43 protein-coding genes (1 of these 43 cut by a window edge) are annotated in these 43545 nt (G+C 64.2%); 29 read left to right on the top strand and 14 right to left on the bottom strand.

Annotated features, from left to right (window positions below; genetic code table 11):
- The coding region (locus CDE01S_RS18130) for a methyl-accepting chemotaxis protein (protein ID WP_174525452.1) at positions 1–998 on the top strand (998 nt) is incomplete at its 5' end.
- Between the two features lie 105 nt (positions 999–1103).
- Here the strand turns inward: CDE01S_RS18130 and CDE01S_RS06975 are convergent.
- The 4 genes from CDE01S_RS06975 to CDE01S_RS06960 all read right to left on the bottom strand — a co-directional run bounded on the left by CDE01S_RS06975 (position 1104) and on the right by CDE01S_RS06960 (position 4747).
- Positions 1104–2075: a Bug family tripartite tricarboxylate transporter substrate binding protein gene (locus CDE01S_RS06975; protein WP_084382787.1), complete on the bottom strand. Its 972-nt coding sequence runs from the start codon at positions 2073–2075 to the stop codon at positions 1104–1106.
- Positions 2076–2145: 70 nt separating this feature from the next.
- Positions 2146–2871 carry an LrgB family protein gene (locus CDE01S_RS06970; protein WP_066705320.1) on the bottom strand — a complete coding sequence of 242 codons (726 nt, stop codon included), beginning with the start codon at positions 2869–2871 and terminating at the stop codon, positions 2146–2148.
- A gap of 3 nt (positions 2872–2874) precedes the next feature.
- Positions 2875–3234 carry a CidA/LrgA family protein gene (locus tag CDE01S_RS06965; protein WP_066705319.1) on the bottom strand — a complete coding sequence of 120 codons (360 nt, stop codon included), beginning with the start codon at positions 3232–3234 and terminating at the stop codon, positions 2875–2877.
- A 10-nt stretch (positions 3235–3244) separates the two neighbouring features.
- Positions 3245–4747: an FAD-linked oxidase C-terminal domain-containing protein gene (locus CDE01S_RS06960; RefSeq protein ID WP_066705317.1), complete on the bottom strand. Its 1503-nt coding sequence runs from the start codon at positions 4745–4747 to the stop codon at positions 3245–3247.
- A gap of 69 nt (positions 4748–4816) precedes the next feature.
- Between CDE01S_RS06960 and asd the strand changes: the two genes are divergently transcribed.
- Together asd and CDE01S_RS06950 are read left to right on the top strand one after the other, a co-directional pair.
- Positions 4817–5668 carry an archaetidylserine decarboxylase gene (gene asd / locus CDE01S_RS06955; RefSeq protein WP_066705315.1) on the top strand — a complete coding sequence of 284 codons (852 nt, stop codon included), beginning with the start codon at positions 4817–4819 and terminating at the stop codon, positions 5666–5668.
- Positions 5669–5750: 82 nt separating this feature from the next.
- Complete coding sequence (locus CDE01S_RS06950) at positions 5751–6905, top strand: aminotransferase class V-fold PLP-dependent enzyme (protein WP_066705334.1); 1155 nt, start codon at positions 5751–5753, stop codon at positions 6903–6905.
- Positions 6906–6973: 68 nt separating this feature from the next.
- Here CDE01S_RS06950 and purU read toward each other — a convergent pair whose 3' ends face one another.
- Entirely contained in the window at positions 6974–7822 is an 849-nt protein-coding gene (gene purU / locus CDE01S_RS06945) for a formyltetrahydrofolate deformylase (RefSeq protein ID WP_066705314.1), read from the bottom strand.
- Positions 7823–7999: 177 nt separating this feature from the next.
- Here purU and galE point away from each other — a divergent pair, with 177 nt between their 5' ends.
- The 9 genes from galE to pelG all read left to right on the top strand — a co-directional run bounded on the left by galE (position 8000) and on the right by pelG (position 21694).
- The gene (gene galE / locus CDE01S_RS06940) at positions 8000–9013 is read left to right on the top strand and encodes a UDP-glucose 4-epimerase GalE (protein WP_066705312.1); all 1014 of its coding nucleotides are present in this window, start codon (positions 8000–8002) and stop codon (positions 9011–9013) included.
- A 273-nt stretch (positions 9014–9286) separates the two neighbouring features.
- Positions 9287–11995, top strand: coding sequence for a bifunctional glycoside hydrolase/polysaccharide deacetylase family protein (locus CDE01S_RS06935; protein ID WP_169802246.1), 2709 nt, complete (start codon positions 9287–9289; stop codon positions 11993–11995).
- The gene (locus tag CDE01S_RS06930; protein ID WP_066705309.1) at positions 11958–12857 is read left to right on the top strand and encodes a tetratricopeptide repeat protein; all 900 of its coding nucleotides are present in this window, start codon (positions 11958–11960) and stop codon (positions 12855–12857) included. Before CDE01S_RS06935 ends, CDE01S_RS06930 begins: the two co-directional genes overlap by 38 nt.
- Positions 12854–15829: a tetratricopeptide repeat protein gene (locus CDE01S_RS06925; protein ID WP_084382786.1), complete on the top strand. Its 2976-nt coding sequence runs from the start codon at positions 12854–12856 to the stop codon at positions 15827–15829. The genes CDE01S_RS06930 and CDE01S_RS06925 overlap by 4 nt, the downstream gene beginning before the upstream one ends.
- A 13-nt stretch (positions 15830–15842) precedes the next feature.
- On the top strand, positions 15843–16388 hold the full coding sequence (locus tag CDE01S_RS06920; RefSeq protein WP_245636126.1) for a penicillin-binding protein activator LpoB: 546 nt from the start codon (positions 15843–15845) through the stop codon (positions 16386–16388).
- 9 nt (positions 16389–16397) lie between these two features.
- Positions 16398–17762: a PelD GGDEF domain-containing protein gene (locus CDE01S_RS06915; RefSeq protein WP_084382785.1), complete on the top strand. Its 1365-nt coding sequence runs from the start codon at positions 16398–16400 to the stop codon at positions 17760–17762.
- Entirely contained in the window at positions 17759–18805 is a 1047-nt protein-coding gene (locus CDE01S_RS06910) for a tetratricopeptide repeat protein (RefSeq protein ID WP_066705298.1), read from the top strand. The genes CDE01S_RS06915 and CDE01S_RS06910 overlap by 4 nt, the downstream gene beginning before the upstream one ends.
- Positions 18786–20333, top strand: coding sequence for a GT4 family glycosyltransferase PelF (gene pelF, locus CDE01S_RS06905; protein ID WP_066705296.1), 1548 nt, complete (start codon positions 18786–18788; stop codon positions 20331–20333). Before CDE01S_RS06910 ends, pelF begins: the two co-directional genes overlap by 20 nt.
- Positions 20321–21694, top strand: coding sequence for an exopolysaccharide Pel transporter PelG (gene pelG / locus CDE01S_RS06900; protein ID WP_066705294.1), 1374 nt, complete (start codon positions 20321–20323; stop codon positions 21692–21694). Before pelF ends, pelG begins: the two co-directional genes overlap by 13 nt.
- A gap of 19 nt (positions 21695–21713) precedes the next feature.
- Here pelG and CDE01S_RS06895 read toward each other — a convergent pair whose 3' ends face one another.
- Positions 21714–22535, bottom strand: a complete 822-nt coding sequence (locus CDE01S_RS06895; RefSeq protein WP_084382783.1) for a ChaN family lipoprotein — start codon at positions 22533–22535, stop codon at positions 21714–21716.
- A 33-nt stretch (positions 22536–22568) separates the two neighbouring features.
- On the opposite strand from CDE01S_RS06895, the gene CDE01S_RS06890 reads away from it, so the two are divergent.
- The gene (locus CDE01S_RS06890; RefSeq protein WP_066705292.1) at positions 22569–23621 is read left to right on the top strand and encodes an AbrB family transcriptional regulator; all 1053 of its coding nucleotides are present in this window, start codon (positions 22569–22571) and stop codon (positions 23619–23621) included.
- Between the two features lie 45 nt (positions 23622–23666).
- On the opposite strand, the gene CDE01S_RS06885 is transcribed toward CDE01S_RS06890, so the two are convergent.
- The 3 genes from CDE01S_RS06885 to CDE01S_RS06875 all read right to left on the bottom strand — a co-directional run bounded on the left by CDE01S_RS06885 (position 23667) and on the right by CDE01S_RS06875 (position 25926).
- Entirely contained in the window at positions 23667–23969 is a 303-nt protein-coding gene (locus CDE01S_RS06885; RefSeq protein ID WP_066705290.1) for a BTH_I0359 family protein, read from the bottom strand.
- Positions 23970–24070: 101 nt separating this feature from the next.
- The gene (locus CDE01S_RS19155; RefSeq protein ID WP_281179350.1) at positions 24071–25153 is read right to left on the bottom strand and encodes a DUF3108 domain-containing protein; all 1083 of its coding nucleotides are present in this window, start codon (positions 25151–25153) and stop codon (positions 24071–24073) included.
- Positions 25150–25926 (bottom strand): IclR family transcriptional regulator, encoded by a 777-nt coding sequence (locus CDE01S_RS06875; protein ID WP_066705286.1) that lies wholly within the window; start codon positions 25924–25926, stop codon positions 25150–25152. The genes CDE01S_RS19155 and CDE01S_RS06875 overlap by 4 nt, the downstream gene beginning before the upstream one ends.
- Positions 25927–26002: 76 nt before the next feature.
- On the opposite strand from CDE01S_RS06875, the gene CDE01S_RS06870 reads away from it, so the two are divergent.
- A complete protein-coding gene (locus tag CDE01S_RS06870) occupies positions 26003–27013 on the top strand; it encodes a fumarylacetoacetate hydrolase family protein (protein ID WP_066705285.1) in 1011 nt (336 codons plus the stop codon).
- A gap of 62 nt (positions 27014–27075) precedes the next feature.
- Here the strand turns inward: CDE01S_RS06870 and CDE01S_RS06865 are convergent, their stop codons facing one another.
- Positions 27076–27516 (bottom strand): hypothetical protein, encoded by a 441-nt coding sequence (locus CDE01S_RS06865; protein ID WP_066705283.1) that lies wholly within the window; start codon positions 27514–27516, stop codon positions 27076–27078.
- Positions 27517–27561: 45 nt separating this feature from the next.
- Complete coding sequence (locus CDE01S_RS06860; RefSeq protein WP_066705330.1) at positions 27562–27942, bottom strand: TraR/DksA family transcriptional regulator; 381 nt, start codon at positions 27940–27942, stop codon at positions 27562–27564.
- A 146-nt stretch (positions 27943–28088) separates the two neighbouring features.
- Between CDE01S_RS06860 and CDE01S_RS06855 the strand changes: the two genes are divergently transcribed.
- The 11 genes from CDE01S_RS06855 to CDE01S_RS06810 all read left to right on the top strand — a co-directional run bounded on the left by CDE01S_RS06855 (position 28089) and on the right by CDE01S_RS06810 (position 37695).
- On the top strand, positions 28089–28883 hold the full coding sequence (locus CDE01S_RS06855; RefSeq protein ID WP_066705281.1) for an enoyl-CoA hydratase/isomerase family protein: 795 nt from the start codon (positions 28089–28091) through the stop codon (positions 28881–28883).
- Between the two features lie 242 nt (positions 28884–29125).
- Complete coding sequence (locus CDE01S_RS06850; protein WP_066705279.1) at positions 29126–29479, top strand: hypothetical protein; 354 nt, start codon at positions 29126–29128, stop codon at positions 29477–29479.
- 121 nt (positions 29480–29600) lie between these two features.
- Complete coding sequence (locus tag CDE01S_RS06845; protein WP_066705278.1) at positions 29601–30017, top strand: DsrE family protein; 417 nt, start codon at positions 29601–29603, stop codon at positions 30015–30017.
- 49 nt (positions 30018–30066) lie between these two features.
- Entirely contained in the window at positions 30067–30552 is a 486-nt protein-coding gene (locus CDE01S_RS06840) for a copper chaperone PCu(A)C (RefSeq protein ID WP_066705275.1), read from the top strand.
- Between the two features lie 43 nt (positions 30553–30595).
- Complete coding sequence (locus CDE01S_RS06835; protein WP_066705274.1) at positions 30596–31024, top strand: DUF2946 family protein; 429 nt, start codon at positions 30596–30598, stop codon at positions 31022–31024.
- A 118-nt stretch (positions 31025–31142) separates the two neighbouring features.
- Positions 31143–33413 (top strand): TonB-dependent receptor, encoded by a 2271-nt coding sequence (locus CDE01S_RS06830; RefSeq protein ID WP_157077062.1) that lies wholly within the window; start codon positions 31143–31145, stop codon positions 33411–33413.
- Positions 33414–33436: 23 nt separating this feature from the next.
- Positions 33437–33988: a YcnI family protein gene (locus CDE01S_RS06825; protein ID WP_084382782.1), complete on the top strand. Its 552-nt coding sequence runs from the start codon at positions 33437–33439 to the stop codon at positions 33986–33988.
- A gap of 51 nt (positions 33989–34039) precedes the next feature.
- Positions 34040–34531, top strand: coding sequence for a copper chaperone PCu(A)C (locus tag CDE01S_RS06820; RefSeq protein WP_066705270.1), 492 nt, complete (start codon positions 34040–34042; stop codon positions 34529–34531).
- Positions 34532–34562: 31 nt separating this feature from the next.
- A complete protein-coding gene (locus tag CDE01S_RS18125; RefSeq protein WP_157077060.1) occupies positions 34563–34967 on the top strand; it encodes a DUF2946 family protein in 405 nt (134 codons plus the stop codon).
- 195 nt (positions 34968–35162) lie between these two features.
- Positions 35163–35339 (top strand): hypothetical protein, encoded by a 177-nt coding sequence (locus CDE01S_RS18450; protein ID WP_157077059.1) that lies wholly within the window; start codon positions 35163–35165, stop codon positions 35337–35339.
- Between the two features lie 160 nt (positions 35340–35499).
- Entirely contained in the window at positions 35500–37695 is a 2196-nt protein-coding gene (locus tag CDE01S_RS06810; RefSeq protein ID WP_245636125.1) for a TonB-dependent receptor, read from the top strand.
- 81 nt (positions 37696–37776) lie between these two features.
- Here CDE01S_RS06810 and CDE01S_RS06805 read toward each other — a convergent pair whose 3' ends face one another.
- Entirely contained in the window at positions 37777–38445 is a 669-nt protein-coding gene (locus tag CDE01S_RS06805) for a FadR/GntR family transcriptional regulator (RefSeq protein ID WP_066705266.1), read from the bottom strand.
- A gap of 180 nt (positions 38446–38625) precedes the next feature.
- Here CDE01S_RS06805 and CDE01S_RS06800 point away from each other — a divergent pair, with 180 nt between their 5' ends.
- The 4 genes from CDE01S_RS06800 to CDE01S_RS06785 all read left to right on the top strand — a co-directional run bounded on the left by CDE01S_RS06800 (position 38626) and on the right by CDE01S_RS06785 (position 42545).
- Entirely contained in the window at positions 38626–39507 is an 882-nt protein-coding gene (locus tag CDE01S_RS06800; protein WP_245636124.1) for a fumarylacetoacetate hydrolase family protein, read from the top strand.
- A 48-nt stretch (positions 39508–39555) separates the two neighbouring features.
- Positions 39556–40536, top strand: a complete 981-nt coding sequence (locus CDE01S_RS06795) for a tripartite tricarboxylate transporter substrate binding protein (protein WP_066705264.1) — start codon at positions 39556–39558, stop codon at positions 40534–40536.
- Between the two features lie 96 nt (positions 40537–40632).
- Positions 40633–41256, top strand: a complete 624-nt coding sequence (locus tag CDE01S_RS06790) for a PhaM family polyhydroxyalkanoate granule multifunctional regulatory protein (protein ID WP_066705262.1) — start codon at positions 40633–40635, stop codon at positions 41254–41256.
- A 23-nt stretch (positions 41257–41279) separates the two neighbouring features.
- Positions 41280–42545 (top strand): FIST signal transduction protein, encoded by a 1266-nt coding sequence (locus CDE01S_RS06785; protein ID WP_066705260.1) that lies wholly within the window; start codon positions 41280–41282, stop codon positions 42543–42545.
- Positions 42546–42552: 7 nt separating this feature from the next.
- Here CDE01S_RS06785 and CDE01S_RS06780 read toward each other — a convergent pair whose 3' ends face one another.
- Positions 42553–42963: a hypothetical protein gene (locus CDE01S_RS06780; RefSeq protein ID WP_066705258.1), complete on the bottom strand. Its 411-nt coding sequence runs from the start codon at positions 42961–42963 to the stop codon at positions 42553–42555.
- A gap of 19 nt (positions 42964–42982) precedes the next feature.
- Positions 42983–43545 carry the 3' portion of an NAD(P)/FAD-dependent oxidoreductase gene (locus tag CDE01S_RS06775; protein ID WP_066705256.1) on the bottom strand. It continues 712 nt past the right edge of the window, so only the last 563 of its 1275 coding nucleotides appear in the window; its start codon lies beyond the right edge, outside the window; the stop codon is at positions 42983–42985.

Raw genomic sequence — 43545 nt, 5'->3', positions numbered from 1 at the left:
CCCTGAACGCGGCGGTGGAAGCCGCGCGCGCTGGTGAACAAGGCCGTGGTTTTGCCGTGGTGGCCAGCGAGGTGCGTAGCTTGGCCGGCCGCAGTGCCGAAGCCGCCAAGGAAATCAAGACCCTGATCACCGACAGCGTGACGCGTGTCGAACAAGGCAGTGCCCTGGTGGACCAGGCTGGTACCACCATGAGCGAGGTGGTGGCATCGATCCGCCGCGTGACCGACATCATGGGCGAGATCAGTGCCGCGAGTACCGAACAGAGCCAGGGCGTGGCGCAGGTGGGCGAGGCCGTGACGCAGATGGACCAGGCCACGCAGCAGAACGCTGCGCTGGTGGAAGAGATGGCAGCGGCGGCCTCCAGCCTCAAGGGGCAGGCCAACGACCTGGTGCAGGCGGTGTCGGTGTTCAAACTGTCAGTTCAGGGGCAAAGGCCTCTGGCTACCCCGTCCACGGCTGTTTACTCTTCTGCATCCTCCAGGACGATGGAGCGACGTGCCCTAACCCGGCCTGCTGCTGCCTCGTCTGTGGAGAAAGAGGGGGGCGCGGGGATTGATCTGGATGGGGCCATCCAGGCACATGCCGACTGGCGCGCCAAATTGCGTACGGCAGCCATGCGTCATGAAACCATGGACGCCGAAACCATCAGTTGTGATGATTGCTGCGTGCTGGGCAAATGGCTGCATGGGGCGGGTCAATCGCAATACGGCGGCAAACCCAGCTTTGTCAGCCTGATGGATGCGCACCGGGAGTTTCACCAAGAGGCCGGCAAAGTGGCGCGGCTGATCAACCAAGGCGCTTATGACGTGGCCGAGCAGCAACTTGGTGGCAACACTGCTTTCTCAAAAGCATCCAGCCAAGTTGGGGCTGCAGTGGTGCAGATGAAAAAGGAACTCAAAGGCGCGTCCACTGCTGCAGCACCGAAGAAGGCACCTGCCGCCAAGCCGCTCAGCCAGTCCGCGGCGGCCAGTACGGAAGATGACTGGGAGACGTTCTAAGACGCTGCAAACAGCTGCTGGCAAGGCCAGACAGACCGTTTGAAGGAGGCGGGCTCCAGTCGACAGGCCTTTGGCTGGCGGAGCTGGAGCCTTTGAGGCTGGTTCTTACTGGGCCTGGAAGCCGCTGTCCTTGATGATCTTGGCCCAGGTCTTGGTGTAGGCGCGTTCGCGGTTGGCGAGTTGCTGGGATGTCATGTGACCAACGGTCAGTCCCATGGTGGTGAGGCGTTCGCGCACTTCCGGCAGGGCGATGACCTTGGCCAGTGCATCCGAGTAGCGGTCCAGCGTTGCTTTGGGCGTTCCATGCGGGGCAAAGATCCCGTAGTAGGGCAGGTCGTCGAAACCCTTCAGGCCGAGTTCATCGAAGGTCGGCACATCCGGCAGCAGGGCCTGGCGCTTGGCTCCAATCACTGCCACGATACGGATCTTGCCAGCCTTGTGGTTCTCGATGAAGTCGGGCACCGAGCCGACACCGGCAGCAATCTGGTTGCCCAGCATGTCGCCCATCATCGGCGCGCTGCCGCGGTAAGGCACGGCCTGCAGATCGAGTTTGTATTTTTCGCCGATCACCTTGACGAAGAATTCCGGGGTCGAGGCCGGTGCCGGCACGCCTACGGTGCCTTTGCCCTTGCCGTGTTCACGCACCCAGGCCACGTACTCGTTCACCGTCTTGGCGGGCGTGCCGCCCGAGACCGCCAGGCCATTGGCGAAGCTGGCGAAGCCAGCCACCGGCACGAAGTCGTGTGCCGGGTCGAAGCCGGGGTTCTTGACGACCTGCGGCAGGATGGAGATGGTGTGATCATGCGACAGGAACAGCACCGATCCGTCTGCCGGCGCCGCCCTGAGTGCTTGCGCCGCGATCTGGCCGCCAGCACCCGCCTTGTTGTCCACGATGACGTTGGCACCAAGCTGGTCCTTGAGCTTGTCGGCCAGCACACGGGCGATGGCATCGGTGCCGCCCCCGGGCGGGAAACCGACCATCAGCTTGATGGTGGCGGGCTGAGCTGTCGCCAGCGAGCCAAACAGCAGGCCGGCGGCAGCCAGGCCCAGGGTGCGGCGCTTGAAAGCAAGAATCATGGTGTCACTCCAGTTGGGAAAACGGAAATATCGCGCCGCAATGTACCACCGGTGCCTGACGCGGCCTGATTCAGAGCCAGCGAAACAGCAGCGGGATGAGCAGCGAGGCCAGCACCACCTGCAGGCCCAACGCCAGGCCGGCATAGGCGCCGGCGTCGGCGTTGACCTGCAGCGCGCGCGCTGCGCCCAGGCCGTGCGAGGTGGTGCCCAGGGCAAAGCCGCGCGCCATCCAGCCGTCTGGCGTGGTGGAGATGCGCAGCAGATCGAACAGGTATTTGCCGCTCAGGGCGCCGATGATGCCGGTCAGTACGGCGAACACGGCCGCCAGCGCCGGGATGCCGCCAATCTGCTCGGCAATGCCCATGGCCACCGGCGCGGTGACCGACTTGGAGGCCAGTGACAACAATACGTCGGAAGGCAAGCCGAAGGCCCAGCCCAGTGCCAGTGCCGAACCGGCGGAGGCCGCGCCACCGGCGAGTGCTGCCAGCAGCAAGGGTGCCCAGCGGCGGCGCAGTTCTTCGCGTCGCTGCCACAGTGGCCAGGCCAGTGCCACCACCGCCGGGCCGAGCAGGAAGTGGATGAACTGGGCACCGGAGAAATAGGTGGGGTAGGGGACATCGGTGGCAAGCAGCCCGCCTGCAATGGTGATCACCGTCCACAGCACCGGGTTGGCCCAGGGGGCTTGCTGCAGGCGGACATACAGGGCGTGCGCCAGCACATACACCACCAGCGTGGCGGTGAGGCCGAACAGCGGCGTGGTGGAGAGGTAGACCCACAACTCAACAAACTTGGGCATGGCTCAGTTCTCCTGGGGCGCTTGGCCGCGTCGCGTCAATGCACGCAGCACCAAGGCCGTGACCGCCAACCCCAGCCAGGTGGACAAGACGATGGTCAGCAACATGCGCAGACCGAAGGCGCTGATCAGGCCCAGGTGCGTCATGACGCCCACGCCCACCGGCACGAACAGCAGCGACAGATGGGACAGCAGGTAATCGGCGCAGGCCGCGACGGGTTCGCGCACGGCTTTGAAGCTCAGGGCAAACAGCAGCAACAGCATGCCCACCACCGGGCCGGGAAACGGCAGGCGCAGACCATGCGCCAGCAGCTCGCCAGCCGACTGAAACAGCAGCAACCAGGCAAAGCCGCGCAAGCCGAGCATCAGTGCGGCTTCAGAAACGTGGCAGATCGGGGTGCGAGATCTGGCCGCCTCGTACCAGCATCTTGCCGTATTCGGCGCAGCGGTTGTGCGTCGGGATCACCTTGCCCGGGTTGAGCAGGCTCTGCGGATCAAATGCGCGTTTGAGGCCGAGCATCTGTTCGTTCTCTTCCCGGCTGAACTGCACACACATGGAGTTGAGTTTCTCCACGCCCACGCCATGCTCGCCGGTGACGGTGCCACCCATGGCAACGCTGGTTTCCAGGATGTCGGCGCCAAACAGCTCGCAGCGGTGCAGCTGATCCGGGTCGTTGGCGTCGAACAGGATCAGCGGATGCAGGTTGCCATCGCCGGCGTGGAACACATTGGCGCAGCGCAGGCCGTATTTTTTTTCCATCTGCTGGATCGCAAGCAGGATGTCGGCCAGTCGGCGGCGCGGGATGGTCGAGTCCATGCACATGTAGTCGGGTGCCAGGCGGCCGCTGGCCGGGAAGGCGTTCTTGCGGCCGCTCCAGAAGCGCAGCCGCTCGGCCTCGTCGCGGCTGACGGCCAGCGCCGTGGCGCCGGCTGCGCGCAGTACGTCGCTCATGCGGCCGATTTCCTCTTCCACTTCCTCGGGTGTGCCGTCGCTTTCGCACAGCAGGATAGCCTCGGCGTTGAGGTCGTAGCCGGCGTGCACGAAGTCTTCCACCGCTGCCGTCATGGGCTTGTCCATCATTTCCAGCCCGGCCGGGATGATGCCGGCGGCAATCACGGCCGCCACGGCGTCACCGGCTTTGCGCATGTCGTCGAAGCTGGCCATGATGCAGCGGGCCAATTGCGGCTTCGGCACCAGGCGCACGGTGACTTCCATCGTCACGGCCAGCATGCCTTCGGAGCCAATGAAAACACTCAGCAGGTCGTAGCCGGCGGCATCCAGTGCATCGCTGCCGAACTCGACCGGCTCGCCCTCGATGGTGTAGCCACGCACCTTGAGCACGTTGTGCACGGTCAGGCCGTACTTGAGGCAGTGCACGCCACCGGAGTTCTCGGCCACGTTGCCGCCGATGGTGCAGGCGATCTGGCTCGATGGGTCTGGGGCGTAGTACATGCCGTAGGGGGCGGCGGCTTCGCTGATGGCGAGGTTGCGCACGCCGGCCTGCACCACGGCCGTACGGCTGGTCGGGTCGATCTTCAGGATCTGGTTGAATTTGGCCAGGCTCAGCGTGACGCCCTGGGCCAGCGGCATGGCGCCGCCCGACAAGCCGGTGCCGGCGCCACGGGGCACCACCGGCACACCCAGTGCATGACAGGTCTTGAGCACAGCTTGCACCTGCGCCTCGGTCTCGGGCAGGGCCACCACCAGCGGGCGCTGACGGTAGGCGGTCAGGCCGTCGCATTCGTAGGGCGTGACGTCCTCGCTGTGCCACAGCAGGGCATGGGCGGGCAACACGGCCTGCAGAGCCTGGACAACTTGCGCTTGCCGTTCGGCCCGCTGCTGGGCATTGACCTGAGGGCTGGAGAGGGTGGCATTCATGGGGAAGGATTCTAGGCCTTGCTCACTATAATTTGCGGTTCATTCACTTTCACCCTGGCGGTAGCTACCGTGTCCGATCGTCTTGCTGTGCTACCCCAGTATCTGTTGCCGAAAAAGGCCCTGACGGCGCTTGCCGGCCAGGTTGCCGGAGCGCCCATGGGGGCACTCACCACCGGCATCATCCGCCGCTTCATTCGCCGTTATGGCGTGAACATGAGCGAAGCCGCGAATCCCGATCCGGCCAGCTACGCTACCTTCAACGAGTTTTTCACCCGCCCGCTGAAAGACGGCGCCCGCCCGCTGGCGGCAGCCGATTTCATCTGCCCAGTGGATGGCGCCATCAGCCAGTTCGGAGCGATCGAGCAGGACCAGATTTTTCAAGCCAAGGGCCATCGTTATTCCACGACGGCCCTGGTCGGCGGCGATGCCGCGCTGGCGGCCCAGTTCGAGGGCGGCAGTTTTGCCACCTTGTATCTGAGTCCGCGCGACTACCACCGGATTCACATGCCCTGTGACGGTGTGCTTGCCCGCATGATCTACGTGCCGGGCGAGCTGTTTTCCGTCAATCCAACCACGGCCCGCGGCGTGCCGGGCCTGTTCGCCCGCAACGAGCGTGTGGTCTGCGTGTTCGACACGGCCCATGGCCCGCTGGTGCTGACCCTGGTCGGCGCCACCATCGTGGGCAGCATGGCCACGGTCTGGCATGGTGTGGTCAACCCGCCGCGCCGTCCCGCGGTCCACGAATGGCGCTACGAGGGGCAGGACGTGCGCCTGAAGCAGGGCGAAGAAATGGGCCGTTTCCTGCTGGGTTCCACGGTGGTGATGCTGTGGCCGCGTGGGCAGATCGGCTTTCATCCGGCCTGGGCGCCGGGGCAGCCCATCCGGCTGGGTGAGGCCATGGGCACACATCCGGCCGGGTAATACCCCGGATGCCAAGGGCATGCTTGGCGTGCTAAGCTTTTCGCGAGCCTTCCAGAAGAACCATACTTACCCGGAGATCGCCATGCCTGGCTTGTTGCCCAATGTAGACCCTGACGGTCTGCTCGAGTTTTCCGTCGTCTACACCGATCGTGCCCTCAATCACATGTCCAAACGCTTTCAGGGCGTGATGAAGGACATCTCCGGCATCCTCAAGGAAGTCTACAAAGCCAAGTCCGCCGTGTTGGTGCCAGGCAGTGGCACCTTCGGCATGGAAGCCGTGGCACGCCAGTTCGCCACCGGCAAGAAGACCTTGGTCATCCGCAACGGCTGGTTCAGCTACCGCTGGACCCAGATCTTTGACATGGGCAACATTCCTGCCGAGTCCACCGTGCTGAAGGCGCGCCGCATTGGCGGCGGATCGCAGGCATCCTGGATTCCCTGCCCTGTCGAGGAAGTCGTGGCCACCATCAAGGCCAAGCGTCCCGACGTGGTGTTCGCTCCGCACGTGGAAACCGCCGCCGGCATGATCCTGCCGGACGACTACATCCGCAAGGTGACCGACGCCGTGCATGAGGTTGGCGGTCTGTTCGTGCTCGACTGCATCGCCTCCGGCTGCATGTGGGTGGACATGCAGGCCACCGGCGTGGATGTGCTGGTGAGTGCGCCGCAAAAAGGCTGGAGCGGTTCACCCGCCTGCGCCATGGTCATGCTCAGCGAGCGCGCCCGCGCCGCCATCGAAAGCACCACCAGCACCAGTTTTGCGGCCGACCTCAAGAAGTGGCTGCAGGTCATGGAAGCCTATGAAAACGGTGGCCACACGTATCACACCACCATGCCGACCGACGCGCTGGCACGGCTTGACGAGGTGATGCGCGAGACCAAGCTCTACGGCTTCGAGAAAGTGCGCCAGGAACAGATTGCGCTCGGCGCCAAGGTACGCGCCCTGCTGGAGAGCCGCGGTTTTGTCAGCGTGGCTGCCGAGGGCTTCAAGGCGCCTGGTGTGGTGGTGAGCTACACCACCGACCCGGAGGTGCAGAACAGCAAGAAATTCCTGGGCTTGGGCTTGCAGACTGCTGCCGGCGTGCCGTTGCAGTGTGACGAACCGGCTGACTTCAGCACCTTCCGCATCGGCCTGTTTGGTCTGGACAAATTGCACCAGCCCGATCGCAGCGTGAAGCAGCTGTCGGACGCACTGGACAAGCTGGGCTTCAAGGAAAAGATGCCGGCTGCCGCCTGATCTGCCGTGGTCCGAAAAACGCCCCGGGCCTTGCGGCTGCGGGGCGTTCTGTTTGGCAGCGATGCTGCTTACTTGAAGATCACGGTCTTGTGACCATTGAGGATGACGCGGTGTTCGCTGTGCCACTTGACGGCACGCGCCAGCACCTGGCTCTCGGTGTCGCGGCCGATGGCGGTCAGGTCTTCCACCGTCTTGCTGTGGTCGACGCGGGCCACGTCCTGCTCGATGATCGGGCCCTCGTCGAGGTCGGCCGTCACATAGTGGGCGGTGGCACCGATCAGCTTCACGCCGCGGTCATGGGCCTGGTAGTAGGGCTTGGCGCCCTTGAAGCTGGGCAGGACGCTGTGGTGGATGTTGATGGCCTTGCCGGAAAGTTTGCGGCACATGTCGTCACTCAGCACCTGCATGTAGCGCGCCAGCACCACCAGTTCGGCGCCCTCGGCCTGCACCACTTCGTACTGCTTGGCTTCGGCCTGTGGCTTGGTGGCTGCCGTCACCGGGATGTGGTGGAAGGGCACGTTGTAGCTGGCCGCCAACTGGTAGAAGTCGCGGTGGTTCGAGACGATGGCGCGGATGTCGATCGGCAGCAGGCCGATCTTCCAGCGGAACAGCAGGTCGTTCAGGCAGTGGCCTTCCTTGCTGACAAAAAGGACGGTGCGCATCGACTGCGCGGCGGCCTTAAGGCTCCACTGCATCTGGAACGGATCGGCAAACAGCTTGAGCTGGGTCTGCAGGTCCTCGTAGCTCACCTGGCCGCAGGCGAACTGCACGCGCATGAAGAACAGGCCGGTGGCCGGATCGTTGTACTGCGCCGCTTCTTCGATGTTGCCGCCGCGCTCCAGCAGGAAGCCAGAGACGGCATGCACCAAGCCCAGGCGGTCCGGGCAGGAAAGGGTCAGGATATAAACTTGGCTCATAGGGTTCATTGTCGCAGGATGGTTGGATCAACACATGCGGCCAGCTTTTTGCCGTTCGTACAACCGCATTGTCTCAATTTCCAGGGAGAGCGTGCCACGATGGCCGCAACTGCCCGTGTTCGTTTGACGTCACCCGACACGATCGCCCTCACAAAGTACGACCAAGGAACCCATGCCATGAATATTCTGCTGACCGGAGGAACTGGGTACATCGGCAGCCATACGGCCGTGGTGTTGGCACAAGCCGGGCACGACGTCGTGCTATATGACAACCTGAGCAACAGCGACAGGAGGGTGGTCAATCATCTGGCGCACATCACTGGACGGCCCATGACGTTTGTCGAGGGGGATATTCGCGACGCGGAATTGTTGACCCGGACGCTGCGGGCGGCCGGCATTGAGGCTGTCATCCACTTCGCCGGGCTCAAGGCCGTGGGCGAGTCGGTCGACAAGCCGGTCGAGTATTACGCCAACAATGTGCAAGGCACCATCAGTCTGTTGCAGGCCATGCAGGCCGTGTCTATCGGAACCCTGGTGTTCAGCAGCAGTGCAACTGTGTATGGCGAGCCGCAGTACCTGCCTCTGGACGAGAAGCACCCGACCAGTGCGACCAATCCCTATGGGCGCAGCAAGTTGCATATCGAAGAAATGCTGCTGGATGTGGCCAAGTCCGACCAGCGTTGGCGCATCGCCTGTTTGCGGTATTTCAATCCGGTGGGTGCGCATGACAGCGCCCTGATCGGCGAAAGCCCTCGTGGAATTCCGAATAACCTGATGCCCTACATTGCGCAGGTGGCAGCGGGGCAGCGGCAGGCACTTCAAGTGTTTGGGGATGACTACCCGACGCCCGATGGCACCGGTGTCCGGGATTACATCCATGTGATGGATCTGGCGCGAGGCCATCTGGCAGCCCTGGGTTTCCTGGCCCACCATGCGGGCTGGCATGCCGTCAATCTGGGCACGGGGCATGGCAGCAGTGTTCTTGAGATGGTTCGTGCTTTTGAGCATGTCAGCGGCCAGTCCGTGCCTTACAAGATCACGCCACGTCGGCCTGGTGACGTGGCGGCCTGTTATGCGAAGGCCGACAAGGCTGCTCGGGAATTGGGCTGGTCGGCCCAGCTGGGTCTGGAAGACATGTGCCGCAGCACATGGAAATTCCAGCGTCAGAGCGAATCCGGGTCCTCTCGCTGACCTGCGACACCGGTCCTTAAACGAAACTTCAAGCCGTCAATTCGATACAATTGATAAAGGGTTTGTGCCGAGTGGAAAGCATTGCTGCCCACTTGGCTGAAAGTGCGTTCGTTGGGACAATAAAAAGGTCAGCAGATCTGCAACGGTCTGTCATGGACCGGAGCGCACGGATTGTTTTGAATAAATAAATCAATGCACCCAATCCGATGGATTGCCGGGGTCGTGCCATCGTATGCGCTGAAAACGTGCGGACTGCTGCTGAGTGTCCTGCTGATGGCGGGATCTGTCTGGGCGGCGCCGGCGGTCGCTTTTTTCTACGGTAGCAATCCTCCCTGGGAAAGCTTGCAGGCGTTTGACTTGGTCGTGGTCGATCCGGGACATGTCCCGGATGCCCAGGTGGTCAAGCTGCCACAGACCGAGTTGGTCGCCTACGTGTCCGTCGGCGAAGTGCACCCGTCTCGTTCCTATGCCGGGCGCATCCCCGCAGCCTGGTTGCGCGGTGAGAACAGGGACTGGGGCAGCCGCTTGATTGACCAGGCCGCACCTGGATGGCCGCAATTTTTTTCTGAATCCGTGGTCGCACCCTTGTGGGAAAAGGGGTATCGCAGCTTTTTCCTCGATACCCTGGATTCCTATCACTTGTTTGCCAAGACCGCTGAGGAGAAATCCCGTCAGGAGGCTGGGCTGGTCGCCCTTGTGAAGGAGGTCAAGCGCCGTTACCCGCAGGCCAAGCTGATCTTCAACCGTGGTTTCGAGATTCTCGAACAGACACGTGGTGACGTGGCGATGATCGCGGCGGAGTCCCTGTTCCAGGGTTACGACGCCGGGCGCGCTGTTTACCGGAAAGTACCTCAGGACGATCAGGCATGGCTGCAGGTGCAGCTCAAGCGTGCCCGTGACGAATACGGTCTGCCCGGCATCGTCATTGACTATGTACCGCCGGCACAAAGAGAGTTGGCAAGACAGACCGCACGACGCATTGAGTCCCTCGGTTTTATTCCCTGGGTCGCCACGCCGGATCTGACCAGCCTGGGTGTGGGCCTGGTCGAAGTGATGCCCAGGCGCATCCTGGTCGTCCACAGCCCGTTGGCCAGCGAGTATGCGTTGCGCGCGACGGATGCTGTGCGTTATGCCACCATGCCGCTCAATCACCTGGGTTATATGGTGGAGTATGTTGACGCCCGGTCGCTGCCAGAGGGCGGGCTGGCTGGACGCTACGCAGGCGTGGTGCTCTGGCTGGAGACCCCGGGCACAGCCCCCGAACGGACAAAACTTGCCGCGTGGTTGGCACTGCGTGTGGATGAAGGCGTGCCGGTGGCGCTGGTCAACGAGATCGGCCCCTTGCTGGAGCCGCCATTGAAGGACAAGCTGGGGGTTGACGCGCCCACTGTCTCGGACCAGGCCGGACCCGTCAGCATTGCCGTGCAAGCGCCGACGGTCGGGTTGGAGCGTCAGCCACGGCCCCATCCCAGCGAGTTCCAGCCGCTGACGATCAGTCAAGGCCGGACTTGGCTGACCTTGACCAAGGGCGCGGCAAAACAGGTGGCCGCTGCCATCACCCCCTGGGGCGGGTATGTGATGGCTCCCTACGCGACGGTGACGCTGTCCAGTGGGGAGCAGAACCGTTGGGTGATTGATCCCTTCGCTTTTTTCCGTGAGTCTTTGCGTCTGCCGCTCATGCCGGTGCCTGATGTGACGACGGAAAGCGGCCGGCGAATGCTGATGGTGCACATGGATGGCGACGGCTTTGTCAGTCGCTCGGAGCTGCCGGGCAATCCTTTTGCTGGCGAAGTCGTCCGTGACCGGGTTGTCAGGAAGTACCGCTTGCCGATGACGCTGTCGGTGATCGAAGCCGAGCTGTCGCCGCAAGGTCTGTACCCACAGCTGTCAGGCCGGCTGGAGGCCGTGGCCAGGGAGATCTTCAGCGAGCCGCAGGTGGAGATCGCTTCGCACAGTTATTCACATCCCTTCAATTGGCGCATGGCCAACCGCAAGGACACCGCAGAGGGCTATCACCTGAACATACCGGGCTACAAGTACGACTTGCAGCGAGAGATCGAAGGATCGGTTCACTATGTCCAGAGCCGCCTGGCACCTGCGGGCAAAAAAGTTGCAATGTTTCTCTGGACGGGAGACTGCATACCGGGGCGTGATGCACTGGCCTGGACACAAAAAGTGGGTGTGTTGAACATGAATGGCGGCGATACGCTGGCCACGCATTCCAACCCTACGCTGACCTCGGTTGAAGGGCTTGGCATCGAGCGCAACGGGCTGTTCCAGGTTTTTGCGCCCAACCAGAACGAGAACGTCTACACCAACAACTGGACCGGGCCGTTTTACGGATTTGAGCGCGTCCTGGAGACGTTTGAGTTCACCGAAAAGCCGAGGCGGCTGAAACCGGTCGATGTTTATTTCCATACCTATCTGGTGACCAAGCCGGCGGGGCTCAAGTCACTGGACAAGGTGTTTGACTGGGTTCGGGCGCAGGAATTGACGCCGGTTTTTGCCTCGGACTATGCGCGCAAGGTGGAGGCCTTTCGCAACATGGCCGTTGCAACAACGTCGAATGGATGGCGCATCCGCGGTGACGGCAATTTGCGCACCGTGCGGCTGCCGGCTGAACTGGGTTTTCCCAACCTGAGGGCCAGCCAGTCCGTGGCCGGGTTCAACCAGCACGAGGGAGAAACCTTTGTCCATCTGTCAGGTCCTTCGGCTGAGTTGCGGGTCGCGCCGCAGCCGATGGGGGGCGTGAGATTGATTTCGGCCAATGCGGCCGTGGAGTCGGCAGAGCGCACCGAGGATGGCTTTCGCTGGAACCTGGCCGGACACGTCCCCTTGCGCGTGACCTTGGCCAATGCGCAGCGCTGTCGCGTCCGTGCCGGTGGGCGCGATCTGGTCCCGGTGCGCGGCCGAGATGGCCAATTCCATTACCAACTGAATACCCATGCTGCCAGACCGTTCGAAGCGATATGCCGGAATTGACGAGGAGCCGCCGCGGCTCAAGCTCGTCAATCACTGGCAACTGCTGTTGGCGGCCCTCTTGATGGTCGGGCTGCTGCGTGCTATCTTTCCGCAGAAGGCATTGGTCGAAGAGTTGTACGAACGCGAGACGTTGGACGAGCTGACGCTGTCTTATATCGAGAACCTGCACCGGACCCAGCCCGGCAATGCCGACCTGACGATCCTGCTGGCGCGGGCGCAGCAGGATCAGCTTGACCTGGCCGCACTGGAGCGCTTGCTCAATCCGATACTTCGGTCGGGCCGCGACGACGCGCGTCAGCGCTCCGAGGCGCGCTTGCTGCTGCTTCGCCGCTATGAGCGCATCCTGTCCACTGCCTTGCCCGGTGCGGACCGTGCAACATGGGAGCGTCGTCTGACAGAATTCTTGCGCGAATCCAGCGAAGACGAGGTCCTGCCGCAACTGGCCGGCGAATTCGCATCCGAGGCCTTTAACCTGGGTTTGACGCAGCTGGGGTTCAGGTTCCTGCGGCGCGTTTCGCAGCAGGACCCCAGCACGGCACTGGCAGATTACGCGCATGCGGAGCTGGCGCAAGGGCACTACGCGCTGGCAGCCGAATACTTCATGCTGGCCAGGCACCAGACCGAAGACCGGGATCTGGCGCGTGCTTATTTCCGGCAAGGAGTCTCCGCGCTCATGGCAGCGAGCCGCTTTGAGCAGGCCATGCAACTGGTGGACCGAAACCTCGGGGATTTGGCCGATGACAGGGATACCTTGAATTTCCTGACGCGCACAGCGCTGGCCGCCGGTGAGCCTGCGCGAGCGGCCCAGTACGCACGGCAACTGGTCTTTGCCGAAAAGCCTGCAACAGGAGCGGCGCAGTGAATCGCTGGCTGACGTTGGCATTGTTGATGGCAGCAGCCGAGGCGGGCGTGGCCAACGATTCGGCGTGGCCGCCTGGCAATTCGGCTGCCGAGGCCGCGCCGGGAAAAGCGACGTCGGCACTAAGGGCGGCAGCAGGGCCGGACCTGGCGTCAGCGAAGTTGAGGTCCTTCAATCAGGATGACTACGACTTGGCGTTCACGGCATTCATGGGCAGTGGCGATCTCAAGCGGGCCTATCTTCTGGCCAGCAAGGCCGTGCAGAGTGTGCCCACGGATGTGACGTGGCGCCAGCGACTCGCCAGTGTGGCCGAATGGGTGGGCAATCCCTTGGTGGCCTGGGAAAACTGGGCGTATCTGTTCCAGCAAGGTGTTCGGTCAGACGAGGTGATCAATGGCGTCATCCGGTTGGCCCCCTATGTGGGACAACCGGATGTCGCGATCGAGGCGTGGGAATACCGTGCCGCGCGCACGCCGCTCAGCAGTGCCCAATGGGCCGACATCCGTTTTCTGTACGAAGCGGTCGGGAAACCCCAGCAGGGTCGCCGTTTCTTCGAGGTGCAGTATCAGAAGCGGCACGAGGGTCGGCTGCTTGAGCACGCAGCCGCGCTGGCGGAAAACGCGGGCGAAGATGAGCAGGCGTTGCGGTTGTACCTGGAGCGTGCGCGGCTCAAACCGTTCTCTACCGAAGCGACGCTGCGCGCCGCGGTGTTGTTGTTGCGGCGTGACCGGGAGCGAGAGGCCTATGCACTGTTGCTGGCGCACAGCAACGACGTGCCGGAAGCTGCAGGGAATGACGAGGATGCCGAGGAATTCTGGCGTCTGCTCGGCAACACGGCGTGGGAGTTGATGGAGAGCGATGCGGCCGAAATGGCCTATCGGCGTTACGTGCCTAGCCCGTCCGCCACGGCCGGAGACTGGGGGCGTCTGATCTACCTGGTTCGCCAGCGGCATCCTGATGTGGCGGCGGATCTGTCTTTCGAGGCCTATCGACGGTACGGAAATATTGAAAACCTGTTGCAGGCATTGAGCATCTTTGCTGAAGCCGGAGATGCCAAAGGTGAGGCGCAGCTTTACCAGCAACTCAAGGTGCAGGAGCTGGAAGGTCTTGAGCGAGAGGTCCGTTTTCTGGTCCTGCGTGCACAGCACTTCCAGCGGGTGGCCGAGCCCGAGAAGTCCTGGGACGACTACCGACGTGCTCTGGCCATCAACCCGTTCGACCCGCAAGTTGCAACACCAGCCCTGTGGTTCCTGATTGATGCCGGCCGCAGGAAGGAACTGGAAGCGTTGCTGGGCGTTCTGCGGGCAAGCGCCCACAAGGACACCGCTTACTGGCTGCCTTTTGCGGCAGCGAATCTGGTGCTCGACCAGCCGCAGAAAGCGCTGGTCTGGTACCGCAAGGAAGTGCGACGCAATCCGGACGATATTCTGCTGCTGCTCAATTACGCCGAGGTCTTGCAGCGGGTTCAGCAAGCCGGCATGGCGGCGCGTGTGCGCCAGCATGCCTGGTTGCGTCTGCGGGAGAGACAGGCGACCCTCGCTGCGCCTGACAAGCAGCCGGAGCTCCTGGCCTTGACACAACTGGCGCTGCTGAATCGGCCGGGTGATTCATCGCTGGCCCTGGTGCGCCAGGTGGCGGGCCGTTTGCGTGGGGTGCCGGCAGCGCAGGAGGACGCCGCCCAGACCCGTGACCTCATTCTGGGCTGGGCGGTTGCAACGGAGCAGCAGGCCAACGCCCGCCAATGGCTGTGGTTGAACTACGCCCGGCAAGCGGGGCAGCCCGGACGTACGCCGCCGCTGATGCTGCAAAGCCAGATGGCTCTGCAGGCCGGTGATGGCCAGGCCATGAAAAGCCTGCTGGCGGACCATGCAGACCGCCTGCCACTCAGCAACCGCTATGACATGGCTGCAGCGTTGGGCAATCACGCCCAGGCCGAGAGCGCTGCGTTTGCCGCGATGCAGGGGAATGACGATGATGCTGACATGCATGAGCGTTACCGTCAGCAGGTTCCTCTGCGGGCGAATTACCTGCAGTTCAGGTACGCCCAGAACCAGTATGGTGACCTGGATGTGCGCAGCCGTCAGATGGAGGCGCGTCTCGCCCTGGGTGTCGGCCGGCAGTTGCTGCTGGGGTGGGCGGAAAACTCGCAAGCCAGTGCCGAGCCGGTACTGGCGTCCTACGTGCCGGCATCGGAACGACTGACGAGCCTGGGCATGCGCTGGCAGCGTGAACGGGGGGAGACCCAGATCCATGTCTTTCAACGGGATGAGCGCGACAGGAACACTGGTCTGCGTTTCGCGCAGACCTGGTTCTGGGGTCGCCGGCTGGCGCTGGATGGCACGCTGGGCTGGCGCGCTGATTCGAGCGACAGCCTGCCGTTGCGCGTTGCCGGCTCGGAGGACCATGTGCAACTGGGTTTCAATTACGCCTTGGGTCGGCGAGAGTATGTGCGCATGACGGCACGCGTGGCGCGTTATCAGACGCAGTCGGGCGACAGCTTAGGGACGGGGCGTGTCCATGAATTCGAAGTCGGGCACAGGATCAGGACGGAATATCCGGACTTCCGCGTGCGCCTCTTTGGCATGCAGCAGAGCTATGCCTACGATGACAACATGGATGACCGGACGCGGGAGCTGTCCCCGGCGGTGCGTGCCGCCGTGGTGGCGGGCACCGTCGATTCGATGAAGTATTTCCTTCCGCAGGGCAGCACGACGTGGGGCGCATGTCTCGGGCTTGGTGAAAACCGCGCAGGGCAAAGCGTCCAGGAGGTCTATTCCCGCGCGTTCAAGCCGTTCTTTGAGACCTGCTCAACCAGCAACAGCCTCAACGGGGGCGGTTATGTGGGCGTACTCGGCATCGCCGGGACGGTCACCGGCGAGGACCATTTGTCCTTGCGGATCGAACAGAGCAGTGGTGGAGCAGGAACAGGTGCCTTGACGCGGGTGCTTGCTCTTCGGTACCGACATTATTTTTGATAGAAGGATGGATATGAACCTCAACAGACGTTCTCTGCTCGTACTCGCGGCGCTTGCCATGGCGGGTTGTTCCACGCTCAGTTCGGTGTCGTCCGGGACTGCGCTGGTCCGCGACCAGAAATGGGTTCTGCTGCCGATGGTGAATCACACCGACACGCCGCAGGCGGGGCTTGCGGCCGAGTCCATCGCAGAACATGTGCTGCGTTTGCGCGGTGTTGACAACCTGGTGCGTTATCCCGCGACCTTGTCGCGCGACAGCCTGTTCGAGCCGGCGGAGCGCCGTGTCGTGGAAGAGGCGCAGAAATGGGCGCGTGAGCAGGGCGCACGCTATGGGTTGACCGGCGTGGTGGAGGAGTGGCGCTACAAGGTCGGCATCGACGGCGAGCCGGCCGTGGGGCTGACCTTGCAGGTGATCGATCTGGCGGACGGCCGGGTGGTCTGGAGCGCCTCCGGTGCCAGGAGCGGCTGGAGCCGGGCACCCTTGTCAGGCGTGGCGAATCAGTTGTTGAATGAGATGATGGCCGAGCTCCCGTTGCGTCCAGCAGCGGTTGCGCCGTAACGGGTGAACATGACGGCTCATTTCTTGAAATCGGCTTGGCAGCGTTTGCGGTCGGGGCTGCTGCGCGTGTCAGGCGAACGCGAGCCGCGCGGCCAATGGCTGGAGGCCATTGCGATTCCGCTGGTGTTCATGGGCTTGGCGTGGTCGCTGAAGCCGCAAGACCCGTTCTTGCTGGGGTCGGTCTTTCCCTGGTTATGGTTCGCGCCCGTGCTGGTTGCCTTGCGCTACGGTGCCGCGTCAGGCCTGGTCAGCGGGTGCGTTCTTCTGGGGGCGTGGCTGATGGCGAATGTTGCCGGTGTGGCGGCTGTTGTGCGATCTGATTTCCCCAAGGATTATTTCTTTGGTGGCGGCTTGCTCGTTTTGCTGTGCGGGAAATTCAGTGACGTCTGGCGGGATCGTTACCAGCGCATGGACGAAGCCAATCTGTATGTGACCGAACGGTTGTCACGTCTGACCAAGCGCCATCTGTTGCTCAATCTGTCGCATGATCGGCTGGAGCAGGAGATGCTCGCGCGCCCCGGATCGTTGCGTGACGCGCTGACGAGTTTGCGAGACGTGGTCCTGAAAAGCGGACGCAGCGAGGGCACATTGCCAGGGGTGGAGGCATTGCTCAATCTGCTCGAGCAATACACCAAGATCGAATCCGCGGCCATCTATTGTGCGCAAGAGCGGGATGGCCAGGTGCGCCTGGGTGCCGTGGCGGGCTCGCTGGGCGAACCGCAGGCGCTGGAGCCGGACGATGAGCTGCTCCGGCTGGCCATTGAAGAGCGCAAACTGGTCCACATCGCCCAGGAAGAGGTTTCGTACGAGCGGCCCTCGAGGCAACTGGCCGTGGTGCCGCTGATTGCCAGCGATGACAGCCTGGTCGGAGTTCTGGCGGTTTCCAAGATGCCGTTCTTCTCGCTCAATGCCGAGAACCTGCAGATGATGTCGGTGATGTTGGCCTACTACGCCGACCACCTGCTCAATGCCCCGGACATTGCGTTGTGCCGCAAGGCCTTGCCGGGCATTCCCGAGGCCTATGCCGAAGAGCTGGCACGCATGCTGCGCATGCAGAAGACGGCGAACATCAACAGCCAGATCGTGGTCATGACCTTTGCGGGGCCCGCGAAAGAGAGCATTCCGACGCAACTTCTGCACATCAAGCGAGGTCTGGATCTTTATTGGCAAACGCAGGTGGGCGAGAACCCCGTCATTGCCGTTCTGATGCCATTTGCCCCGCCCTCGAGTCAGGAGGGCTTCCTGCATCGCATCAACGACTGGCTCAAGGTTCGATTTGGCGGCGATTTCGATTCCCTGAAGATTGATCTGAGAGGCATCGACTTTGAGCGGGAGGACCCGCTGAAGGTCCTGGCGGAGATCATGCGACCATGAAGCCCATCTACTGGGGCATTGTGGCCGCGACCATTGCGCTGGATGCGGCCATTCTGGTCAGTCCCCTGCCGATGTCGACCACGACCGAGGCTTTTGCTGGTATGTGGGCACTGCATGCGCTGTGCTGTGCTGTACTGGCCAGCAGCACATTGCGCCTGCTGCCCGCGCGATACCAGCAACGCCCGGTCTGGGCCTGGTTGATGATGTTCGATTTTGCTTTCATTGCACCGGTGCTCGGCCCGATCGGCATTCTGCTGGTGGCGCGTGCCACTTCACATCGCCGGCCTGATCAGTTGATGTATGCGAAACCCCAGGCGCTCAGCCTGCCCGAATACGATGTGCGAACGCAAGACCCGCAGCGGGCGGGGCAGGGGGCCATCCGTTCGCGCCTGGGCTCGGGTGTTCCGGCCAGTATCCGCATGCAGTCCCTCCTGACCTTGCAAGCGGTACCCAGTCGTGTGGCCAACCCGATCCGGGAGGAGCTGCTGGGGGATGCTGCCGATGATGTGCGGCTGGTGGCGTTCGGCATGTTGGATGCGGAGGAGAAGCGGCTGTCGAAGCACATCCATCGCGAACAGACCAATCTTCAGATGGAGCTCTCGGCGCGGGCCCGGTTCGATTGCCTGGTTCATCTGGCCGAGCTGCATTGGGAGTTGATTTATGCAGGGTTGGTCCAGGGCGAATTGCGCAAGCATGTCCTGGGAGAAGCCCGGGGCTACATCGATGCTGCGTTGGCACTTGGTGCCAGTCACGAGAGCGGCCATGTGTTCCTGAAAGGGAAAATCCTGCTGGCCCAGGGCGAAGACGAGCAGGCCGAACAGGCCTTTGACGAGGCGCTGAAGCTCGGTCACTCGGAAGTTTCCGTGATCCCCTTTCTGGCTGGACTCGCATTCCGCCGCCATGAATTCAGGCGGGTGCGGGCTTCCATGCAGCACTTGTTCCAACATCACGCGGCGTCGCGTGTCATGCCCGTTGTCGCTTTCTGGAATGCAGGCGGCGGCACCCATCCGATGGCTTCCCAACGTGCTTTCAACCACCTCTGAACCTTCGTTCCCACGTGCCGACAACGTGGATGTGCTGCTGCTGCTGGAAGGCACGTTTCCCTTCGTGACGGGGGGGGTGTCGAGTTGGGTGAATCAAATCATCCGCGGCAACCCGGGCATCCGTTTCGGCGCGATCTTCATCGGCGCCCGGCGCGAGGATTACGGCCCTTTGCGGTATGCCCTGCCGGACAATCTGGTGCACCTTGACGTTGTCTATCTCTGGGAGGCGAAGCCACCCGCGCGCTCCCGTCCAGCCCCAGTTCGTGCCGATGCGCACGCCATGTCGAAGGTCAGCGAGCTGCACGAGATGCTGCATCACGACATCCAGCAACCGGATTGCCTGCGGTTGTTCGGTTCGCTGCTGGACGAAGCCCATCCGCACGGCACGCTGAACCAGGAGACCTTTCTGCACAGCGAGGCGGCCTGGGAGCAGATCAAGGCGGGCTACCGCCGGTACAGCACGGACCCCTCTTTCGTGGACTACTTCTGGACCATCCGGACCATCCATGCCCCGATGTGGCCCTTGCGTGAAGTGGCGCAACGTTGCCCGACAGCGCGCATCTATCACTCGGTGTCGACGGGTTACGCAGGTACCTTGGCCCTTTTGCTCAAGCACCGCAATCCCCGTCCTTTCATCCTGAGCGAGCACGGCATCTACGTCAAGGAACGCAAGATCGATCTTTACCAGGCCAGCTGGCTGAAAGACAACCGCTCGGTATTCGAGCGGGATCCCTCTCAGGTCAGTTACTACCGGCAGCTCTGGATTCGTTTCTTCGAGCATCTGGGGTATCTGACCTACCAGGCCGCGGACCATATCGTCGCCCTGTATGAGGCCAACCGACAACGTCAGCTGGCAGACGGCGCACCGCCGGAGCGCACGCGCAACATCCCGAACGGGATAGATGTGGCCTACTTCGCACCGATCCGCCAGCTGCGTCCGGTGCCGCCGCCGCCCGTGTTGTGTCTGATCGGTCGGGTGGTTCCGATCAAGGACATCAAGACCTTCATTCGTGCCATGCGCACGGTCGTCACGCATCTGCCTCAGGCACAGGCCTGGATTGCCGGGCCTGAAGACGAAGACCCCGACTATGCGCAGGAGTGCCGTGACCTGGTGCGGCGCCTCGGGCTGGAAGACCATGTGAAGTTTCTCGGCTTCCAGAAACTGCCCGCGCTGTTGCCGAAGATCGGTCTGGTGGTGCTCAGCTCGATCAGCGAGGCTCTGCCCCTGGTGGTGCTCGAAGGTTACGCCGCCGGCGTGCCTGCAGTCACCACCGATGTCGGTTCGTGCCGACAGCTGGTCAACGGATTGCCAGGAGAAGACGAGGCGATCGGTCCTTCCGGCCGGGTGGTCCGCATTGCCGATCCGGAAGCACTGGCCCAGGCTGCACTGGAATTGCTCACCGATCCGCAAGCCTGGCAGCAGGCGAGTGCGGCCGCGATCAAGCGTGTCGAGACGTATTACCAGCAACAGCAGATGTTCGACCGCTACCGCGAACTCTATGCGCAAGGACTGGCATGGCAGGCATAGGCTTCGAGCTTCGCAAGCTGCTCAACAAGCGCTCTTACGCGGGCGTGCTGCAGGCCTACGCCTATGCCGGCCTGATCAGCTCCGGCCCCATGGTGCTCTCGATCGTCGGCATGGTGCTGATCGGTGTGCTGAGTTTCGGTGTGGTGATACCGCACATCCTGATCTCGCAGTTCCAGATCACGGTGACCTACATCTACTTCAGCTCCCTGATCCTGACGGGGCCGGTGCAGCTGAGTTTCACCCGCTTCATTTCCGACCGCTTGTACGTCAAGGACGAGGCGGCGGTTCTGCCCAATTTCAACGGCCTGCTGTTTCTGGTCATCAACGTGAGCATTCTGCTGGCCTTGCCGGTGGCCTTGTTCGGGCTGGGCGGGCAGACCGCCATGTACCGGCTGCTGTTCGTGATGGGTCTGGCCATCATGTCGGGCATCTGGGTATCTGCTGTCTTCCTCTCGGGCATGAAGCAGTACAAGGCCATTCTGCTGATTTTCGTGCTCGGTTACAGCGCGACCCCTGTGCTGGCGCTGGTCTTCATGCATTTCTTCAGCATGGAGGGGCTGCTGCTCGGGTTCGTGGCGGGGCACTTCCTCCTGCTGGCCGGCATGATCTGGCTGATCTACCGAAATTACGCGTCAGACCGTTTCATGGCCTTTGACATCTGGAAACCCGGTGCCATGTACCGGAGCCTGATGCTGACGGGCCTGTTTTTCAACCTGGGCTTGTGGGTCGACAAGCTGATGTTCTGGTATTACCCGGGGACGGGGCAGTCGGTGGTGGGGCCGCTTCACGCATCGGTCATCTACGATTTCCCGATTTTCCTGGCTTATCTGACGGTGATCCCGGGCATGGCGGTGTTTCTGGTCCGCATCGAGACCGACTTCGTGGAGTACTGCACCAGGTTTTATGAAGCGGCTGGTGGCGGGGCCACGCTGGACTACATCATGCGCATGCGCAACCAGATGGTTTATTACGTCCGGCAAGGGTTGCTCGACATTGCCAAGATCCAGGCCATCACCGCGTTGGTGGCGTTCGTGCTGGGGGAACGCTTGCTGCAATGGCTCGGCATTTCGACCCTGTACCTGCCCTTGCTGTTCGTTGACGTGGTCGGCGCCGGCCTGCAGGTGGTCATGCTCGGTGTCCTCAACGTGCTGTTTTACCTGGACCAACGCCGGATCGTGGTCTGGCTCACCGGTCTCCTGCTGGTTTGCAATGCCGGCTTCAGCGCACTGTCGATCTACCTGGGAGCGGCGTGGTTCGGTTACGGTTTCGCCGTGGCCATGCTGGTCACGGTGCTGGTCGGCATCTGGGTGCTGAACCGGCGTCTGGAAGCGCTGGAGTTCGAAACCTACATGCTGCAGTAAGACGCATTGGCGCGCGCGCTCATCGCGGCTGGCCGGCACTGAATTCGGCGCAATAGTCTTTCGCACTCGCAGGGCGGGCTGGCCAGAGGCGGTCGAAACGGTCAGTGGGCGTCGAAGCCTCGGTATCACGCGTGTCGTCACCCAGGACGACAGCTTTGACTTGCAGGGATGAGGGCAGGTGTTTCGGCACCCCCAGCTGGCGATCCACATGGCCGTGGCCGGCCAGCAGCAGCACCGTCTGGCCCGGCTGCACTGCTGCGCGCAGGGTGTTGGCCATGGTCAGGTCGCGTGCGATCTGCACCCGTGTCATGGGCGTGATCTGGCCTTCCGGCAGCATCCCGCAGTGGCCCAGTCGGATGGCCTGCTGTTGCGCCTTGAGCGCCGGGCCGGGCAACAGGGTGTCGAGTTGCGGGTCGGCCATGCGCGCGCGTAGCTGCGTGCGTGGCAGGTTGGCGCCGAGCACCGGCACACCGGCGCGCACGGCTGACATCACTGCCGGGCCATACGCGCGCCAGGGCCAGGCGTTGTCGTTCCACTGCAGCGCGGCACGCACCTGCGTTTCGCTGGCATTGGCCGGCAGGCCGCGTGTGTCATGTCCCTGTTCGGCCATTTCCAGCGTCAGCGCGGCCAGCTGCCCCCGTGCCGCCAAGGCCTGCACCACGTCACGTTGCACCCGTTGGTGGTCCGGTGCATCGTGCTGCTCACCCAGCAAGATCACATCGGCCGGCAGCAGAGTCGCCAGGCGCTGGTCGGTGTCCGCGTCGAGGCGGCTGGCACAGCCGACCGCCAGCGCAGCGCAGGTCAGCAGGGTGATGCGGTGAAGCGTAAGACGGCGGCACATCGGGCGATACTACGGGCAATTGCCAAGGTTTTCATGCGCTCGAATCTTTTCCTGAGGACCGTCCTCACCCTGCTGCTTGCGTTGCTGGCAGCCCTCCTGTGTGTCTGGCTGAACACCCCCTTGCCCTGGATGATCGGCCCCTTGCTGTCCACCGCCGTGGCGTCCATCCTGCGCGTGCCGACGGCCAGCTGGACACCGCTGCGCAATGCGGGGCAAGCCACCATCGGGGTGGCGCTCGGCCTGTACTTCACGCCGCAGGTCACGGCACTGGTGCTCAGCCTGTGGTGGGCCATCGGGCTGGGCATCGTCTGGGCGCTGGGGCTGGGCGCGTTGTTCAGTGCCTGGCTGCAGCGCCTGCATGCGCACCGCCTGCCCGGGCTGAACCGGGCCACCACCTGGTTTGCCGGTGCCATCGGTGCGGCGTCCGAAATGACGCTGCTGGCCGAGCGTGCCCATGGCCGTGCCGACCTGGTGGCGGCGGCGCACAGCATGCGGCTGCTGATCGTGACGGTGCTGATTCCCTTCGGCATGCAGTTCAGCGGCTTGCACGGGCTGGACCTGCTGGCCGCCGGCACGGTGCGCGAGGTGCATTGGGATGGCCTGCTGCAACTCGGTCTGGCCGCAGCGGCCGGTGCCTGGGTGATGCAGCGGCTGGACCGCGCCAACCCCTGGTTCATGGGGGCGCTGCTGGTGGCCATGGTGCTGACCATGGCGGGGATTGAGCTGTCGGCGCTGCCCAAAGTGTTGTCGAATGCGGCGCAGCTGGTGATCGGCGTCAGCCTGGGGGTGCGTTTCACGCCGGCGTTTGTACACACCGCGCCGCGCTGGCTGGCCTCGGTGGCCTTCGGGACACTGGTGATGGTGGTGCTGTGCGCGGTTTTTGCCTGGGGGCTGGCGCAGGCCACGGGGCTGCATCCGGCCACCCTGGTGCTGGCCACATCACCCGGCGGCATTGCCGAGATGTCGATCACGGCCAAGGTGTTGCAATTGGGGGCGCCGGTGGTGACGGCGTTCCAGGTCTGCCGTCTGGTGGCGGTGCTCTTGCTGCTGGAGCCCCTGTACCGCTGGCGTTACCAGCGCGTGTGAGGGCAGGCCCCAAGCGTCGCGCGGTGCCGACGCTTGGGTGGACGTTCAGTGGACGGTCAGCGGCGTCTGTGCCAGTTCGGCGTACTGCGCCAGCGTGTCTTCCACTTCTTCTTCCGTCGGGGCGTTGACCTGCCAGGCGGCAATGCGTTGCTGGAACAACTCGGCCCAGGAACCGTCAAGGTAGAGCTCCTTGCCGGAGCGCTTGTCCACGATTTCAAAACCGTGGCGCAGCAAAACCGGCCGCTCGGCGGCGGTATCGGTATCGCCCAGCGAGGTCAGTACTTCATCGGGCTCGATGGCCGCGAGGTGCGTGACCGAGAAAGTGTCCGAGTCATAAAGCGTGTGCATGGTGTACGGTTCTCCCAACGTCCTGAATTCCAGATGGATGCCGCTTCCGGTAATTTCAAGGGCATGCACAGCGTACCACCATTGTGGGCGGTCCGGCCTGCTCAAGGTGTGGCGCTGCTGCGCCATTGCTGGTCGATGAAGTCGCCGTTGTCCTGGGTCAACTTGATGCGCACCGGCAGGTAGCCCAGTGCCGGCGCCAGCCAGAGTTCGACCGTCAGTTCGTGGGGTTGACGGGGGGCGCGTGTGAGCTTGAGCGTGTCCTGCTCGCCGCCCGGCAGCCTGAGCCGTTCTTCCCCGTTGACGACAAAGCGCCAGCTGTCGGATTCGCGCGGGCCCACGGCCTGCATTTCGAGGGCCGTGCCACGCGGGTAGCGCTGCGGCTCGGCGGCAATCAGGCTGGCGAGCTGCACGAAGATGCTGAGCTGGTCCTGCGCACCGGGCTGCAGCGCGGCCTCGGGCGTGTTGGCACTGAAGATGACCTTGCCCTTGTCGTACTCGAAATGCGCCGCGACCTCGCTGCGCACCTTGTCGCCGAAGCGTTTCGGTTTCAGGCCTTGTGGCGTCAGCTGCCCGCGACTGGTCTGCCGGCGCGAGCCCAGGAACAGGGCGCTGATCTCCAGTTGCGCGTTGTAGCTTTCGCCGTCATGGGCCCACAGCAGTTCGGCGTTGGCGGTGTAGGGCAGCGTGCGGACTTCGCCGTAAAGCTGGTACTGGATGCGCAGCGAGCCGGGGACGGTCACGACGGGCGCGGGCGCTTCGGCGGCTGGCGCGGCGGGTGGGGCTGTCGGCGTTTCGGTGGCGTTTGCAGGCGGCTCTTCTGCTACTGAATTGATAGCTGTTGGCGTTGATGTGACGGCGTCGGAGGTCGGATTGGAGTCTTGGTCGGGGGCGGGAGCCGGGGCCGGGGCCGGGGCCGGGGGGGCCGTCCGGGGTTGGGTGCGGGTGGCCACCGGCTTGGGGCGCGGTGGGGTGGCCTGCGATGGGGGCACGGCGGCTACGGGCGTTGCAACCACGGTGCGTGTGATCAGTGGGCGGTTGAGGGGCTGCGCGGCTGGCAGGCCATCAAAGTTCATGCCGCCCAGCAGCAGCAGGTGAGCGGCCAGCATGGCGGCGCTGAGCAGCGCCAGGGGCCGCCAGGGGGTGGCAGACGAGACGTCGCGGGAGGGCCGGGTCGGGTGGCTCAAGTCCGGTGCCCCAGTTCGGCCGACAGCTGTCGTGCCGCCGTCAGCAGCGGGGTGGCCACGGAGCCGTCCCAGGCCGTGTCGAAACTGGCGACCGAGCCCATGGCCACCATGCCAAGCACCAGATGGCCGTCGAAGTCGAAGACCGGGGCGCAAAAGCCGGCCACACCGGGCAGCAGCGAGTCCACCGCACGCGCCAGGCCGTGCTCGCGCACCTGGCGCAGCATGAGATTCAGATCGGTCTGGTTGCACGGCAGGTCGGTGCGGCCGAGCTGGCGGGCGCGTGCCAGCTCCTCGCGCAGCAAGGGGGCAATCGCCTCGCGCGACACGTAGGACGCAAAACAGCGGCCGGTGGCAGACGACAGCAGCGGCATGACGTCACCCAGGCGCAGGTTGACGGTGACGGACTGCGGTGACTCTTCCCAGTGCACGATGGTCGGGCCGAAGTTGCCCCAGACGGCGAGCGCCAGCGTGTGGCCGATGCGCTCCATCAACGCCGGCATGCGTTCGCGCGCCAGCTTGATGGCATCCAGCCGCGTGATGGCGGCCAGGCCGAGCTTGAGTGCCGCCGGCCCGAGGTCGTAACGCGTGCTGCCGTCCTGGCTGACCAGTCCCAGGCGCTGGAAGCTCACCAGGTAGCGGTGCGCCTTGGCCGCGCTCATGCCGGCGGCGGCGGCCAGATCGCGCAGCATCAGCGGGCCGGGGGCGCGCGCCAGCGCGTCGAGCAGGGCGAACCCGACCTCGACCGACTGGATGCCTGCGCGTGTCTTCTCCATGGTGTAATCAGCGGAACGAACGTCGTTTCGATGGGTTCAACGAGTTTAGCAATACGGAATCAGAGATTTTTGCCCCATGAAGCTTGCCACCTACAAAGACGGCTCACGTGATGGACAACTGGTGGTCGTTTCGCGCGACCTGAGCACCGCGCATTATGCGACCGGCATCGCCAACCATCTGCAGCAGGTGCTGGACGACTGGAACTTCCTGTCGCCGCAGCTGCAGGACTTGTACGATGCGCTCAATCAGGGCAAGGCGCGCCATGCCTTTCCTTTTGATCCGCACATGTGCATGGCGCCGCTGTCGCGTGCCTACCAGTGGGCCGACGGCTCGGCCTACATCAACCATGTGGAGCTGGTGCGCCTGGCGCGCAACTCGGAAGTGCCGGCCAACTACTACACCGAGCCGCTGATGTACCAAGGCGGCAGCGACGACTTCCTCGGCCCGCGCGACGATGTGGTGTGCGTCAGTGAAGCGCACGGCATCGACTTCGAGGCCGAGATCGCGGTGGTCACCGGCGACGTGCCGATGGGCAGCACGCCTGAGCAGGCGCTCGACGGCATTCGCCTGGTGATGCTGGCCAACGACGTCAGCTTGCGCCACCTGATTCCCGACGAGCTGGCCAAGGGCTTCGGCTTCTTCCAGAGCAAGCCAGCCACGGCCTTCAGCCCGGTGGCTGTCACGCTGGATGAATTGGGGGAGGCCTGGGACAAGGGCCGCCTGGGCCTGACCCTCCAGAGCGCCTGGAACGGCCGCACCGTTGGCATGTGCGATGCCGGCGAGGAGATGACCTTCCACTTCGGCCAGCTCATTGCTCACATCTGTAAGACACGCAATGTGCGTGCCGGCAGCATCGTCGGTTCCGGCACGGTCAGCAACCGCGCCACCGAGGTCAAGGGCAAGAAGGAATGGACCCGTGGCTACAGTTGCATCGCCGAGAAGCGCGCCATCGAGACCATCCAGGACGGCAAGCCCAGTACCGACTACATGAAGTTCGGCGACACCATCCGCATCGAGATGAAGGGGCGCGACGGCCAGTCCGTCTTCGGCGCCATCGAGCAGAAGATCGCGCCGCTGGCGAAGTAAGGCATCAGCCCAATGAAAAGGGGCGGCCCTGGGCCGCCCCTTTTTCGTAGTGCCGACAACAATCAGGCCTGGCCCTGCATCTTGTCGTGTTTGAGGAAGTACTTCTTGGCCATGGCCACCAGTTGGGCATCGCTCGGGTGGTCGCTGCTGATCACGTCAACAATGGCCTTGTCGATGGCCTTGTCGTGACGCGCGCAGTGCGCCTTGAACTCGTCCTTGGCCTGGGCCGGGCCGGTCACCAGAATCTCGTGCACACCCTTGAGTGCTTCGGCGATCGAGTGGTAGTAGGTTTCGTCGCTGCTGTTGTGGCCGCCTTGCGCCGAATGGTGGCCGCTGGCGCTGTCGCCGCGGCCGTGCATGCCCTGGTGCGAGCCGACATGGCCGCCGGTGGCCTTGTGCTGGCTGCGCGACTTGATGCGCTCGGACTCGACATGCTCACGGTCGAACATGACGACGTGGGCTTCGGAACGGTCGAGCCAGACGATGGCGTGGAATGTGGACATGGGTATCTCCTGATCAATCAATAAGTAATGGGTCAATGGGATGCTTCAGGCGTTCGCCGTCTTGCCGAGTTGTTCGAACTTGCCCTGGCAGGCGATGCAGCGCAGGGTCTCCGGGGCGGCATGCAGGCGGGGGGCCGGAATGTCGGCATCACAGTCGATGCAGATGCCGTAGACGCCGTCTTCAATGCGCTTGAGCGCGGCATCGATGGCGTCCAGCTCGGCGCTTTCGCGTGCGTCGAGGGCCAGTTCCAGGTCACGCGCGGTGGCGGCCTGGGCGCGAGAGTCTTCCGTCTGGGCACTGAAATGCTCGGCCGAGGCTTCAGCGCGCCCCACATTGCCGCCCCGCAGGGTGGCGATCTGGGCCAGCAGGCTGGCGCGCTGTTCCTGCAGCTGTTTCTGGAAAGGGGCTGTCAGTTGTTTGTCCATGGAAATCTCCGTATCGAATGTTTCCATCATGCGCGCCTCCGGCATCACCGTCTTTGACGCAAGTCAAGACTGATGCGGGGGTGCCAAATGCCGGCAGAATCAGGCTCGGGCATTTTGCAACGAAACAGAACACAGGAGACCGCCTCATGGATTACAGCCGCTACCAGACCCTTCACATCACACGCCGCGGTGACAACGGCGCCGTGCTCGACATCCAGATGAAGGCACTCAATGGCAAGCTGCCGACCGCCGACCACCACGGCCACCGCGAACTGACCGAGATCTGGCGTGACGTCAGCGCCGACGACACGGTGCGCTGCGCCGTGCTGCGCGGCGAGGGGCAGGGTTTTTCCGGCGGCGGCGACCTGGGCCTGGTGCAGGACATGGCGCAGGACTTCGCCGTGCGCAGCCGCGTCTGGAAGGAGGCGCGTGATCTGGTCTACAACGTCATCAACTGCGACAAGCCGATCGTCAGCGCCATGCACGGCCCGGCGGTCGGCGCCGGCCTGGTGGCGGGCCTGCTGGCCGACATCTCGATTGCCAGCAAGGGCGCCAAGATCGTTGACGGCCATACCCGCCTGGGCGTGGCTGCCGGCGACCATGCGGCCATCATCTGGCCGCTGCTGTGCGGCATGGCCAAGGCCAAGTACTACCTGATGCTGTGCGAGCCGGTCAGCGGCGAAGAGGCCGAGCGTATCGGTCTGGTGTCGCTGGCGGTGGACGAGGCGGAGCTGCTGCCCAAGGCCTATGAGGTGGCCGACCGGCTGGCCAACGGCAGCCAGAGCGCGATCCGCTGGACCAAGTACGCGCTCAACAACTGGCTGCGGCAAGCCGGCCCATCCTTCGACACCTCGCTCGCGCTGGAATTCATGGGCTTTGGCGGCCCCGATGTGCGCGAGGGTCTGGCCTCGCTGCGTGACAAGCGTGCACCGCGGTTCTGAAACACCCCCAGGCTGCGCAAAGGTCGTGTCGCTTTGCCCGACAGGCCCGCGCCAGAGGCTGTGGCTCTTCGGTCTGTCCAAGCCTGCGCAGGCAGGCTTGGAGCCGCAGCCCTCAGCCCCTGGCAGGAGACAACGCCAGTGGACCGGCGGAGCCGGTTCCACGGCGTTCCTGGGTTGGGCCGCTTTATGTGCAGTGTGCCTGTCGAGCGCGTTGAATTCGTAGGGCTGTCATAATCCCGGCCATGCAGACCCTGCGCCGCGCCCACTTCCTTGCCCGCTTCGTGCTGGTGTGGTTCGCGCTCGCGCTGGGTGCGGCGATCGCTTCGCCGATCGTCAAGCCGCAGGCCATGGAGCTGGTCTGTTCCGCTGGGGGTGCCGTCAAGCTGGTGTTCGGCGATGACGATGCCCCGGCTCCGTCCGGCCACACACTGGACTGCCCGCTGTGCATGATCAGCAGTGCACCGCCGCCGGCATTGCAACTGCAGGTTCAACCGCACCAGGCTCTGGCGCATGCCCTGCGCCCCATCCCTGCGGCCCACATCGCCGGCCGCACGGCTGCGCCCTTGCCGGCCCGGGGTCCTCCCTCGCTCTCCTGAGCTATCAAAACCATAGTGCCTGGCGCCCATCTGACGAGGGCTGACGGCTGATTTGTTTGATCAAGGTGGGAGGCCTGTCTCCTGCCGCGTGCATGGCAATGCACACGCGAGGGATTTCCGCATGAAACTCATCCAGCGTCTTCTGCTGGCCTGCGCTCTGCTCATGGGCGCAACCCTTCCGGCTCTGGCGGGCGAGACAGATCCGCTGTTCATCAACCTCACCACCGACGAGCCGGCCCGTGCCGGCATGGGGTTGACCTTTGGCCTGCACCAGCATGAAAACGGCCATCCCCTGACCGTTTTCCTGAGCGACAAGGGCGTGCTGTTGGGCGCCAGGACGCATGCCCGCCAGTACGCGGCGCAACAAGAGATGCTGGTGGCGCTGATGAAAAAAGGCGCCGTCGTGCTGGTCTGCCGGTCCTGCCTCCAGTACCAGGGCATGGCCGAAGCCGATCTGTTGCCGGGCCTGCAGCTCAGCAACAGCCAGCTGTCGGGCGGTGCGCTGTTCCGCGGCAACACGCGCGCCCTGAGCTGGTAGACACCCAAGATTCCCATCCACTGTTCGTTTTTCAACCCAGGAGATCATCATGAAACGTATCACTCTCACACTTGCAGCACTCGTCATGGCCGCGACGGCCCAGGCCCAGGTCAGCGTCAAGGACGCCTGGGTGCGCGCCACCGTGGCGCAGCAACAGGCCACCGGCGCCTTCATGCAAATTGTCTCGGCCAAGGATGCCAAGCTGGTCGAAGCCAAGTCGCCGGTGGCCGGCGTGGTGGAAATCCACGAGATGGCCATGGTCGACCAGGTCATGAAGATGCGTGCCGTGCCCAGTCTGGACCTGCCGGCCGGCAAGGCGGTGGAGCTCAAACCCGGCGGCTACCACGTCATGCTGCTGGACCTCAAGGGCCAGGTGAAGGACGGCGACGTGGTGCCGCTGACCCTGGTGGTCGAAGGCCGCGACGGCAAACGCCAGACGCTGGAGCTCAAGGTGCCGGCCCGGCCACTGAATGCAGCGGCACAGAAAGATGTGAGCCAGGGCGGTGGCCATGGCCACGGCGCCATGAAGCACTGAGCTTCTGACGGTCTGATCTCCGGCTCCTTTTCTGACTGACTACATGCACCGCTGGCGCGCTCACCGGCTGATCCTGTGGCTGACCGTGGCCGTGTCACTGCTGGGTGCGCTCGCACCCACGGTGTCGCGTGCCCTGGCTGCTGCGGGCAGCCGGGCGCTGGCCATCGAAGTCTGTACCAGCGAAGGACCGCGCTGGCAGCTGGCCGCGACAGTCGAGGTCACCGCCACCCCGGCGGTGACCGCCCCGAATTCCCAGAGCACGGTTGTCCCTGAAGGGCGGGACACCGCGCTGACGCTTGACCACTGCCCCTTTTGCCTGCTCGTCGCTGATCGGCTGGGGCCGCCGCCCGCGGCTTCTATGCACTTCTTCAATGCGGAATCTGGTTTGGCCCCACCGGACGCGCAGGCACTTTTCTTACCCACCCGGATTCTCTCGCCGGCCTTGCCGCGCGGCCCGCCGTCCCACGCCTGAACTGCCATCTGCTGCGCCTGCGCGGCAACCCCATGACGTCCAGTTGCGAAGACCGTGGCCGGACCTGCAATTCAGGGAGACTCTTTTGCACAAGAACCATCTTGCCGTGGCATTGGCCATGGCGTTTCCACTGGCGTGGCCGGCCATGGCGCAAACCCGGGCGCAAGACGGCACGGCGGCCTCCGACATGCCCGTCAAGTCGCTGGGCGTTGTCACCATCAACAGCGGCCAGCCCACCTCGTTGCCGACGCAGATCCCCACCACCATCGAAGGGGTGACGCGCGAGCAGATCGAGGAGACCGTCAACGCGACCGACAGCGAAGATGCGATCAAGTATTTCCCCAGCCTGCTGGTGCGCAAGCGCTACATCGGCGACTACAACCACGCCGTGCTGTCCAGCCGCGCCTCGGGTACCGGCAACAGCGCGCGTTCGGCGGTTTATGCCGATGGCATCCTGCTCTCCAACTACCTCGGCAACGGCGCGACCTACGCGCCGCGCTGGGGGCTGGTGACGCCGGAGGAAATCGACCGCGTCGACGTGATGTACGGCCCGTTTTCGGCCGCCTACCCGGGCAACTCGGTCGGCGCCGTGGTGGATTACGTGACGCGCATGCCGACCCGGTTTGAAGGCCACGCCAAGGTCAGCGCCTTCACGCAGAACTTCAGCCTGTACAACACCAGCGAGACCTACAGCGGCAACCAGGCCAGTGCCTCGCTGGGCAGCCGGCACGGCGACTGGTCGTGGTGGGTGAACCTCAACCACACGGACAGCGCCGGCCAGCCGCTGGTGTTCGCCACCAAGCTGGTGACGGCCACCGGCGGCGCGGGCACCACCCCGGTCACGGGGGCCGTGCTGACGCCCAACAACTACGGTGTCAACAACTACATCCTGGGCACCAACACCCAGTACCACACGGTGCAGGACCACGCCAAGATCAAGCTGGCCTACGACCTGTCGCCGACGCTGCGCGCCAGCTACACGCTGGGTTACTGGGCCAACACCTCGGACGGCAATCCGCAAAGCTATCTGCGTGATGCCGCCGGCAACCCGGTCTACTACGGCAACGTCAAGATCAACGGTCAGAACTACAACATCAACGGCGCCTTCAATGCCTCGCGCGAGAGCCTGGCGCATGTGATGCACGGCCTGTCCGTCAAGAGCCATACCCAAGGCGAGTGGGACTGGGAGCTGGCCGCCAGCCTGTACGACTATGGCCGTGACCAGCAGCGGGCGACCACCCTGTCCACCACCAGCAGCCTGAGCGGCGGCGCCGGCACCATCACCGACCAGAACGGCACTGGCTGGAACACCCTGGCGGCCAAGGGCACCTGGCGTCCGCAAGGCATGGCGGGCGCGCACATCGTGGACTTCGGTTTCCAGCAGGAGAGCTACCAGCTGCGCATCCTCAAGTCCAACATCGCGGGCAACTGGCTGACCGACGGCGCCGGCACGCTCAACAGCGATGTCGGCGGCAAGACGCAGTTGCAGAGTGTGTACGGCCAGGACACCTGGCGTTTTGCCCCGCGCTGGAAAACCGTGCTCGGCGCCCGAGTGGAAAACTGGCGCGCCAGCGGTGGCTACACCCGCCTCAGCGGCTCGACCCCGGTGGACTACGACAGCCGCAACGAAACCTTTGTCTCACCCAAGGCGGCGCTGGCTTACCAGTGGTCAAGCCACACCGTGCTCAAGGGTTCGGTGGGGCGGGCGGTGCGCATGCCGACGGTGCAGGAGCTGTATGGCGCCACCTCCAACGCCAACCTGTCTTTCGTCAACGACCCCAACCTGCGGCCCGAGCAATCGGTGACGACGGAACTGTCCCTGGAGCGCGACCTGGGCCATGGCTTGCTGCGCTTCACGGTGTTCAACGAGGACGTGACGGACTCGCTGTATTCCCAGCTCATTCCCGGCTCCACCACCACCTCGCGGGTGCAGAACGTGGACGCCATCAACACCAAGGGTGTGGAAGTTGCCTACCAGGGCAACGACGTGCTCGTGAAGGGGCTGGACTTCTCCGGCAGCATCACCTACGCCGACTCGCGCATCATCAGCAACCCGGCCTTGCCCGCCAGCATCGGCAAATACCAGCCGCGTGTGCCGGTGTGGCGCGCCACGGCGCTGGCCAGCTACCGCTTCGACGAGCAACTGAGTGCCTCGCTGGGTGTCCGCTACAGCGGCGACCAGTATTCACAGCTGGACAACTCGGACGTCAACGGCTTTGCCTACATGGGTGCCAGCCGTTACCTGATCGTCGACCTGCGCACACGTTACCGCATCAGCCGCAAGGCGGTGGCCGCCTTCGGCATCGACAACCTGACGAACGAGGAGTACTGGAACTTCCACCCCTACCCGAAACGGACCTACGTGGCCGAACTCAAGTACGACTTCTGACTGACATTCAAGAAAGGACTCTTATGAAATCCGCTTCCAAATTCATAGCATTCGGCGCATTGCTGACGGCAGCTCAAGCCGGTTTTCCCCATGTGGTGCTGGAAGACCAGGCCGCCCTGGCCGGCAGCAGCTACAAGGCGGTGCTGCGCGTCGGCCACGGCTGTGCCGGCGCGCCCACCAGCGCCATCCGTGTGCTGCTGCCGGCCGGCTTCCAGGGTGCCAAGCCCATGCCCAAGGCAGGCTGGACCCTGAGCACCCGCAGCGAACAACTGCCGCAGCCCTACACCAGCCACGGCAAGACCGTGAGCGAAGACGTGGTCGAGATCAGTTGGACTGCCACGGCGAAGGAGCATTGGTTGCCCGATGCCTGGTACGACGAGTTCGTGCTGCGCGGCACTTTGCCCGCCAGTGCCGGCCCGCTGTGGTTCAAGGTGCTGCAAAGCTGCGAGCCGGGCCGCCTTGACTGGGTCGAGGTGCCGGCGCAAGGCACATCGACGAAAGGGCTGAAGGCTCCGGCCGCCTTGCTGGAAGTTATTCCTTCCGGCCCAGCGTCTCACGCCGCCCACGCGCACTGAGGCGCCATCGATCCCCTCCAACTGCTGCAGTTTTTTACCTAGGAGAAAACCATGAAATTCAAAACCCAATTTCAAGCACTCGTCGCCACCCTCGCCCTGACGGGCAGCGCCCTCTACGCCCAGACCGTGGAGGTCAAGGACGCCTGGGTGCGCAGCACCGTGCAGGGCCAGAAGGCCACCGGCGCCTTCATGAAGCTCAGCGCCAAAGACGGTGCCAAGCTGGTCGGCGGCGCCTCGCCGGTGGCCGGCGCGGTCGAGGTGCACGAAATGAAAATGGAAGGCGACGTCATGAAAATGCGCGCCGTGCCCGCGCTGGACCTGCCGGCCGGCAAGACGGTGGAACTGAAGTCTGGCGGCTACCACGTGATGCTGCTCGACCTGAAGACGACGCTGAAGAAAGACAGCACCGTGCCGCTGACGTTGCTGTTCAAGGACGGCAAGGGCGTGGAGAGCAAGGTTGATCTGCAGGTGCCGGTGAGCACCACCGCACCCGGTGGCCATGGCGCCGGCATGGCTGAGCATGGCCACGGCATGAAGCACTGAACGTTCCTTGTCCGTTGCGTCCATCCGCACCGTGAATCAACTGCGCGCTTGTCGTCCCGCGGTCTGGCTCGCCCTTGCCGCCATGCTGCTGGGCGCGTTCGCGCCCACGGTGTCGCGCGCCTTGGCAGCGGCCCGCAGCGACGGGGCGCCGATGGTCGAGGTGTGCACCAGCGAAGGGCCGCGCTGGGTGCCATTGGCACCAACCTCGGCCGACATGTCAACGGCGGATGCCTCACACGGGCAGGAATCCGCCCCTTCTCTTGACCATTGCCCGTTTTGCCTGCTCGTCGCTGAACGGCTGGGGCCGCCGCCCGCGGCTTCCATGCACTTCTTCAATGCGGAATCTGGTTTGGCCCGACCGGACGCGCAGGCACTTTTCTTTGTTTCCCGGCCCTCCACCGTCGCCCTGCCGCGCGGCCCGCCTCGGCGCGCCTGACTTCACGCACCACTGAAGCTTTGCCTGCCTCGGACTGAGGTGGGCGGAGGGCTTGCATCGTTTTCTTTTCTCAAGGAGGGTGGGATGAATGAACCCACTGGAACTTTCGATGAGGTGCGCGCTGGCGCATCTGAACATCGGCGCCGTGCGCGCGCTGATGCTGTGGCTGGGACGGCCGTTGACAGGGGGAATGGTATGAGGCCAGCGCATCACACCACCAGGCTGATGCGCCGGTTGGCCGTTTTTGTCGTGCTGCATCTGGCCGCGTTATCCCTGGCCTGGGCCGTTGCCACGCTGGTGAGCCGAAGCCATGCGGACCTCTCTGCCGGCGGCAGCCATCTCCGCCTGATTCCGCTGACAGGCACGCGCTGAGCACTGCAGGGCGCGTACACAAGACGCGCACAACCCTGTGCCCGCTGCGGTGGGCATGCGATTTCTTCAATGGCGGCCGTTCCCTGCACAGGTGTGCACCGGTCTGCCGCTGACCAAGGTTTTGATCATGAATTTCCAACGACGAACTTTTCATCGGGCCATGCTTCTGGCCCTGCCGTCCCTGGCCGTGCTGAGCGGCAGCGTACTGGCTGCCGAGGACGCTCCAGCCACATTGCCTGACGTGACGGTCAAGGCGACCAGGCCCGAACAGTCCGGCCCCATCGCGCTGGACGCCGCAGCCATCGTGCCGCGGCAGGCGGCCACCAGCGACACGGCTCAACTGCTTTATGGCGTACCGGGCTTGAGCCTGTATGGCGCCGGAGGTGTCTCCAGCCTGCCGTCCATCCACGGCCTGGCGGACGACCGCTTGCGCATCAAGGTCGATGGCATGGATCTGATCTCGGCCTGTGCCAACCACATGAATCCACCGCTGTCGTACATCGATCCGACGGCCGTCGACAGCATCCAGGTCTACACAGGTGTGGCACCGGTCAGCGCAGGCGGCGACAGCCTGGGCGGCACCGTCGTCGCCAACGCTGCGGCGCCGGTGTTCGCCCGCGCCGGTGAAGGCCTGCTGCTCAAAGGCACGACCGGTGCGTTCTATCGCAGCAACGGCAACGGCCGAGGGGCCAATGTGTCGATGACCGCAGCCAATGAACGCTTCAGCCTGTCGTACAGCGGGTCCACTGCCGAGTCCGACAACTACGAGACCGCGGCAGACTTCAAGACCGGCACACCCACCACCCGGGTCAAGGTGCCGGCCGCCCGCGAGGTGGGAGCATCGCAGTACAGCGCACAGAACCAGTCGCTGGGCCTGGCCATGCGCCAGGAGAACCACCTGCTGGAGCTGAAGCTGGGTCTGCAGAACATCCCCTACCAGGGTTTCCCGAATCAGCGCATGGACATGACCGGCAACAAGAGCGAGCAGGTCAACCTGCGCTACAAGGGGCAGTACGAATGGGGCTCGCTGGAGACGCGCGTCTACAACGAGCACACGCGCCACAAGATGAACTTCCTGGACAACAAACTGTCATCGGCCACGTCGCTCGGCATGCCCATGGACACCGAAGGCTGGAACACCGGCGCCCTGGTCAAGGCGGATATCCTCCTCTCGCCGCGGGACACGGTCAGGGCGGGTGTCGAATACCAGCGCTATCGTCTCGATGACTGGTGGGATCCGATCACCACAACCGCCGGCATGATGGGGCCGAATAAATTCTGGAACATCAACGGCGGCCAGCGCGACCGGCTGGAAGTGTTTGCCGAATGGGAAGCGCGCTGGAGTCCGAAATGGCAGTCGCAACTGGGGCTGCGCAGCGGAACAGTGACCATGGACACCGGGACGGTGCAGGGCTACAACAACGCCGGCGGCATGATGGGTTATGGCGACCCCACCAATCCGGCCACCGTGCCCGGGGCCTTCAATGCGAGCGACCGGCGTCGCACCGACCAGAACCTTGATGCCGCAGCACTGGTGCGGTACAGCCCGGATGACGAGCGCAGCTTCAGCGCCGGTCTGGCCCGCAAGACGCGCTCCCCCAACCTCTACGAGCGTTACACCTGGTCGACCAACAACAGCATGGCCATGAACATGATCAACTGGGCTGGCGACGCCAACGGCTATGTCGGAAACCTGAATCTCAAATCCGAGGTGGCCAACACATTGAGCGTGACGGCCGACTGGCACGATGCCGATCGCCGCAACTGGGCCTTCCAGGTCACGCCCTACCTGACCTACGTGCAGGACTACATCGATGCAGTGTCATGTGCAGTCGTTGGCAAGAGCTGTCCCACGCGCACCGACGGTTTCGTCAACCTCAGTTTCGCCAACCAGCGCGCGCGCATCTACGGGGTGGACATCTCGGGGCACACCCAGCTGGTTGCCGGCGGGGCCTGGGGCAGTTTCATGGCCAAGGGGCTGTTGAGCTACCTGCGGGGCAAGAATACCGATACCGACGACAACCTGTACAACCAGATGCCGCTCAACGCCAAGCTGGCCCTCGAGCAGCGTTTCGGTGCTTGGACCAATACGGCCGAGATCCAGCTGGTGGCGGACAAGAAGGACGTCTCGCAGGTACGCAACGAGATGCAGACCGGCGGCTACGGCTTGCTGAACCTGCGCAGCAGCTACGAGTGGAAGTCGGCTCGTCTGGATCTGGGTATCGATAACGTGCTGAACCGGGCTTATGCGCCGCCACTGGGTGGGGCCTATGTGGGGCAGGGCGGTGCCGTCTGGGGAACGCCCGTTCCGGGGCCGGCGCGCTCGCTGTATGTTGGTCTGAGCGCGAAGTTCTGACCGTGGAATCCGCCCTGCGCTGCCCCGTGCCGCGCAGGGCGGACCGGCGCGCACCCGCTCTGGCCCGTCTGGCCTGACCCCTTACAGGCCCAGCAGGTTGCGCCGCACGTGCAACAGGTGCTCACGCGTGTGCGCCAGCGCCGTGCCCAGGTCGCGTTCGCGCAGTGCGGCCACCAGCGCGCGGTGCTCCTGCTGGTAGGCGGCACGCCGTTCGGGCGTGACGCTCTTGCGCTTGAGCATGCCCCACTCGCCCTGCGCGCGTGCCTGGTTCATCAAGCGGAACACATTGCTGATGAAGCTGTTGTGCGCGGCTTCGGCAATTACCTCGTGCAGCAGCCCGTCCCAGTGCTCGAACTCGTCGAGCGAGCTGGCCCGTTCGGCCTGTTCGCAGCACTGGTCCATGCGGGCGAAATCGGCGGAGGTGGCATTGCGCACCACCATCTCCACGATGGCCGGCTCCAGCGCCATGCGCGCTTCCATCAGCTCAGCCGGGCTGGTGCTGGCCAGCGGCGTGTTGCCCAGCGCGGGCAGCAGCCCTGGGGCCTGTTCGGTCACATAGGTGCCGCTGCCCACGGTCTGTGAAATCAGGCCCGCGTCCTTGAGCTGCGCCAGCACGCGGCGCACCGCCGAACGTCCCATGCCGAACTGCTCGCACAGCGCGCGCTCGGTCGGGATGCGATGGCCGGCACGCCAGGTGCCGGTCTTCAGGTTTTCAACAATCGTTTCCCGTAACAGGGCGGTCGAGTCCATGGCGAGGTGGGCAGTGGGAGATGCGTGATGGTAGCAAATTGCCAGACCAAATCAAACCAATTAATTCGAAGGCCTACGTGTTTTCCACCGTGACAGAGGCAAAATGCCCGGTCTATAATTTTGACCAAGATAAACCAATTGCAACCAATTTGGGTTTGCATTTACTTTGCAGGAGTTCGCATGAAGATCGCACGTGTGGAAAAAGCCGGTCAGGTCCACCTGGCCCTGGTGGATGAAGCCAAGCAGGAAGTGGCCCTGGTCGGCGGCGCCTTGGCCAGCCACCCCAACCCGGTGCTGGCCGTCATCGAGCAGGGCGTGAGCGCCGCCCAGTTGCAGGCCGCCGTGACCGAGTGTGTGCCGATGGCACAGGTCAAGTTCCTGGCCCCGCTCTCCGCCTTCCTGCGCAACCCGTTTGCTGTCGGCAAGAACTACCACGAGCATGCGGTCGAGTTCGACAAGAGCGGCTTCAACGCCACCAGCGGTGCAGCCTCGGCCATCCCGCAGTTCCCGCAGATCTTCACCAAGGCCACCACCACCCTGAGCGGCCCGACCGATGCAATCCGCTTCAACCCCAAGCACACCCAGTCGGTGGACTACGAAGGCGAGATCGGTGTTGTCATTGGCAGCACCTGCCGCAACGTCAGCAAGGCCGACGCCATGCAGCACGTCTGGGGTTTTGTGGCCCTGAACGACGTGACTGCCCGCGACCTGCAGAAGAACCACGCGCAGTGGTTCCTCGGCAAGTCGCTCGACGGCTTCTGCCCGCTCGGCCCCTGGATGACCAGCCGTGACGAAGCACCGACCGACATGCGCATGCAGACCTGGGTCAACGGCGAGCAGCGCCAGAACGCGCACATCTCGCAGCTGATCTTCGACGTGCCGACCCTGATCGAAACCATGTCCGCCGCCATGACGCTGCTGCCGGGTGACATCATCGCCACCGGCACCTCGGTGGGCGTGGGCGTCGGCTTCAATCCGCCGAAGTTCCTGCGCCAGGGCGACGTGGTGCGCGTGGCCATCTCCGGCCTGGGTGAACTCAACAACCCGGTGGAAGAGATCTGACGCCGGCGCGCGACCGGTGCCCCTGAACAACAACCCGAGGAGACAACCATGACACAACGCCGCGAACTGCTGCAATTCGCCGGGGCCGGCCTGGCCGGCCTGCTGGGCCTGCCCGCACTGGCGCAGGAAGACTATCCGAACAAGCCCGTCAGCATGCTGGTGCCGTTCCCGCCCGGCGGCGTGGCCGACACCGTGGGCCGTCCGGTGGCCGAAGCCATGGGCCGCGCGCTTAAGCAATTCATGATCGTGGAGAACAAGGGTGGTGCCGGCGGCGGCATCGGCATGGCGCAGGTGGCCAAGGCGCGGCCGGACGGCTACAGCCTGTTGATGGCGCTGTCGTCCATCGTGGTGCTGCCGGAGGCCGACAAGGTGCTCAAGCGTGCGCCCATGTTCACGCTGGAGCAGCTCAAGCCGGTGGCGCGTTTTACCGCCGACCCGACCGCGCTGGTGGTGCGCGCCGACAGCCCGTGGAAGACCTACAAGGACTTCATGGCGGCGGTGAAGGCCAGGCCCGGCGCCATCACCTTCGGCTCCTCCGGCAACTACGGCACCATGCACGTGCCGATGGAGCAGCTCAAGGTGGCCACCAACAGCTTCATGCTGCACGTGCCCTACACCGGCGCCGGTCCTGCCGTGCTGGCCCTGCTGGGTGGCCAGGTCGATGCCTTGGCCACCGGCCCGTCGAGCGTGATGCAGCACGTGCGTGCCGGCAAGCTGCGTGTGCTGGCGCACTGGGGCGAAGGCCGCTTGGCCGCGCTGCCGGAGGTGCCCAGCTTCAAGGAGCTGGGTGTGCCGATCAGCTACTCGCAGTGGGCCGGCCTGTTCGTGCCCGCAGGCACGCCGGAAGCCGTGGTGGCCAAGCTGCGCCAAGCGGCCAAGGCCGCGTCCGAAGACGCGCGCGCCAAGCAGGCGCTGGCCGCTGCCGGGACGTCTTTCCAGTACCAGGATGCGCCCGAGTTCGAGCGCTTCGTGCAGGCCGACGCGCGCAGCATGGCGGCGCTGGTGCAGCGCATCGGCCGTCTCGACTGAGCGCACGCAGGCCGCGCGGCCTGTGTGCTCAGTGCACACCGCGCGGTGATGGGGTAAGCTGTTGTCCATCACTGACGACAACTTGCTGGAGCGGCCATGAGCACAACAGACCCCACCGGTTTCGGCAAATTCGTGCCGGGCTTCGAGTTTCTGCAAAGCCTGGGCAAAGGGGCTGCGGCGTCCTTGCCGGCCATGAACAGCTGGGTGGCGCCCACGCTGGACCCGAAGGTGCTGGACAAGCGCATCGAGGAGCTCAAGGCGGTGCAGTTCTGGCTCGACCAGAACGCCACCGCCCTGCGGGCCACCATCCAGGCGCTGGAGGTGCAGAAGATGACGCTGGCCACGCTCAAGGGCATGAACTTCAACCCACCCGACCTGGCCCAGGCCTTCAAACCCGCTGCGGCCGCACCACAAGCCCCTACTCCTGCCACCCCCGTCAAAACCGCCGCGCCCCGCAAGCCGCGCGCAGCGGCCGGCGCGAAAGGGAGCAGTGCAAAGACCACTGCCGCACCAACGCCGGACCCGATGCGGTTCTGGGGCGCGCTCACCCAGCAGTTCCAGCAGATCGCCAGCCACGCCATGAAAGAGGCCGCCAGCAAGCTGCCGTCGGCGCCGCAGACTGCTATCAAAAAAGAAACGGCTGGCGCAGGCAAGACAGGGGCTGGAGCCACAAAAGTCGCCAAGAAAAGTGCGGCAAAAAGTGCGCCGCGCCGTCGTTGACCCGTGCCTGCCGGAGTGATTTCGTGAAGCTATTCCCCCACGCACACGCCACCCACCCACAGTGGACGATGGCCGCCGGCTTGGTGCTGGCACAGCTGCGCGCGCAGATGGCCTTGCCCGACTACGCGCACAACCCGACGCTGGCGCTGCTCTACATCACCGACCACTACGCCGCAGAAGCCGAGGCCATCCTGGCGCACCTGAGCGCCGAACTGCCCGAAGTCACCGACTGGGCCGGCACGGTGGGCGTGGGCATTGCCGCCAACAACGTGGAGTACTTCGACGAGCCGGCGTTGGCCGTCATGCTGTGCGAACTGCCGACCGACCAGTACCGCGTGTTCTCCGGCGTGGCGCCGCTGGGGCTGGGCTTTGAGGCGCACACGGCGCTGGTGCATGCCGACGGCGAAACGCCCGACCTGGCCGAACTGATCAATGAGATGGCTGAGCGCACCGACTCGGGTTACCTGTTTGGTGGTCTCGCGGCCAGCCGCAGCGAGAGCGTGCAGTTCGCCCTCGGTGGTGACGGTTTCATCCGCGGCCAGGGCCGGGCCACCGGCGTCTTCCATGGCGGCTTGAGCGGCGTGGCCTTTGGTGAGGGCGTGCGGCTGGTGTCGCGCGTCACGCAGGGCTGCCTGCCGGTGGCCAAGAGCCATGTGGTGACCGAGGCCGAGCGCAACGTGGTCTTCAAGCTCGACGGCGAGCCGGCGCTGGAGGTGTTGCTGCGCGACCTCAACGTGTCGCTGGACCGGCCACAGCAGGCGCTGGACGCCGTGCGCGCCACGCTGGCCGGTCTCATGCGGCCGGCCGATGCGCCGCAAGACGGCCACGCCGTCAGCCGCACCGGCAACTTCGGCAGCGACGTGCTGGTGCGCCACATCATCGGCCTCGACCCCTCACGCCAGGGCGTGGCACTGGCCGACCTGGCTGAGCCCGGCATGGAGCTGGCGTTCTGCCAACGCAATGTGCAGGCGGCACGCGCCGACCTCACGCGCATCTGCGCCGAAATCCGCGAAGAGCTGGAGCCGGAGGAAATGACGGTCGGCACCGCGCACGCCCTGGGCGCATCCGAGGCGGAAGCCGCACCGCATCCGGCACGGCGCATTGCCGGCGCGGTGTATGTGAGTTGCTCCGGTCGTGGCGGTCCGCACTTCGGTGGCCCGAGTGCTGAACTGCAGATCGTGCGTCGCGCTTTGGGTGATGTGCCGCTGGTGGGTTTCTTCGCGGCCGGCGAAATCGCGCGCCACCACCTGTACGGCTACACCGGCGTGCTGACGGTTTTCACGGCGTAAGCCGCATTCAACCCTTGTGGCACAGCGGCCCGTCGACCGGATTCTCCAGGCTGTGGGCAATGGCGCTCACCAGGTCGTGCGCCTCTTCGGCCGTGAAGCGCTCCAGCAGCGGGCGGGCCACCGCAGCCGGTAGCCGTACTACCGCGCTGCTGCCATCGGCACGCGTGAAGCGCACCCCGGCCACCTGGTGGCTTACCCAGTCCGGCCGTGTTTCGGCGCGCAGCATCTGCTCGTGCATCAGCGCTTCGTAGTCGGCTTCCAGCGCCTCCAGCACGGCATCGGTCGCTTCGTCGCCAAGCTGGACCACGAAACCCTCCATCGCATCTTCCCGTACCTGGCTGCTCAGCGCACGGGCCGCAACCGCCTGCACGAAACGCTCGCACAGGTCGGCGTCGAAGAAGATGTATTCAGTGGCCATGGGCCGCGCGCTCAAGCGCTTATTTGTCCTTGAGCTTCATGATGCCCAGGGCGTTCATCACCAGCTTCTCGAACAACGGTTCGGAGGTACCGCTCTTCATCTTGCGGATGAAGTACTTCTCGAAGGCGATCTTGGCCAGGTGCACCCACTTGCCTTGCGAGAACCAGTTCACGTTGCGCGGCGGAATCTGCGGCAGCGCCACAAAGCAGGCGCCGGTGTCGCCGAAGTCGGCCAGGCACAGCGCGTTCCAGGTGGCCTTGTGCGTGGGCGCCTTGTTGTCGAGCACCTCGCGGATGTTGTGCGCTGTGGCCGTGACCATGGACTCGATCATGTAGCCGGTCTTCGGTGCGCCGGTGGGCACCGGGGTCACTTCCACCGGCGGAATCGCCACGCTCACGCCGACCGAATAGATGTTGGGGTACTTCGGGTTGCGCTGGTGCGGGTCGATCAGGATGAAACCGCGCGGGTTGGTCAGGCCCTCGATGCCGAACACCGCATCAATGCCCTTGAAGGCCGGCAGCATCATCGAGTATTTGAAGTCCAGCACGTGCTCCTTCTTCGGTGTGCCGTCCTCGTTGTGCT

Origin of the sequence: Curvibacter delicatus NBRC 14919 (genome assembly GCF_001592265.1) — a bacterium.
Classification (GTDB): domain Bacteria; phylum Pseudomonadota; class Gammaproteobacteria; order Burkholderiales; family Burkholderiaceae_C; genus Hylemonella; species Hylemonella delicata.
Note: the sequence above shows the minus strand (reverse complement) of the source record. Positions and strands in the feature narration are given on the sequence as shown.

What these genes read in the sequence shown, in the direction of transcription:
- CDE01S_RS06845 (WP_066705278.1), top strand. Translation starts at nt 29,601, where the DNA reads ATGAAACTCATCCAGCGTCTTCTGCTGGCCTGCGCTCTGCTCATGGGC.
- CDE01S_RS06780 (WP_066705258.1), bottom strand. Translation starts at nt 42,963, where the DNA reads ATGGCCACTGAATACATCTTCTTCGACGCCGACCTGTGCGAGCGTTTC.
- CDE01S_RS06790 (WP_066705262.1), top strand. Translation starts at nt 40,633, where the DNA reads ATGAGCACAACAGACCCCACCGGTTTCGGCAAATTCGTGCCGGGCTTC.
- CDE01S_RS06855 (WP_066705281.1), top strand. Translation starts at nt 28,089, where the DNA reads ATGGATTACAGCCGCTACCAGACCCTTCACATCACACGCCGCGGTGAC.
- CDE01S_RS06800 (WP_245636124.1), top strand. Translation starts at nt 38,626, where the DNA reads ATGAAGATCGCACGTGTGGAAAAAGCCGGTCAGGTCCACCTGGCCCTG.
- CDE01S_RS06830 (WP_157077062.1), top strand. Translation starts at nt 31,143, where the DNA reads ATGGCGTTTCCACTGGCGTGGCCGGCCATGGCGCAAACCCGGGCGCAA.
- CDE01S_RS06795 (WP_066705264.1), top strand. Translation starts at nt 39,556, where the DNA reads ATGACACAACGCCGCGAACTGCTGCAATTCGCCGGGGCCGGCCTGGCC.
- CDE01S_RS18450 (WP_157077059.1), top strand. Translation starts at nt 35,163, where the DNA reads ATGAGGCCAGCGCATCACACCACCAGGCTGATGCGCCGGTTGGCCGTT.
- CDE01S_RS06950 (WP_066705334.1), top strand. Translation starts at nt 5,751, where the DNA reads ATGCCTGGCTTGTTGCCCAATGTAGACCCTGACGGTCTGCTCGAGTTT.
- CDE01S_RS06805 (WP_066705266.1), bottom strand. Translation starts at nt 38,445, where the DNA reads ATGGACTCGACCGCCCTGTTACGGGAAACGATTGTTGAAAACCTGAAG.
- CDE01S_RS06850 (WP_066705279.1), top strand. Translation starts at nt 29,126, where the DNA reads ATGCAGACCCTGCGCCGCGCCCACTTCCTTGCCCGCTTCGTGCTGGTG.
- CDE01S_RS06820 (WP_066705270.1), top strand. Translation starts at nt 34,040, where the DNA reads ATGAAATTCAAAACCCAATTTCAAGCACTCGTCGCCACCCTCGCCCTG.
- CDE01S_RS06965 (WP_066705319.1), bottom strand. Translation starts at nt 3,234, where the DNA reads ATGCTCGGCTTGCGCGGCTTTGCCTGGTTGCTGCTGTTTCAGTCGGCT.
- CDE01S_RS06810 (WP_245636125.1), top strand. Translation starts at nt 35,500, where the DNA reads ATGCTTCTGGCCCTGCCGTCCCTGGCCGTGCTGAGCGGCAGCGTACTG.
- CDE01S_RS06825 (WP_084382782.1), top strand. Translation starts at nt 33,437, where the DNA reads ATGAAATCCGCTTCCAAATTCATAGCATTCGGCGCATTGCTGACGGCA.
- CDE01S_RS06915 (WP_084382785.1), top strand. Translation starts at nt 16,398, where the DNA reads ATGACGGCTCATTTCTTGAAATCGGCTTGGCAGCGTTTGCGGTCGGGG.
- CDE01S_RS06930 (WP_066705309.1), top strand. Translation starts at nt 11,958, where the DNA reads ATGCTGCCAGACCGTTCGAAGCGATATGCCGGAATTGACGAGGAGCCG.
- CDE01S_RS06935 (WP_169802246.1), top strand. Translation starts at nt 9,287, where the DNA reads ATGGCGGGATCTGTCTGGGCGGCGCCGGCGGTCGCTTTTTTCTACGGT.
- CDE01S_RS06970 (WP_066705320.1), bottom strand. Translation starts at nt 2,871, where the DNA reads ATGCCCAAGTTTGTTGAGTTGTGGGTCTACCTCTCCACCACGCCGCTG.
- CDE01S_RS06895 (WP_084382783.1), bottom strand. Translation starts at nt 22,535, where the DNA reads ATGTGCCGCCGTCTTACGCTTCACCGCATCACCCTGCTGACCTGCGCT.
- CDE01S_RS06885 (WP_066705290.1), bottom strand. Translation starts at nt 23,969, where the DNA reads ATGCACACGCTTTATGACTCGGACACTTTCTCGGTCACGCACCTCGCG.
- CDE01S_RS06870 (WP_066705285.1), top strand. Translation starts at nt 26,003, where the DNA reads ATGAAGCTTGCCACCTACAAAGACGGCTCACGTGATGGACAACTGGTG.
- CDE01S_RS06910 (WP_066705298.1), top strand. Translation starts at nt 17,759, where the DNA reads ATGAAGCCCATCTACTGGGGCATTGTGGCCGCGACCATTGCGCTGGAT.
- pelG (WP_066705294.1), top strand. Translation starts at nt 20,321, where the DNA reads ATGGCAGGCATAGGCTTCGAGCTTCGCAAGCTGCTCAACAAGCGCTCT.
- CDE01S_RS06920 (WP_245636126.1), top strand. Translation starts at nt 15,843, where the DNA reads ATGAACCTCAACAGACGTTCTCTGCTCGTACTCGCGGCGCTTGCCATG.
- CDE01S_RS06875 (WP_066705286.1), bottom strand. Translation starts at nt 25,926, where the DNA reads ATGGAGAAGACACGCGCAGGCATCCAGTCGGTCGAGGTCGGGTTCGCC.
- purU (WP_066705314.1), bottom strand. Translation starts at nt 7,822, where the DNA reads ATGAGCCAAGTTTATATCCTGACCCTTTCCTGCCCGGACCGCCTGGGC.
- galE (WP_066705312.1), top strand. Translation starts at nt 8,000, where the DNA reads ATGAATATTCTGCTGACCGGAGGAACTGGGTACATCGGCAGCCATACG.
- CDE01S_RS06835 (WP_066705274.1), top strand. Translation starts at nt 30,596, where the DNA reads ATGCACCGCTGGCGCGCTCACCGGCTGATCCTGTGGCTGACCGTGGCC.
- CDE01S_RS06865 (WP_066705283.1), bottom strand. Translation starts at nt 27,516, where the DNA reads ATGTCCACATTCCACGCCATCGTCTGGCTCGACCGTTCCGAAGCCCAC.
- CDE01S_RS06975 (WP_084382787.1), bottom strand. Translation starts at nt 2,075, where the DNA reads ATGATTCTTGCTTTCAAGCGCCGCACCCTGGGCCTGGCTGCCGCCGGC.
- CDE01S_RS06890 (WP_066705292.1), top strand. Translation starts at nt 22,569, where the DNA reads ATGCGCTCGAATCTTTTCCTGAGGACCGTCCTCACCCTGCTGCTTGCG.
- CDE01S_RS06960 (WP_066705317.1), bottom strand. Translation starts at nt 4,747, where the DNA reads ATGAATGCCACCCTCTCCAGCCCTCAGGTCAATGCCCAGCAGCGGGCC.
- CDE01S_RS06860 (WP_066705330.1), bottom strand. Translation starts at nt 27,942, where the DNA reads ATGGACAAACAACTGACAGCCCCTTTCCAGAAACAGCTGCAGGAACAG.
- CDE01S_RS06840 (WP_066705275.1), top strand. Translation starts at nt 30,067, where the DNA reads ATGAAACGTATCACTCTCACACTTGCAGCACTCGTCATGGCCGCGACG.